Raw genomic sequence first — 56199 nt, forward strand, 5'->3', positions numbered from 1 at the left:
GGTATAGCTGCACCGGACCCGGTCCACGGCGGCGTGCCCGTACGCGAACCGCCCGGCGTTGTCGGCGAGGATCCGGCGCAGGGCGACCCCGAGGGTGCGCACGTCCCCGGGCGGCACCAGCTTGCCGGTCACCTCGTCGACCACGGCGTCGGCGATGCCGCCCATGGCGTAGCCGACCACCGGGACGCCGCAGGCCATCGCCTCCAGCGACACCCGGCCGGCCGACGAGTAGTGCGGGGTGCAGGCGACCACGTCGGCGGAGCGGTACCAGGTGGCCATCTGGTCGTGCGGGACCGCGCCGACCAGCTTCACCTGATCGGCCACCCCGGTCCGCTCGGCCAGCTCGCGCAGCCGGCGCGCCTCGGCGTGGTCGGCGAGCTGCTCGGCCGGCGGGCCGCCGGCGATCACCAGCTCGGCGTCGCCGACCAGCCGCATGGCCCGGATCAGGTCCTCCTGGCCGTGCCCGGCCGCGAGCCCGCCCACGGAGAGGATGCGGGCCCGCTGGTCGCGAGGTGCGGCCTCGCCGTCGGGGTGGAACTGGGCGGTGTCCACCCCGGTCGGCACCATGGCCACCGAGGTGCGCTGGAGTCCCATCCGGGTCAGCTCGTCGACCTCGTCGTTGCACTGGGCCACCGCGATGTCGACGGCCCGGGTCAGCGCCCGTTCCAGCGGGATCCGCTCCCCCGGTCCGTCGTAGCGCCCGCCGAGGTGGCGCAGCTGCTCGACGCCGAGGGAGTGGAAGGTCTGCACCACCGGGATGTCGGTCTCGCGGACGGCGTGGGCGGCGGCCAGCCCTCCGACCCAGTAGTGCCCGTGCACCACCTCGGGGGCCCAGTCGTCGGCCCAGCGCTGCGCCAGCCAGCGGCCGAACTCGGTCACGAACGGCACCAGCTCGGCGGTGGGCAGCGGGGCGGGCGGGCCGACGGGGACCCGCTCCAGGTGGTAGCCGTCCACGTCCACGGACTCCTGGCCCCGCGCGTCGCGGCGCTCGTACACCCGGACGTCGTGGCCCCGTGCGGCGAGCTCGGCCGCCACCCGCGCGATGTGCTGGTGCGTCCCGACGGTGGGACCGTCGACGGACGGGCCGGCGTGCGCGCACACAAGGCCGACGCGCATGGTGCACCTCCATGCGTTCTCGCGAGCGGTGGGTCCTCCGGTCAGAGGGTCCCATTAACCCGACCCCGGTGCGCCGAAACCTGGCAGATCGGGACCGGACCGGCGGACTGTCGCACGGTGGGGACAGCGCGGCCCCGTCGGGTTGGTGACAATCTGCCCCGGTCGGACGCGCGGCAACCGTGATCCGGCCGACTCCGGCGGCATGACCCGGCCGGACCGGGGGTACCGGCGGAGAATGCCTCTCACCCGCAGCCTCGACGACGCCACCGTCGTGATCACCGGCGCCTCCAGCGGGATCGGCGCGGCCACCGCGTACGCGCTGGCCCGCCGGGGTGCCGACGTGGTGCTGGCCGCCCGGACCGAGGCGGCGCTGCGCCGGGTCGCCGAGCGCTGCCGGGAGCTGGGCGGGCGGGCCCTGGTGGTGCCGACCGACGTGACCGACCCGGAGGCGGTGGATCTGCTCGCGGCGCGGGCGGCGGCCGAGTTCGGGCGGATCGACGCCTGGGTCAACAACGCGGCGGTGGGCACGGTGGGGCTCTTCGACGAGATCCCGGTGGCCGAGTTCCGCCGGGTGGTCGAGGTGAACCTGCTCGGCACCGTCCACGGGACGAGGGCGGCGCTGCCCTGGCTCGACGCGGCCGGCGGCGGGGTGCTGGTCAACAACGCCTCGGTGCTGGCCGAGGTGGCCATGCCGTACCAGTCGGCGTACAACGCCACGAAGCACGCCATCCGGGGACTGGCCGACACGGTCCGGCAGGAGTTGCGGGTCACCGGCCGGGGCCACATCTCGCTCTGCACGGTGCTGCCGGCCAGCATCGACACCCCGTTCTTCCGGCACGCCGCCAACCACAGCGGGCGGGAGCTGACCCCGCCCCCACCGGTCTACCCACCGGACCTGGTCGCGGAGACGATCGTCCGGCTGCTGCGCCGGCCGCGCCGCGAGGCGTACGCCGGCGGCGCGGCCCGGCTCATGGGGCTCCAGTGGCGGCTCGCCCCGGCGCTGGCCGAACGGGCGCTCGGCTGGTACACGGCGCGCACCCAGTTCGGTCCGGGCGTACGCCTGGACGCCGCCGGCAACGTGTTCCACGCCGACGCGGCGGCCGAGCGGACCGACGGCTGGCAGGGCCGGCGGGCGCAGCTGATCCGCCTGACGGCGGCCTTCGGTCTGGCGGCGGCCGGCACCGCCGTCGGCACCATGGCGGCGATGAGCCGGCGTTCCCGGACGGACCGCTGATGAGTCCCGCCGACCGGACTGATGCGCGACGGGGGGCGGCCATGCACAATGGGACGATCATGCCGACGGACGTGCGCTGCCTGGTGGAGACCGACGAGTCGTCCGCGGTCGTCCGGCTGACCGGTGTGCTGGACCTGGCCGGGCTCGACGCCGTCCGGGGCGCGCTGCTCGCGCGGCTCTGGCAGCGGCCGGGCGCGGCGATCGTCGACCTGTCCCGGGTGCGGATCGCCGACCCGGCGGCCCGGGGCGTCCTCGACGAGGTGCGGCGCGTCGCGGCCGACTGGCCCGCCGCCGGCCTGCTGGTGTGCGACCCGGCCGGCCAGCCGGACGGTTCGGCGCCGGTGCACCGGTCCCTCGACGCGGCGCAGGCCGCGTTGCGCGAGGCGCCGCTGGCCGCGGTGCTCGCCGCCGACCTGCCCCCGGTGGTGGCGGCGGCCCGGGAGGCGCGGGCGCTGGTCACCGAGGGCTGCGCGCGGTGGGGCGTGCCGGAGTTGGCCGAGCCGGCCTCCATCGCGCTCACCGAGATGGTCAACAACGTGGTGGCGCACGCCGGGACGCCCATGACGGTCAGGGTGGCGCCCCGGGACAGCGCCCTGCACCTGGCGGTGCGGGACCACTCCGGGCGGCGCCCGGCGTACGCGGGGCTGGCTCCGGTCACCTCCACGGGCGGCCGGGGGCTGCTGCTCATCGACACGGTGGCCCGGCGCTGGGGCAGCACCCCGCTTCCGGACGGCAAGGTGGTCTGGTGCGTCCTGCACGCCGAGGACGAGGTCCCGCTCCGTAACTGAGGGCGCTTTCGCCCCGTTTCTCCCGATCCACCCCGTCGATTGCGGTTAATCGGGCGAGCCCAGTGGGTAGTTCCCGGTCATGCGCGACAACGAGTTCCCCACCCCCGTGTCCGACACCGAGGCGAACGGCCTGCCCGACACGGCCGACGACGACTCGACCGCCAACGACGACGTCCTGACCGGGCGCGAGGCGGACGGGCCGGATCCGGCCCAGCTGCCCGCCGACCGCACCCCCGTGGCCGTGGACCGCTTCGGCACCACCGCCGAGGAGCAGCTCGACGGCGAGTCACTGGACTACAAGCTCGAGCGCGAGCAGTACGAGCGGCCCGCCGACGACCCGCTGGCCGGCACGGTCGACCCGGACATCGCCGCCGAGGCGGACAGCGAGGAGGCCGCCGCGCAGGCCCAGCTCGACGCCGACGTGATCGACCCGGGCCCGACCTCCGACCCGCACTCCCCGGTCTCCCTCTACGACCACGGCCAGCTCGGCTCTGTCGCCGACCACCAGGTCGGGCGGCTGGTCGAACCGGACGAGGGCGCGCACACCGACCAGGAGACCGACAACGTCGCGTACGACGCGGGCGCGGCCGGTGGCGGGGCGACCGCGGAGGAGCTGGCCATCCACGAGACCCGGCCGCCCGAGGCGAGCTGAGCCTCAGCCGTCCAGGCCCCGCTCGATCGCGTACCGGGTCAGCTCGACCCGGTTGTGCAGCTGGAGCTTGCCGAGCGTGTTCTGCACGTGGTTCTGCACCGTCCGGTGGGACAGCCCGAGCCGCTCGGCGATCTGCTTGTACGACAGGCCCTTCGCCACCAGGCGCAGCACCTCGGTCTCCCGCTCGGTGAGCCGGGGTGCCTCGTCGTCCGGGGCGTCCGGCGCGGCGGCCAGCCGCCGGTACTCCCCCAGCACCAGCCCGGCCAGGCCCGGGGTGAAGACCGGCTCGCCGGCCGCCGTACGGCGTACCGCGTCCAGGAACTCGGCCGGGGCGGCCGACTTCAGCAGGTAGCCGGTGGCGCCGGCCTTGACCGCGTCCAGCACGCTCTGCGGCTCGCCGCTGGCCGACAGCATCAGCACCCGCACCTCGGGAAGGGCGGCGCGCAGCCCCTGGATCACCTCGACGCCGGAGACGTCCGGCAGTTGCAGGTCGAGCACGACCACGTCGGGGCGGGCCGCCACGGCCACCCGGACGGCCTGCCGCCCCTCCCCGCTGGTCGCCACCACCAGGTGACCGGCCTCGGTGAGGTCGCGGGCCACGCCCTCCCGCCACATCGGGTGGTCGTCGACCACCATCACCCGGATGCTCACCGGCCGGCCCGCGGCACGGTCAGCTCGATCTCGGTCCCGGCGCCCGGGCCGGAGACGATGCGTACCTCGCCGCCCAGGTCGGTCACCCGGCCCCGGATCGACTGCGCCACCCCGAGCCGGCCCTGCGCGGCGGCCTCGGCCAGCCGCCCGTCCGGGATGCCCGGCCCCTCGTCGCGTACCGAGACGGTCACCGTCTCCCCCTCGTCCTCGATCAGCACCCAGGCCCGCCCGCCGGCGTGCCGGGCCACGTTGTCCAGCGTCGCCCCGACCGCGGCGGCCACCTCGCCGGCCACCCGCGCGGGCAGCGGCACCGGGGTGGCCGGCGCGGCCACCTGGACCGTCGTCGAGGCGTACCGGTCGAGCAGGTCGCGCAGGTCCCGGGCGTCGCCCGGCCCGTCCGGCGCGGCGCCCGCCCGGCCGATCAGCGTGCGCAGCGCGGCCTCCTGCTCGCCGGCCAGCCGGGCCAGCTCGGCGGCCTCGCCGTCCAGGTCCGCGCCGCGCCGCCGCACCAGCGCCAGCACCTGGAGCACCGAGTCGTGGATGTCCCGGGCCAGCCGCTCCCGCTCCCGGGTGGCCGCCTCCAGCTCCACCGCCCGCTGCAGCCGCGCCTCGGCCTCCACGGCGAGCCGGGCCACGTGCCCCACCACCACGCCGGCCAGGAGCATGAGGATCACCCCGGTGAGCGAGGACTGGCTGATCCGCTCCCGGGTAGCCAGGTCGGCCCCGCCGAGCACCAGCGCGGCCACCGCCCCGCGCCGCCGGCCGCCGGACACCGCCCAGGCCAGCACCGGCCCGGCCAGCCAGGCGACGGTCAGGGTGGGCACGCCGGCGGCGAGCGCCGCGCGGCCGACCACCCACGGCGTGGCCAGCATGATCGCCAGCACCACGCCGAGGTCGGCCAGGAGCAGCGGCCAGCGCCGTCCGGCCGGGCGCGCGTAGCCGGCCGTGGTCACCCCGGACCAGGCCAGCATGCCCAGGAGTACGCCGCCGGCGGCGACCGGGTGCGCGTAGCGGTCGGCGTCGCGGAGCACCAGCACACCCACGTACGCCAGCGAGGCGAAGCGGAACACCGCGATGGACCGCCAGAGCGGGACCTCCAGGCCCCCCGGGGACGACGGCATGCCGGACACCCTGCCACAGCCGGGCACCGGCGGGCCGTGAGGTGCGGGGCGGGAAACCCTGACGTACGGTGGAAATGCCGCGAAAATCACCGAGATCCATCGCCGGGACGGGGCCATGACAAACGCAGAACCCCCCGCACCGCGTACGGTTGTGCCCATCGAACCTTCCCTCCTCATCGCCGAGGCCTTCGACCAGGCCCAGGTGACCGAGCTTCGGCACTCGGTCACCTCGTGCTCGCATGCGGCGGGGTTGACCGGGCAACGGCTGGACGACTTCGTGCTGGCGGTCAACGAGCTGATCACCAACGCGGTCCGGCACGGCGGCGGCCAGGGCCGGCTGCGCCTGTGGCGCGGCCCCGGCGAGCTGGTCTGCGAGGTCGCCGACCACGGCCAGGGGATCAGCGTGCGGCAGCTCAGCGACCGCGCCCGGCCCGCCCCGGACACCGCCGGCGGCTGGGGGCTCTGGCTGGCACGGGAGCTGAGCGACACCATGGCGGTGGAGACCGGCGAGGCCGGCACGATCGTCCGGATCACCACGGCGCTGGCCGCCCGGCCCGTCGCCCACCCGACCGACGACTGACCGGGCGGGCCACGCCCGGCCTCAGGCGAAGAGGGCGCTCACCGACTCGCCGTTGTGGATCCGCCGCATCGCCTCGGCCAGGGCCGGCGCCACCGACAGCACCTCCAGCTTCGGGACCCGCTTCTCCTCGGGGATCGGCACCGTGTTGGTGCAGACGATCTCCAGCACCCCGTCCTGCTCGCTCAGCCGCTTCAGCGCGCCGCTGGAGAAGAGGCCGTGGGTGCACGCCAGCCGGATCGAGCGGACCTGCCGCTCGCGCAGGTGGCTCATCAGCTCGATCACCGTGCTGCCCTTGGCGATCTCGTCGTCCAGCACGATGACGTCCCGGTCCGCCACGTCACCGATGATCGTGCTGATCTGCACCCGGTCGTCGCTGTACCGCTGCTTCGCGCCGGCCGCCACCGGGGTGCCGAGCATCCGGGCGAACGCGGCCGCCTCCTTGGCGTTGCCCAGGTCCGGCGAGACCACGACGGTGTTGCTCAGGTCCCGCCCCCGGAAGTGGGCGGCCAGCTCGCGCAGCGCGTGCAGGTGGTCCACCGGCACGCTGAAGAAGCCGTGCACCTGCGGCGAGTGCAGGGTCATGGCGAGCACCCGGTGCGCGCCGGCCGAGGTGAGCAGGTCGGCGACCAGCCGGCCGCCGATGGAGATGCGCGGGGCGTCCTTCTTGTCCGACCGCGCGTACGCGTAGTGCGGCAGCACCACGGTGATCCGGCCGGCGGACGCGCCGCGGGCCGCGTCGATCATGAGCAGCAGCTCGACCAGGTGCTCCTGCACCGGCGGCACGAGCGGCTGGATGAGGAAGACGTCGCGCTCCCGGCAGTTCGCCTGCAACTGCACCTCCAGGCAGTCGTTGGCGAACCGGGATACGCGCACCGGGTGGAGGGGAACGTCGAGGTGGGCGCAGATCTCGGCGGCGAGGTCCGGATGGGCGGTCCCGCTGAACACGGCAATGTCACGCACGTCTGCCGATCGTACGGGTGGACCGGGGCGCGGCGGTGGACCTCTCGCGTGCCTCAGGCCCAGCGGTTGCCGGTGAGCTTCTCGTAGACCTCGACGTAGCGGGCCCGGGTCGCCTCGACCACCTCGGCGGGCACCTCGGGGGCCGGCGGCTGCCGGTCCCAGCCGCTGCCGGTGGCCCAGTCGCGCACGTACTGCTTGTCGAAGGAGAACTGGGCGCGGCCCGGCTGGTAGGACTCGGCCGGCCAGAACCGGGACGAGTCGGAGGTGAGCAGCTCGTCGGCGAGGATCAGGGTGCCGTCCGGCGCCCAGCCCAGCTCGATCTTGGTGTCGGCGATCAGGATGCCCCGGTCGGCGGCGATCTCCGCGCCCCGCCGGTAGACGTCGATGGTGATCTGCCGCAGCCGCTCGGCGGTCTCCGCGCCCACCTTGTCGACGACCTCGGCGTAGGTGATGGGCTCGTCGTGCTCGCCCTTGGGCGCCTTGGTCGACGGGGTGAAGATCGGCTCGGGCAGGATCGACGCCTCCACCAGGCCGCGCGGCAGCTCGACGCCGGAGACCGCGCCGGTGCGCCGGTACTCGGCGAAGCCGCCCCCGGTGAGGTAACCCCGGGCCACGCACTCGACCGGGACCATGTCCAGCCGCCGGCAGCGGATCGCCCGGCCGGCGAACTCCGCCGGCACGTCGGTGGCCGAGATGACGTGGTTCGGCACCAGGTCGGCCAGCTGCTCGAACCACCACAGCGACAGCGCGGTGAGCAGACGGCCCTTGTCCGGGATCGGGGTCGGCAGCGCCACGTCGTAGATGGAGACGCGGTCGGAGGCGACCAGGATGAGGTCCTCGCCGTCGGCGTAGACGTCCCGAACCTTGCCCGAGTGCAGAAGTTCCACGGCGCTAGTACACCATGCGTGAAGGCGGCGCCCGGTCCGGCCACCGGCCGTCCCGCCCCGACGCGGATTTTGGCTTGCCGACATAGGTGAGGTCCCCTAACGTCCGTTCCGCACCTCCCGGTGCGCAGGCAACGGCTACTTCCGCTCAGAACGGGGAGACGCGGGTTCGAATCCCGCCGCCGCCTCTGGCGGTGTCGACCAGTGGCCCAGGTCACCTTGGCCCGCAAGGGCCGGTCGCCGTCGCCGCTCCGGTCTCGGGAGGTGCGCCTTCACGCCGCAGACCCGGTGCGACGGACACGGCTACTTCTCTGGTTAGGGGCCCTCGTAGGCCCTGCGGTTCGAGCCCGCTGACGCCGTGTCCAACCTTGATCTCGGGTGTGCGGCGTGATCGTCATTTCCGTCCATGATCACGGGATGGCAAACCCTGTTGCCCGGTCACCATGCCGCACCTAGCGTCGTGCACGCACCTCCCGGTGCGAAGGTGACGGTTACATCTTGGAGGGGTCTACGACCCCGGTGAAGAGCCCGTCCGTCGCCGGTTTCCGATCTCGGGAGGCGCGACCACGCCGCACACCCGGTGCGCAGGCGACGGCTACTTCGGGATCCGCAGGTTGGGGGTTCGAGTCCCCCGAGGCCCTCGGGCTGATGGCTCAACCGGACAGAGCGGCGGACAGTCCGTCACCGACTTCGACCTCGGGTGTGCGGTGCGGTGGCGTCCTCCCGGCTGCGACCGACATGGGGGACCCGATGGCCAAGTTCAACCTCAAGCTGCCCCGGAACCGGCACGGGGCGGCCGGGAGCGTGACCGCCGAGGGCGCGCCCGGTTTCACCCGCGAGCCGCGCGCCGAGCTCTTCCTGCTGGCCGTGTCGAACATGGTCGGCGAGGACACCTTCTACGAGGGCGCCGCCGCCCGGGACGCCCGGTTCCGCGACCTGGTCGCCGCCGTGGCGGTCGCCGACCCCGACTGGTTCGCCCGGTTCGTGCGGTGGCTGCGTACCGGCGCGATGCTGCGGTCGGCGTCGGTGGTGGCGGCCCTGGAGGGTGCCCGCGCACAGGTCGCGGCTGGCATTCCGGGTTCACGGGCCGTCGTGGACGCCGCGTTGCAGCGTGCCGACGAGCCGGGCGAGGCGCTGGCGTACTGGCTGGGGCGCTACGGCCGGGCGCTGCCGAAGCCGGTCAAGCGGGGCGTCGCGGACGCCGTCGTGCGGCTGTACCACGAGCGCAGCCTGCTCAAGTACGACTCCGAGGGCAGCGCCGTACGGTTCGGTGACGTCATCGACCTGACCCACCCCACGGCGAAGGACGAGCGGCAGGGCGACCTGTTCCGGCACGCGCTGGACCGGCGGCACAAGCGGGACAACCCGCTGCCGGCCTCGCTCACGATGCTGACCACCCGGGCCGAGCTGATGGCGCTGCCGGTCGAGCGGCGCCGTGAGGTCACCGACCCGGCGGTGCTCGGCGCAGCCGGCATGACGTGGGAGGCGCTCGCCGGCTGGCGTCAGGCCACCATGGACGCCGCCGCCTGGGAGGCGATCGTCCCGACCATGGGTTACCTGGCGCTGCTGCGCAACCTGCGCAACTTCGACCGGGCCGGTGTCGGCGACGCCGTCGCCGAGACGGTGGCGGCGAGGCTGTCCGACCCCGGCGAGGTCGCGCGGTCGCGCGTCCTGCCCATGCGTTTCCTGTCCGCGTACAACGCCGCGCCGAGCCTGCGGTGGGCGTACCCGCTGGAGAAGGCGTTGCAGCACGCGCTCGCGAACGTGCCCGCGCTCGACGGCCGGACGCTCATCCTGATCGACACCTCAGGGTCGATGAACAGTGGTTTCAGCAAGGACGGCTCGCTTCGCTGCTGGGACGCGGCCACCGTGTTCGGCCTCGCGCTGGCCGCCCGGGCACAGGGCGCGACAGTGGTGTCGTTCTCCAACGCCACCAGGGTGTTCCCGACCGTGGCGGGCGAGTCGGTGCTGGCGGCCGTGCGCCGGTTCAAGGACGGCGGCTACTTCTACGGCGGTGGGACCGAGACCGAGAAGGCGGTCCGGACGCACTACGACCGGCACGACCGGGTGGTCATCCTCACCGACGAGCAGGCGCACTGGCACGGCTCGGCGGACGTGGCCAGCGCGGTGCCCGCGGAGGTTCCGGTGTACACCTGGAACCTGGCCGGATACCGGGTCGGGCACACGCTGACCGCCCCGAACCGGAACACCTTCGGCGGTCTGTCCGACGCCGCGTTCGCGATGATCCCGCTCATCGAGGCCGGGTCCCGCGACCAGTGGCCGTTCTGATCTCCGTCGCGGCGTCGGCCTCCCAGGGCCGGCGCCGCGGGCGGTGCGGGACAGGCGGCGTTGACACCCCCGCCCGGGGACTGTGTAAATGATCCGTCCGCAGCAGCCGCCCGTACCCCGGGAGAGACCCGTGCGCGCACCGCAGTCCGTACCCCGCCCCGGCATCGGCCGGCGGCGGCTGCTCGGCGCGCTGACCGGGCTGCCGCTGCTCGCCGGCGGGCTGGCCGGCTGCGGGCCGGAGGAGGAGACCCCGGTCGAGGACGGCCCCATCGAGCTGTCGGTGTTCTGGTGGGGCGGGGCCGGCCGGGCCGAGGCCACCGAGAAGGCGCTGCGCCTCTACTCCCAGCAGAACCCCCGGGTGAGCTTCCGCGTCACCTGGCAGGGGCTGACCGGCTACTACGACCGGCTGGCCACCCAGGCCACCGGGGGCAACGTGCCCGACCTGTTCCAGATCGACGACACCCTGCTCACCGAGTACGCCCGCCGACAGATCGTCCTGGACCTCAGCGACTGGGTCGCCGACAACCGTCTCGACCTGCGCGGCCTGCCCGAGCACCTGGCCCGGTACGGCCGGGTGGACGAGCGGACCGTGGCGGTGCCCGCCGCGCAGACCAACGCCGCACTTGTCTACAACCGGGACCTGCTGCGCCGGCTGCGGCTGCCCGAGCCACACACCGACATGTCCTGGCGGGAGTACGCGCGGTGGGCCGCCCGCGTCACCCGCACCTCCGGCAACCGGGTGGCCGGGACCATGGACCCGTCCGGCGACTACCGCGCGCTGTGGCTCTGGCTGCGCGGCCAGGGCAGCGAGCTGTACCAGGGGCGGCAGCTCGGCTTCAGCTCCGGGGAACTGCTCGCCTGGTTCGAGTTCTGGGAGGTCGCCCGCTACGACCGGGCCACCCCCAGCGCCGCCCTGGTCGAGCAGGCGGACAGCGGCGAGCTGGCCCGCCAGCTCGTGGTCACCGGGCACGCGGCCGCGTCGTTCGCCTGGTCGCATCAACTGCCGGAGCTGCAACGGCTCACCGAAGACGAGCTGGGCCTGGCCGCCTTCCCGGGCACCCCGGCGGCGCAGTGGCTCCGGGCGTCGATGTACTGGGCCGCCTACCGGGGCACCCGCCACCCCGGCGTGGTGGTCGACGTCATCAACTTCCTGACCACCAATGTGGCCGCCGGCCGGATCCTCGGCATCGAGCGCGGCCTGAACGCCGCCGTGCCGGTCCGCAGGTTCGTCGTCGACGGCGTCACCGACCGCACCGAGAAGCGAGTGGTGGCTCTGGGCGCCGAGTTGGACGAGCTGGCCGGGCCGGCGCCCGCGCCACCACCGAAGGGGCACGCCAAGGTGCGTACCCTGCTCATCGACGCGGCCGAGAGCATCCGCGCCAAGCGCTCGGGCGCCCGGACGGCGACCTCGCGGTTCATGGCGCAGGCGACCGCCGCCCTGGCCGAATGAAGGCCGCCCGCCGCGCCAGGGGCGCGGCGGGCGGACCGGTTACCGTCAGCGCGGCGGGCCGCCGCGCCGGCCACGCATGAGGCGCAGCACCAGCAGCACGATCACCACGACCACCACCAGGCAGCAGAGCAGCCCGAGGAAGCCGAAGCCGCCCCGGGACCGCCGCCGGGCGGCCTCCACCACCAGCTCGCCCGTACCCGTGGAGGCCCAGGCCGCGACCGGCACGAACACCGAGAGCGCGACCGCACCGAGGACCGCGCTGAGGCGGCCCCACCATCTGTTCCAACCAGACATGCCCCCATCCTCGCCGAGAAGCGCAACCACGGCAGGACGGACGGGCCGGATCACGTCGCCTGGAAAAAGCGAAAGGCCCCGGAGTTCCCTCCGGGGCCTTTCGTACAAGTAGCGGGGACAGGATTTGAACCTGCGACCTCTGGGTTATGAGCCCAGCGAGCTACCGAGCTGCTCCACCCCGCGTCGGCTTGTACAGCCTATCTCATGTCCGCCGTGGAGATCAGCCGGGTTCCCCGAACCCGCCGGCCGAGCCACACACCCCGCACGGCGAAGGGCCCCGGAGTTCCCTCCGGGGCCCTTCGTGCAAGTAGCGGGGACAGGATTTGAACCTGCGACCTCTGGGTTATGAGCCCAGCGAGCTACCGAGCTGCTCCACCCCGCGTCGGCTCGTTAACCGTAGCGTACGGGGCCCCGGACCCGCAAAACGGGCCCGGGGCGCAGTCAGCGCAACCAGTCGCGGATCGCCAGCACCGCGCGCCGGCTGTCGCTGTCGAGCTGGGACCGCGGCGTGGAGGTCCCCTCCCAGCCCAGTTCCCAGAGCACCGTCACCACGTTCCCGATGCGCACCGCGCGGACCAGCCGGACGACCTCCTTCACGGTCGGCGCGCCCTCGTAGTCCGTGGCCGGCCGGCGCACCTCGAACAGCACCGACTCGTCGCCGTACCCGGCGTCCGGGAGCAGCCGCTGGGTCGACGTCAGTCCCTCGCCGCGGTCCGACCCGGTCCGGGTCGGGCAGTCCCGCACGGCCCGCCGCAGCTCGGCCAGCGCGTCGTCGGCCCGCCCGGGCCGGTAGACGGTGATGGTGTGCCGGTAGCTCCCGTCCGGAAGATATCCCTCCGGGGTGCCGGCCAGCTTGAACGCCAGGCTGCGGGCGCGGCGGGTGACGATCCCCGACTCGCCGGGCGTGGCGCCGCAGAGCGCCGGCAGCACCCGTCCCGAGCCGAACGTGCTGCCGGTGCCGGCGTCGTTGGCGGCCGCCAGGGTGAAGAACGCCCGGTCCGGGATCCTCGTCGGGCCGGCAGCCGGCGGCCGGGCGCTCGTCGACGGCGGCGCGTGCGGGGTACGCGCGGAGGGCGGCGGGGTGGTACGCCCCGGCGAGGGCGGGACCGCGGTGGGCGACGGCGACGGGCTGCCGGTGGTGGTGGCCGGCGCCGGGTCGACGTCCGGCCCGGCGGCGAGCACCAGCTGCGCCCCGGCGGCGGTGCCGGCGACCAGAGCGGCGACGGCCAGCGCGCCGACGGCGGCCCGCTGTCGCGCCCGGCGGTCGGCACCCCGGCGCACCCGGTCCGGGGCCGGGAGCGCCCGCTCGTCGGTGTCCGCGGCGAGCGCCCGGTAGAGGCGGGTCAGTTCACGCGACATCGTTGACCTCCAGCTCCTCGGCGGCCACGCCGGGCAGCAGCTCGGCCAGCCGGGCCCGGCCCCGGGACAGCCAGGACTTCACGGTGCCGGTGGGGACCCCCGCCTCCCGGGCGATCTCCTCCACCGACAGGTCGAACAGGTAGTGCAGGGCGAGGGCCTGCCGGTGCCGGGCCGGTAGCTGCCGCAGCGCCCCGACCAGCAGCACGGTGTCCTCGCCGGGCGGCCCGACGTCGGCCGGCGGGCCGGTGCGGCTGGCCGCGAGCCGCCAGCCGCGCAACCGCCGCCAGCGGTCCGTGGCCAGCCGGCTGATCACCAGGCGCAGCCACGCCTCGGGCGCGGGATGGGTGGCCAGCTTCCCCCACTGCCGCCAGGCCCGGGCGTACGCCTCCTGGACCAGGTCCTGGGCGTCACCGGCGTCGTCAGCCACCGCGCGGCCGTACCGGAGCGCCCGCCCCGACGTGCTGCGGTAGAAGTCGTCGAACGTGTGCACATCGCGCATCTGGACTCCCGCCTCCCCCTCACGCCCACCTGCTCTGATGACGGTGGAAGCGGTCACCGGGTTGCGGGTGTTCCGACCGGTATACGACAGAGCCCGTGGCCCGCGACCGCTACGGGTCGCGGACCACGGGCTCGCGTGGTCGGCTCGGCGTCAGCCGTTCGGTGTCGGCGACGACGAGGGCGAGGCCGGCGGCGACGCCGGGGGGCTGCCACTGGCGCCCGGGGCCGGCGACGGGTTCGCCGCCGTCTGTGCCTCCTGGAACGCGGCCATGGCCTCGTCGAGCGCCTTCAGCGCCCGCCCGTACCGCTCGAAGTCGCCGGACGCCTGCGCGGCCTTGACCTCGGTGATCGCGCTCTGCACCCGGCCGGCCGCCTGGGCCAGCTCCCCGTTGAGCACGGGCGGATTGGCGCTCGGCGGCGGGTTGGTCCCGCCCGAGCTGGGCGGCGGCGCGCCGCCGGGTGCCCGCTTGCCCTGCTCGACGAGCTGCTTGATGCCGTCGCTGAGGTTGTTCGCCAGCACCACGTACGAGCCGCCGTCGCCGTACGACAGCAGCACCCTCTGCAACTGCGGGAAGGCGTTCTGGCTGTTGCTCTTCACGTAGACGGGCTCGACGTAGAGCATCCCGTCGCCGAACGGCAGCGACAGCAGGTTGCCGTACTGCACCTGGGACTGACCCGACGAGAGCAGGTTGAGCTGCTGCCGGATATCGCCGTTGTTGGTCATCTGCTGGTGCACCTGGACCGGCCCGGAGATCCGTGTCTGGTCCGGCAGCTCCAACACCTCCAGCTGGGGCCGCCCGTTCACGTACGACCCGGAGATCAGCGCGGCCAGGTTCTCCCGGCGGTTCGGGGTGACCGCCGAGGTGAGCTGGAAGCGCGGCCCTTCCTGCCCGGGGAACTGGGTGAACAGGTAGTACGGCGGCTGCTTCACCCCGCCGTCCGGGGCGTCCGGCGCGTTCGGGACCTGCCAGAAGTCCTGGCCGGAGTAGAAGTCGCCGGGGTCGGTGACGTGGAACCGGGCGAGCAGGTTGCGCTGCACCTTGAACATGTCGGCCGGGTAGCGGAAGTGCTCGGCCAGCTCCGGCGGGATGTCGCCCTTGGGCAGCACGAGTTCACCGCCGAAGGCCTTGTTCCACGCCTTGAGCACCGGGTCGGAGTCGTCGAACGCGTACAGCTTCACCGTGCCGTCGTACGCGTCGACCGTCGCCTTCACCGAGTTGCGGATGTAGTTGACGTTCTCCCGGGCCAGCTGGAAGGTGCCACGGCCGGTCAGCTCGTCGGCCGTCTCGGCCTGGAGGTTGACCCGCTCGGCGTACGGGTAGGTCGCGGCCGTGGTGTAGCCGTCCACGATCCACAGCACCCGGCCGTTCACCACCGCCGGGTACGGGTCGCCGTCCAGGGTGAGGAACGGCGCCACCTTCTCGACCCGGTCACGCGGGTTGCGCACGTAGAGCAGCTTGGACTTGTCGTTGACCGCCTCGGAGAGGAGGAAGTTCGACTCCTGCTCCTTGATCGCGTACAGCAGGCGGCGGGGGAACGAGCCGATCTCGACGCCACCCTCGCCGGTGTAGGTGTAGTACTGCTCGCCACCGGTGGAGGTGGGACGGTCGAACTCGACGTCGCGGTCGCCGGTCTGCCCGACGATCGCGTAGTCGTCGGCCTCCATCCGCTCGCCGTAGTAGATCCGCGGCTGCTGGGCCGGGATCTGCTCGGACGGGGACGAGCAGCCCTGCGTCTCCTTGGCCGCCTCGCCGAGGAAGCCGGAGACGAAGTACGGCGTGCCGTTGCCGCAGACCTGGTTGGCCGGCGCCGCGACCAGCCCGTACCCGTGGGTGTAGACGGTGTGCCGGTTGATCCAGTTGCTCTGCTGCGGGGTCAGCTCGCCGTAGTTGATCTCACGGACGCCGACCACGTAGTCGGAGGTCTTGCCGCTCACCGCGTACCGGTCGATGTCCAGCTTCGGGCCGAAGTCGTAGAAGCCGCGGACCTGCTGGAGCTGCGTGTACGTCTCGGACACCAGCTGCGGGTCGAGCAGCCGGACGTTCTGCACCACCGAGGTGTCGGTGGCCAGGTTGGCCGGCGGGACGAGATTGTTCGCCGCGTAGCCCTTGCTCTTGGTGTCGGCCAGACCGAAGGCGGCCCTCGTCGCCTTGATGCTGCGCTCGATGTACGGCGCCTCCTTGTCCCGCGCGCTCGGCTTGACCTCGAAGGTCTGCACGGCCCACGGGTAGATGCCGCCGATCGCCACCGCCGAGACGCCGAGCAGGGCGAGCGCGATGCCCGGCCAGACCAGGTTCCGCATCCACGCGTTGGAGAACACGATGATCGCGAGGGCCACCACGACGGCGATCCAGGCGAGGATCTCCTTCGCCGGGAGCAGCGCGTTGATGTCCGCGTAGCCGGCGCCGTAGAGCTTGGCGCCCTCGTTGTACTCCAGCAGCATGGCCCGCTGGTCCAGCACGTACGCGATGGCCTTGAGCAGCACGAAGACGGCGACCAGCGAGCTCAGGTGGGCCCGGGCGGCGTTGGTCATCCGGTCCCCGACGCCCTGCAGCCGCACCCCGCCGAAGATGTAGTGCACGGCCAGCGCGCCGAGCAGGGCGAGCACCACCGTGGTGAAGCCGACGCCGAGCAGGTAGCGCCAGAACGGGAGCTGGAAGACGTAGAAGCCGACGTCGACGCCGAACTCCGGGTCCTTCACGCCGAAGCTGCCACCGTTGCGGAACAGCAGCCACTGGCTCCAGCGGCTCTGCGCGGAGAGGCCGGCGAAGAGCCCGATGACCGCGGAGGTCAGGGCGATCCAGGTGCCGAGCCGGGGGCTCAGCAGCATTCGGTAGCGCTCCAGCGTGGCCTGCTCGGCGGAGTGCGGGCGCAGTTGCGGGCGCACCCGGTGGGCCAGCCAGAGGTTGCCGGCGATGATCACCGCCATGCCGAGCCCGATCACCAGGAACAGCAGCAGGCGGGTGGCGAGCACGCCGGTGAAGACCTGGGTGTAGCGGACCTCCTCGAACCAGAGCCAGTCGGTCCACGCGTTGACCCCCCACCCGAGCAGGGTGAAGAGCACGAACACCCCGATCAGGACTCCGATGGTGACGCGTCCGCGCCGGCTCATCCTCGGCAGGGGGCTGCTACGCATGACCACTGTTGGCTCCGCACGCTCGATGTGATCGGCTCCGACCAGGCACCCAGAGTACGGGGTGTTCCTGAACACGTCGGGTCAAGGTCACGTCACGATCGTCCGGTGACCCCGCGTGGCCGGTCAGCAGCGGGTCGGCTGCCCTCCGGCGCGCAGCTTCTCCAGGGCCGTCAACGCGTCGTCCAGCGACGCCACCCTGAGCAACGGCAGGCCGGGCTGCGGGTTGCGGACCGCCTCGGCGCAGTTGTCGGCGGGCACCAGGAAAACCTTCGCCCCGGCCTGCTTGGCGCCGACCAGCTTCTGCGCGATGCCGCCGATCGGGCCGACCCGGCCCTCATCGTCGATGGTGCCGGTGCCGGCGATGACCTTCCCACCGGTCAGGTCGGCCGGCTCCAGCTTGTCGACGATGCCCAGGGCGAACATCAGCCCGGCGCTGGGGCCGCCGATGTCACCGAGGTCGATCTTCAGGGTGAACGGGTGCGGCTGCTGCTGGTCGATCTCGATGCCGATGCGCGGCCGGCCGTCCTGCTCCCGGCTGGTGACCGTGGCGGTGGCCGGCGCGTCGGCACGGGTGTAGCCGATCTTCAACGCGGTGCCGGCCGGCTTGGCGCGGATCAGCTCGGTGAGCCGGGCCGCGCTGGTCACCGGCTGCCCGTCGACCGAGGTGATCACGTCGTTGGGCTTGAGCACGTCGACCGACGGGCCGCCCGCGGTGACCGTCTTGACCAGCACGCGGATCGGGTAGCCCAGCTCGCGCAGGGCCGCCGTCTCGGCGCTGGTCTGCGAGTTCTGGAAGTCCTCGGCGTTGCGCTGCTCGACCTCCTCCTGCGACTCCCCCGGCGGGTAGACCAGCTCGCGCGGCACCACCGCCTCGTCGGACGAGAACCACCCGGCCAGCGCCGAGCGCAGCCGGACGGTGGGCTGCACACCCACCGTGGTCAGCCGGAGCTGCCCGGCCGAGGTGGACGTCGACCGGCCGGTGACCTGGATGATCTCCTTGCCGTCCTCGCTGCCCAGGGTGTTGACGGTCGGGCCGGGACCGAGCACCACGTACGGGATCGGCACGCTCAGCACGCCGACGCTGAGCAGGGCGGTGAGCAGTGCACCGAGGAGTACGGTCATGCCGCGACGTCTCATGCGCCAGAGCGTACCGATCCGGCCCGGAACGTCCGGCGCGGTGACCGCAGGACTTCGCCCTCAGCGCAACGCCGACGCGCACGACCTGCGGCGCGGCCCGCGTACCGTAGAGGTCGTGCCTGATATTCCGTTCGGCTTCGCGCTCCCGGGTGGGCAACCACCAGACCCCAACGATCCCGCGCAGATGCAGCAGTTCATGTCGCAGTTGCAGCACCTGCTCTCCGCGCCGGGCAGCGGGCCGGTCAACTGGGACCTCGCCCGGCAGGTGGCCGCGAGCCAGCTCGCCGCCGCCGGCGACCCGGCGGTCTCGCCGTTCGAACGCAACGCGGTGGAGGAGGCGCTGCGCATCGCCGACCTCTGGCTGGAGCCGGCCACCTCGTGGCCCACCGGCATCCGCACCTCGGTCGCCTGGAACCGCAACGAGTGGATCTTCAAGACCCTCGACGTGTGGCGCAAGCTCTGCGACCCGGTGGCCAGCCGCATGGTCGGCGCCATGGGCGACCTGGTGCCGCCGGAGGCCCGGGCCCAGCTCGGCCCGATGCAGTCGATGGTCGCCACGCTGGGCGGCGCGCTCTTCGGCGGTCAGCTCGGCCAGGCGCTCGGCTCGCTCGCCGCCGAGGTGCTCTCCGCCGGCGACATCGGCCTGCCGCTCGGCCCGGCCGGCACCGCCGCGCTCGTCCCGGCCAACATCCGGGCGTACGGCGAGGGCCTGGAACTCCCCGAGGACGAGGTCCGCCTCTACGTGGCCCTGCGCGAGGCCGCCCACCAGCGGCTCTTCCAGCACGTCCCGTGGCTGCGCGGGCACGTGCTCGCCGCCGTGGAGAACTACGCCGCGGGCATCCGGGTCAACCGGGAGGCGATCGAGGAGGCGATGGGCCGGGTCGACCCGACCGACCCGGAGTCGATGCAGGCCATCGCCCTGGAGGGCATCTTCACCCCCGAGGACACCCCGGCGCAGAAGGCGTCGCTGGCCCGGCTGGAGACGGTGCTCGCCCTGGTCGAGGGCTGGGTGTGCCACGTGGTGGACAGCGCCGCGGGCGACCGGCTGCCGAACGTGGTCCGCCTCGGCGAGGCGTTCCGCCGCCGCCGGGCCGCCGGCGGCCCGGCCGAGCAGACCTTCGCCGCCCTGGTGGGCCTGGAGCTGCGGCCGCGCCGGCTGCGCGAGGCGACCGTGCTCTGGTCGGCGCTCACCGAGCACCGCGGGATCGCCGGCCGGGACGCGGTCTGGGGCCACCCCGACCTGCTCCCGTCGGACGAGGACTTCGCCAACCCGGAGGCGTTCGCCGCGACCACCAGCGACCTGGACGAGGAGCTGGCGAACTTCGACTTCACCGCGCCCGGCGCGCCGGAGGAGCAGGCCCCGGGCGAGGACGACGACAAGTCCTGACGCCGCACGTTGCCGGGGCCCGCACGAGCACTCGTGCGGGCCCCGCCGCGTTCGACCAGCCCGCGCCCGCCGCGCCGCCCTCGGGCGCACCGGTCAGCGCCCGCCGTGCCGGGCCGGGCGGCGGCGGTCGGGGCGCGGCGGGTCGCTCCTGTCAGCCGGGCTGGCCGGAGAGCAGCGCCCGGGTCGCCTCCCAGCCCTCGAAGGCCGGGTCGAGGGTGGCCAGGTCGGCGGGGCCGCGGAGCCGGCGCCAGCCGGCGGTGACCGCCACGTCCCCGGGGCGCGGGGCGGCGGCACGCACCTCGGCCGGCGCGGCGGTGTCCAGGTCCAGCGCCGGCAACCACTCGGGCACGGGCAGCCGGGCGGCCACCCCGAGCAGCCCCGCCCCGCTCCCCTCGACGGGTGCGACCGCGACGGGGCGGCTGGTCAGTGGCCGGAGCAGCTTGCCGAGGGTGAGCCCCGGCACGTCGGGCGCGTCGGCGACCACCACGGCCGCCTGGTCGTACCCGGTCAGCGCGGCGAACACCGCGGCGGCGGTGGGCTCCGGCACCTCGTAGACCGCCGTGCCGGGCCAGACCACCGCGTCGGCCAGCCACCGGTCCTCCGGCGTCACGGCCACGGCGGTTTCGACCTCGTTCAGTGTGGCGAGCAGGTCGACCACGTCCTCGGCGAGCGCGCTCCGCCACCGCGCCGGATCGATGCCCGGCGGCGTCCACCGCACTGGGCCGAGCAACGCCACCACCACACGTCGAGCCACCCGACGACCCTAACCCGTGGCCCACCCACGCCCGGACGACGCGGCAGCGCCATGCCCACCCGTCAGTGGAACGCCATGGAGGTCTCAGGCGCCGCGAGACCTCCATGACGTTCCACTCACCACCTGATCCGCCTTCGACATCCATCTCCCCGGCGACGTCCGCCCGCCACGCGGGACGCCTCCAGGTTCTCGCGATCTTGGCGACTTACCGCTCACCGCGAACGGCAACTCTCCAAGATCGCCAATCGGGCGCGGTCGATCATGAAGTTGGCCGCGGCAAAAGGGGCGAGTCGCGCCGCCAACCTCATGATCGACGGCGCTGGGGGCGAGCTGGGGGGCGGCGGGCCGGGGGCCGGGGGACCGGGGGCCGGGGACCGGGGGCCGGGGGCGCGGGGCCGGGGGCCGGGGGGTCAGTCGGTTAGGGGGACGCCGGAGGTGGCGGCCACGCCCTCCAGGTAGCCGCGGGCTCGCTCGCTCTTCGGGTAGCGGCCGACCAGGGCCCAGAAGGCGGCGTTGTGGCTGGGCACGATGAGGTGCGCCAGCTCGTGCAGCAGCACGTAGTCGATCACCCAGTCGGGCATGTCCTGGATGCGGTGGGAGATCCGGATGGTGCGGTCGGCGGGGGTGCAGGAGCCCCAGCGGCCGTTCTGGTTGGTCACCCAGCGGACGCTGGCCGGGGCGGCGGCCCGCCCGTGCTCGGGCAGGTAGAGGCTGATCAGTCGCGCGGCCCGGGCCAGCAGCTCGGCGTCGGAGCGGGCGAGCCGGCCCTCACGGGCGGCGAGCCGGGCCAGCATCCGGTCGACCCACTCGCTCTCCTCGGCACGGGAGAACTGGTCCGGGATGAGCACGACGACGCGCTCACCGTCGCGGTACGCGGACACCGTGCGTCGCCGGCGCTGGCTGCGCCGCACTTCGACGACGGGCTTCCGCGTCCCGGCCATCACTGGTCCGCGCAGCCTCGGATGACTGTCACGAGGGAAAGCTAATGCGTACTGACCAGGAGTCCGCAAGAGTCAACACGACGACACGCGCCCGGAAAATGGCGGTTGGTCGTCAGGAGTCCTGAAAAATTTCTTTGCGGCGGCAGTTGACCATCACCTGCCGGCCCCTGTCAACGTTAGGTGATCTACGGACGAGCTGTCGCGGTGGGGCCGCCCCGAAGGGGGATCTGAGGGCATTCACCCGGCGTGTCCCCGCGAAACTGACTTATCCGACGTAATGCGGCATGCACACTCTCGACGTCAACTTGCTCACAGAGTCGACGCACAGCTGACATGGAACCGCCCAGACCTGGGTAGGGTCCGCCAACCAGCGGTCACGTGCGTGACCGCGGAGAACCCCCCGGCGCCGGCGCCACCCGTGGCCCGCCGCAGGGAAACCCGCCGGAGGCGTCCGGCGGACGAGACGAGGAGGGCTACCGTGGCCGACCAGGCCCAGACCTACAACGGTTACTGCGTGAAGTGCAAGGAGAAGCGGGACTTCGAGGGCCGCGTGGAGGTCTCGAAGACCGGCATGAACATGGCCAAGGGCAAGTGCCCGGTATGCGGCACAACAGTGAACCGCATCCTCGGCAAGGCCAAGGTCTGACCCTTTCGGGTCGCACGGGGGAGGGGTGGCGACAGCCGCCCCTCCCCCGTCGCATAGCCGACACCGGCTACCGGCGGGTTGTGGAAAACCCGGCCTTCCCTGTGGACAACGCTGGCCACGGGCCGGCGCACCTGTGGACAACGATCGACGGAGAGCGCGGACACGGTCACGATTCGTGGTGTGACCGAACCGGTGCCCCTCCCCCGTCCGACGCTGCTGCCGGGCCTCACCCGGCTGTGGCGGGACCGGCACACCCTCCAGCTCGGGGTGGAACCCGGCCCGGCCGTCCTGCTGGAGCTGACCAGCCCGGGCGTCGCCCGCCTGCTCGACCTGCTCGACGGCACCCGTAGCGAGCGGGCCGTGCTCGCCGCCGCCACCGCCGCGGGGGTGCCGCCGGCCGAGGCCCGGATGCTGCTCGACACGCTCCGGGCCGCCGCTCTCGTCGTACCCGCGCAGACCCTGCTTCCCCGCGACCTCACCGGGCCGGTCCGCGCGCGGCTCAGCGGGGAGGCCGACGCCCTGGCCCTCGCCGCGTCCGCCCTGCCCGGCACGCCGGCCCGGCTGCTGCGCCGCCGGCGGGCGGCGCGCGTGCTGGTCACCGGGGCCGGGCGGCTCGGCGCGTCCATCGCCGTCGCGCTGGCGCAGGCCGGCGTCGGGCACGTCGTACCCGACCTGGCCGGCCCGGTCCGTCCCGGTGACCTGGTGGGCACCGGACTGACCGGCGCGGAGCTGGGCCGTCCGCTGGCGCCCGCGGTGCGGGCGGCGCTGGCCCGGTGCGCGCCGGGCACCGCTACCGCGCCGCTGCGGCCGGGCCGGGCCGACCTGGTGGTCCAGCTCGGCGCCGACCGCCCGGCGGCCCTGCTCGCCGCGGGCTACGCGCGCCGCCGCCAGCCCCACCTCCTGGTCGACCTGCGCGGCGGCGTGCCGGTGGTCGGTCCGCTGGTCCGCCCGCCGGTGGGTCCCTGCCTGCGCTGCCTCGACCTGCACCGGACGGACCGCGACCCGGACTGGCCGGCGCTCGCCGCCCAGCTCGCGGCCGGCGACGGCGACCGGGCCTGCGCGGCCACCACCCGGCTGGCCGCGGCGGCCTACGCGGCGGCCGAGGTGTTGGCCCACCTCGACGGGGGCACCCCCGAGACGCTCGGTTGCGCGGTCGAAATCGGACAGCCGGGCCGGTTCCGGCATCGCCGGTGGCCGCCGCACCCCTCCTGCGGATGCTCCGGGCGTCGCCCGATCCGGTCTGCCGCACCCGCTCCCGGCCGCACGGCAGCAGTGGGCCCGCCGAGTCGGTAACAATGACCGGGTGACCGACATCCCGCGCCGGGCCGTGTCCCGGACCGCCAAGCTCGCCGCTCTGCCGCTCGGTTTCGCCGGTCGGACCGTCCTCGGCATGGGCAAGCGGGTCACCGGGCTCGCGTCCGACGTCATCTCCGCCGAGATCCAGCAGCGCACCGCCGAGCAGCTGTTCAGCGTGCTCGGGCAGCTCAAGGGCGGGGCCATGAAGTTCGGGCAGGCCCTGTCGGTCTTCGAGGCGGCGCTGCCGGACGAGATCGCGGCGCCCTACCGCCAGGCGCTCACCAAGCTCCAGGAGGCCGCCCCGCCGCTGCCCGCGGCGACCGTGCACAAGGTGCTCGCCGAGCAGCTCGGGCCCGACTGGCGGGACCGGTTCGTGGAGTTCAACGACACCCCGGCCGCCGCCGCCAGCATCGGCCAGGTGCACCGCGCGGTCTGGCGCGACCCGGGGTACGGGCCGAACGGCGGCCCGCGGCACCGGGACGTGGCCGTGAAGATCCAGTACCCGGGCGCCGGGGACGCCCTGCTCGCCGACCTGAAGCAGCTCTCCCGGCTGGGCGGCATGTTCCGCGCGATCCAGCCCGGGCTGGACGTCAAGCCGCTCCTGACCGAGCTGCGCGAGCGGATCACCGAGGAGCTGGACTACGAGCTGGAGGCCGAGTCGCAGCGCGCCTTCGCGGCCGCGTACGTCGGCGACCCGGACATCTACATCCCCGAGGTGCTCGACGCCGCGCCCCGGGTGCTGATCACCGAATGGGTCGAGGGCACCCCGCTGTCGCAGATCATCCGGGAGGGCACCGAGGAGCAGCGCGACGAGGCCGGGCGGCTGATGGCCGAGCTGCACCTCTCCGCGCCGATGCGGGCCGGGCTGCTGCACGCCGACCCGCACCCGGGCAACTTCCGGCTGCTCCCCGACGGCCGGCTCGGCGTCATCGACTTCGGCGCGGTGGCCCGGATGCCGGAGGGGACCCCGGAGCCGATCGGCCGGATCGCCGCGCTGGCGCTGCGCGACGACGCGGACGCGGTGGTCGCCGGGCTGCGCGACGAGGGTTTCGTGAGCCCCACCGAGCCGATCGACGCCGAGGGGGTGCTGGACTTCCTCCGGCCGATGCTGGAGCCGATCGCCGTGGACGAGTTCCGGTTCACCCGGGCCTGGCTGCGCGCGCAGGCGGCCCGGCTGGCAAGCCCGCGCTCCCCCACCTACCAGCTCAGCCGGCAGCTCAACCTGCCGCCGTCGTACCTGATGATCCACCGGGTGACGCTGGGCTCGATCGGGGTGCTCTGCCAGTTGGAGGCGAAGGCGCCCTACCGGGCGATCCTGGAGCGCTGGCTGCCCGGCTTCGCCCCGGTGGCCTGACCGCGCGTACGCCGGAGGGGCGGTGACCGTACGGTCACCGCCCCTTCCGTGGTGTAGGGATCTAGAGAACGCCCAGGTCGCGGGCCGACTGGCTACGGCTACGCATGGCGACGGTACGGGCGGAACGGGTTGCCTCAGTGCTCGTGGTGGTGCCAGCCTGAGGCCGGCGCATTCGAGCCCGGGACAACGCTTCGTGAAGTAGTTGCATCTCGGTTCCATTCGGCAGGTGCAGCATCGTTTCGGCTTTCTCGTGGCCGGTGAGGATCACCGGCGGGGACGTTGGAACGGGGTTGTGTCAGGCTGCCAGCCGGACGGAGCTACGCGACTCGGACAGCCCACTGGCCGCCAGTCGCGCCTCCGCCTCGACCCGGAGCTGGGCGTCACGGGCGAGGTCCTCCTTGCGCGGACGGCCACGGGGCCGCTTACGCGGGACGACCGCGCCACGCTCGAAGATCTCGCCGCCCCAGACGCCCCAGGGCTCGGACCGCTCCACCGCGCCGGCGAGGCACTCGACGCGCAGCGGGCAGTCCCCGCAGAGCGACTTGGCCAGCTCGAGCTCGGCAGGCGAGTCGGAGAACCACAGGTCGGGGTCGAACTTCCGGCAGGGCAGGTTCGCCTCCACCTCGACGCTCACGTCGAGCGGGGCCAACGCCAGACTCATCCTCCGGTCACCTCTCTCTCACTTCGATCTCGTGGATCGCATTCGTTCGGCACTACGGCAGTGCAAAAAAACTGAGGCCGCGGATCCCGGTATGCGGGTTCCGCGGCCTCGAGGTGAGCCGGTGGTCTGGTGGATCAGACCGGTCTACCTCGAGGTGGAACGCCGCGGACATCCGTGCGCTTCTTGACGTCACCGATGCCCATGCCCGTGAAGCCACTGGTCCCCTCGATCTCCGCGAGCGGCGCAACGGTCAGGTTCAGCTCGGCCTGAACCTGGGCCTGGTGCACCTGCGGAGCCGACGGTCGAGCGGCAAGGGCCACCCGGACGGACGACAGCGGAGCGCAGGCAGCTGGCATCGCCGCCAGACGCTCATAGGTGAAGATCTCCACGGGTGCCACCTCCCTCAACGTTCCTCGTGCCGACCTTGGACTCATCCCCCGTGAGCAGCCAGAATGGCGCCGCTCGCGAGGTGTGTCATGAGGCTATTCCTCGCCTCGGGGCGAGGGCAAACGATTTACGGCTAGATTTCGAAACTTTTCTGCGGGCAGACATCGTCCACCCCCGCACCGGCCACCAGGGCCAGCACCGTATCGCCGTAAAGTCCCAGTTTGCGGGGGCCGATCCCGGCGATCGCGATCAGCTCCTCGGTGCGGCCCGGCTTCCGCTCGGCCAGCGCGGTGAGCGTGGCGTCGGTGAAGACCACGTACGCCGGCACCTTCTGCGCCCCGGCCACCCGCTGCCGCCACTCGCGCAACCGCTCGTACAGCTCTTCGTCCAGGTCGGACGGACACGTCGGGCAGCGGCCCAGCTTCCGGTCCGCCCCTGCGAGCAGGGTGGCCCCGCAGATCCGGCAGGAGACCACCTGGGGACGCCGCCGCTCGGTGCGCCGGCCCGCGCCCGCGCCGGCCCGCTCACCGCCGCCGGAGCGGTCCAGCTGGGGCAGGAACCGGGACGGCCGCCGGGCCCGGCCGCCGGGCGAGCGGGCCGCCGCGTACGACAGCCAGAGCCACTCCCGCGCCCGGGTGACCCCGACGTAGAGCAGCCGCCGCTCCTCCTCGACCTGCTCGGGCGTCTTCGCATACGTGGTGGGCAGGGTGCCCTCGGCCAGCCCGACCAGGAAGACGGCGTCCCACTCCAGGCCCTTGGCCGAGTGCAGTGAGGCGAGCGTTACCCCCTCCACGGTGGGCACGTGCTGCTGGGCGGCCCGCCGGGCGAGCTCCTCGTTGAAGTCGCCCAGGGTGACCGGGCGCTCGATCGCGGCGGCCTCGCCGATCGGCACCACCTCGGGCGTGGCCGCGTACTCCTCGGCGAGCTGCACCAGGGCGGCGAGCGCCTCCCACCGTTCGCGGGCGGCCCCGCCGGCTGGGGGCGCGTCGGGTGCCCAGCCGACCGCGGCGAGCCCCTCCACGACGGCGGCCGGCAGCGGGGTCTCGCCGGGAATGGACCGGGTGGCGGCGCGCAGCGCGATCATGGCCTGGCGCACCTCGGGGCGCTCGAAGAAGCGCTCCGCCCCCTGCACGACGTACGGCACCGCGGCCTCGGTGAGCGCCTTCTCGTACGCCTCGGACTGCGCGTTGGTGCGGAACAGCACCGCGATCTCCCGGGCCGGGGTGCCGCCGTCGACAAGTGCCCGGCAGCGGGCCGCCACCGCGTTGGCCTCGGCCGGCTCGTCGGTGAAGATCCGCAGCTCGGGTTCGGGGCCGGGCGGGCGCTGGCCGTGCAACTCCAGCCGGAGCCGGGCCTCGGCGCCCCGGGCCTGGGAGATCACCGCGTTGGCCAGCCCGACCACCTGCGGGGTGGAGCGGTAGTCGCGGACCAGCCGGACCACCGTGGCGTTGCGGTGCCGGCGCGGGAAGTCGATCAGGTAGGACGAGGTCGCCCCGGTGAACGAGTAGATGGTCTGGCTGGCGTCACCGACGACGGTGAGGTCGTCCCTGCCGCCGAGCCAGGCGTCCAGCAGCCGCTGCTGCAGCGGGTTCACGTCCTGGTACTCGTCGACCACGAAGTGCCGGTACTGGCCACGGACCTGCTCGGCCACGTCGGCGTGCTCCTCGATCCCCCAGACCGCGGCGCGCAGCATGTCCTCGAAGTCGATCACCCCGTTGCCGCGCTTGAGCCGCTCGTACGCGTCGAAGACCTCGGCCACCTTCGCCGGCTCGTGCGGGGTCTCGCGCAGCGCCTTGGCGGCTGCCACCACGTACTCGCCCGGCTCGACCAGCGACGACTTGGCCCACTCGATCTCACCGGCCAGGTCGCGGGCGGCGGCCCGGTCGGCCCGCAGGCCCACCTTGGCCGCGGCCAGCGTCACCACCCGGACCTTGCTGTCCAGCAACTCGGGCATGGCCCGGCCCTCCAGCAGCCGGGGCGCGAAGTAGCGGACCTGGCGCAGCGCCGCCGCGTGGAAGGTGCGCGCCTGCACACCGCCCACGCCCAGCCCGGTGAGCCGGGCCCGCATCTCGGCGGCGGCCCGGGCGGTGAATGTGACGGCCAGCACGTGCCGGGGGGAGATGTCACCGGTGAGCGCCCGGTGCGCGATCCGGGAGGTCACCGCCCGGGTCTTGCCGGTCCCGGCGCCGGCGAGGATGCACACCGGGCCGGCCGGGGCGGTCACCGCGGACCGCTGCTCCGGGTCGAGGCCGGCCAGCACCCGTTCCGCCGCTGAGTGAACCACCACAGCCAGGAATCATTCCAGCCTCCGGCGATGTTGCAGCGATTAGCCTGGCCTGATCGGACCGGGCGCGAGTCACCCCTTGGAGGACCTGACCATGTTGACGATGTATTCCACCCCGTGGTGCGGCTACTGCCACCGGCTGAAGTCGCAGCTCGACCGGGAGGGCATCGCGTACGAGGTGGTCGACATCGAGCAGGACACGAAGGCCGCGGAGTTCGTGATGAGCGTCAACGGCGGCAACCAGACCGTCCCGACGCTGCGGTTCGACGACGGCACCGCCCTGACCAACCCCTCGATCACCCAGGTCAAGCAGCACCTGACCAGCATCGCCGGCTGACCCGGTCCGCACGCTCTGACCAGCGGCCGCCCCGACCCGGGGCGGCCGCTGTCGCGTCTCAGGGCGCCCGACGCCGGCGCGTCGCCGCGAGCACCTCGTGGTCGAGCGGGCGGCGGGGGGCCGGGACGTGGACCAGGACGGGCCGGGGCGCGGTGAGCCGGCGGCCACGCCAGAGGTAGAGGCCGGCGGCCGTGGTGGTCACCCCGACCAGGGCGAAGAGCAGGCGGTAGTCGAAGACGCCCACGAGCAGCGCGCCCGCGCCGATGGAGACCGCCTGGGGGCCGCTGACCAGCGCCTCCGCGGCGGCGGCGACCCGACCGAGCAGCCCCGGCGGGGTCCGCCGCTGGATCAGCGTGTTCAGCCCGACCATGGTCAGCGGCAGGGAGACCCCGGCCAGCAGCAGCGCCACCACACCGAGCCAGAGCCCGGGGTACGCGAGCGCCAGCGCGGCCGGCCCGAAGAAGGTCACCCCGGCGGCGAGCGCCCCCACCTCACCGGCCCGGCGCACCACGGCGGCCGAGACGAGCCCGCCGACCAGCCCGCCGACCCCCTGCACGGTGACCAGCACACCGACGAACGCGGCGTCCCGGCCCAGCCCCAGGTCGACGTACGCGAAGATCAGCGACTCGGTGAAGCCCATCATGAGCGAGCCCAGCCCGTACCCGAGCAGGGCCCGGCGCAGCGCGGAGTCGCCGGCCAGGTGCCGCAGCCCCGCGCCCAGCCCCGCCGGCCAGCGGGGCGCGGACCCGGCCGGGGTGGTCTCGGTGACCGGGAGCACGCCGACGACCGCGGCGGCCGTGACGAAGCCGGCCATGGCCAGGGCGACCAGCAGCCAGCCGCCGACCGCGGCGTAGAGCCCGGCCCCGGCCAGCGGGCCGACCAGCCGCAGCCCCTGCCGGACGGTCTGCAGCACCCCGTTGGCGTCGGCCAGCAGGTCGCTCGGCACCAGGTGCCGGATGAGCCCGCTGAGCACCGCGCTCAGGGTGATGTACGACAGCCCGTAGAGCCCCGCCACCACGTAGATCACCCAGACGTCGGCGCGGCCGTGGACCGCGAAGAGCGGGCAGAGCAGCACGGCCGTGCCGAGGTTCGCGGCCACGAAGAACGGCCGGCGGCGGCACCGGTCGACCACCCACCCGACCAGCGGCGCCAGCACCATCGGGGCGATCACCGCGAAGATGGTCGCCCCGGCCATGCCGTCCGACCCGGTCAGGTCCTTGACCCAGACGGCCAGGGCCAGCAGCAGGATCGACTCGGCCGCCATGCTCGCCAGCAGCGCGACGAAGAGCAGGCGGAAGTCGCGGCGGCGCAGGACGGTGCGCATCGGGTTCCCTCCGGGTTTTTGTCGCGTGACACGCCCCCGCCGGACCCTCCGACACCGGTCGCGCCGTCCATACTGACCGTGGGGGGCGAATTTCATACAGTTACCGTCGCGTCCTGCGACGGTCGACGGGAAAGAGGACACCGTGCCTCCTGCCGCACCAGGCCCGATCCTGCGCCGTCGCAGGCTCGGCATCGAGCTGCGCCGACTCCGTGAACAGGCCGGCCTCACCGGCGACCAGGTCATCGAGCGGATCGGCTGGGCCTCCGCGTCCAAGCTGTCCCGCCTGGAGAACGGCCGCAGCCGTCCCGACCCGGACGACGTGGGCGTCCTGTTGACCCTCTACGGCGCGCAGGATGAGCTGCGCGAGGAGTTGCTGGGCATCACCCAGGACGCCGGCGACATGCGCGGCTGGCTGCGCAACTTCCCGGTGATGACCCAGCAGCAGCGCGGCTTCGCCGAGCTGGAGGCGGGCTGCGCGGAGATCTCCGAGTACAACCCGGTCCTGGTGCCGGGGCTGTTGCAGACCCCGGGGTACGCCCGGCACCGCATCTTGTCCGCGGCCCAGGTGGCCGAGGAGGCCGGCGACCCGGAGACCGAGGACCCGGAGACCGAGGTACGCGCCCGGCAGGCCCGCCAGTCGCTGCTGACCCGCTCCCCCGACGCGCCGCGCTACACGGCCGTGCTGGAGGAGGCGGCGCTCGGCCGCCGGGCCGGCCCGCCCGAGGTGCTGCATGAGCAGATCGTCCACCTCTGCGAGCTGGCCCTGCTGCCCAACGTGACGCTGCGCCTGCTGCTGCGGGACACCCGGGTGGGTGACTGGTACCTCCCGCCGACCGCCTTCTCGGTCTACCGGTTCGCCGATCCGCTCGATCCGGAGACGCTGGCCATCGAAGGTGGGTTCACCGACGTCATGTCGACCGAGGCAAACACCCTAAATCGCTATAAAGTGGTGTTCGAGTGGCTGAGCTCGGCGGCACTCTCCGCATCGGACACCCTCTCCTGGCTGATCGAGGCGACGGGACGGCTGACCGGCACGGCAGTCGAGTCCACAGTGGCGCTCGGGCCGGCAACGGCGCCGACCCAGCGCCGCCGCGACTCGGGGCGCCTGACGACGGACCGGTGATCCACGGGGACGGTCCGGCCTGCGGCGTCACTCGTCCCCATCGGAGCACTCCAGACCAGGAGCAGAACCATGAACGAGATCCGCAACAACTCGTCCGAGCAGCTCGCCGGCGCCGCCTGGCGCAAGAGCACCCGCAGCCAGACCTCGAACTGCGTGGAGGTCGCACCGCTGCGCACCGGACCGGAGGCGGTGGCCCTGCGGGACAGCAAGGACCCGCGTGGTCCGGTGCTGCTGTTCAACCGGGCCGGCTGGCTCGGCTTCATCGCCGGCGCGAAGAACGGCCAGTTCGACCTGAACTGATCCGGCGAGCTTCCGGGGGCCGTCGGCGCAGCGCCGGCGGCCCCTTGCGTGTCCGTCCCCGACAACGTGCCGACCTCGGGTCACCCGATCGGTCGACGCCGCGAACGATAGGCGGGTTTCACTTGCTGGGACGACGCACGGGCGTAACATGACGCAAGAGTGACGTGGAAGTTGCAGTCTGCATCCGTCCGTCCGCACCGGGGGCCACCATGCGGTTCCTGATCGTCCGCACCGAGATCCGTACCGCCGCCGACACCGACATCGCCGCCGCCTGGGCCGGCGGAGGTCGGCTGCGGGACGAGACCAGCGCGCCGGAACCGCGCCGCCAGGTCGTCCACGCCGAGGACCGGGACGCCGCCCTGCTGCTCGCCCGTGCGCTGTCCACCGTGGGAGCCGTCCGCGCCGGCCGGCACCGGGTCAAGGTGCTGCCCATCGAGGAACTGCACCCGGGCCACCCCTACCACTGGGGCGGTGCTTGACCCGCCACTGACGTCCGTCGCGACCGGACCGGCTCCCCCGCCGCGTTCCACGCCTTACCGGTCACGACGGCCCGTGTTCCCGGCCCGTGACCGCCGCGGCAACGACGGTCCGGGCCGGGACCGCGTCCAACGGTGTCCCCCAACGGCCAGCAGACCACGCCTCCGCGCCTCCGCGCCTTCGTGCGCCCCGGACCGCGTCCGGCCCGCTGGGTCCGCCGGCCGGCGGATCGCCGGGTCAGCAGTGGCCGTCGAGCCAGCGGTGGACCAGGAAGAGGGCGATCGACGACGGTGGCGGGAGCAGCAGGCGGTCGCCGCCCTCCACCCGGACCGGCTGACCGGCCAGTGCGGCGCCGATCTCCCGCCGGGCGAACCAGCGGGCGTGGGCGATCTCGGCCGGGTCCACCCGGATCGGCGCGTCGGCGTCGGCGCGGGCCAGGAAGCCGAGCATCAGCGAGCCGGGGAACGGCCAGGACTGGCTGCCGGCGTACCCGATCTCCTCGACCGCGACGCCGACCTCCTCGCGGACCTCGCGCAGCACGGCGGCCTCGGCCGACTCCCCCGGCTCCACGTAGCCGGCCAGGCAGGAGTAGCGGCGCTCACCCGGGGTGCTCGGCCAGGTGGCGTTGTTGCCCAGCAGGCAGCGCCCGTCCGGGCCGTCCACGCCGTCGTGCACCAGCACGATCATCGCCGGGTCGGTGCGCGGCCAGATCCGGCCGCCGGCCGGGTCGACGCGGGACCAGCCGGCCTCGTCCACCTCGGTCGGCTGGCCGCTGGACGAGGAATAGCCGTGCCGGACGTGCCAGTTGAGCAGCGCCAGCGCGGTGGTGAAGATCCCGGCGTCGCGGTCGGTCAGCAGGTGGCCGACCTCGCGCAGGTTCACCCGGCGGGTGCCGGCCAGCTCGGGCAGCGGCCCGTCCACCGCGAAGACCGGCACGCCGTCCGGCTCGACGCCGAGGAACATCGGCACCGACCGGGGCACCTCGGGCAGCTCGCCGGAGCCGACCAGCACCAGCTCCGGCGGGGCCGTCGCGCCGCGAACCAGCGCGCGACCCTCGTCGGCCGAGTCCAGCACGAGCACCCGCGCCTGCTCCCAGGCCTCGGCGAGCCAGCCCGGGTCGGTCCGCCGGTGCGCCGCCCGGTCCAGCGCGGTCCGGGCCAGCGGTGGGGCGGCCTCGCCGGTCATGTGGACTCCGTGCGGACCGGGGCGAGCGCGGCCAGGCCGTCGGCGACCCGCTCGGCGTCGCCGAGCACCACGGTGACCGCCTGCGCCGGCGCGAGGTAGCGGGCCGCCGCCGCGGCCACGTCGTCCACGGTCGCCGCGGCCAGCCGGGCGGCGTGCTCGGCGAGGAAGTCCAGGCGCAGCCCGTTGCCGGCGTACGCGCTGGTCAGCGAGGCCAGCCCCGCCTGCGTGGACATGCCGAGCTGGAGCGTGCCGAGGGCGTACTGGCGGGCCTGCTCCAACTCGTCCGGCTTGGGCGGCAGGGCGGCCAGCCGGCCCAGCTCGTACATGGTCTCCAGCAGGGCGGGCGCGGTCACCTCCGTGGCCACCTCGGCGGCGGCGACCAGCACCGACCCGGCCACCGAGTGCTCGACCAGCGAGTGCGGCCCGTACGTGTAGCCCTTGTCCTCGCGGATGTTCTCCACCCAGCGGGAGGAGAAGTAGCCGCCGAAGAGCAGGTTGGCCAGTTGCAGCGCGGCGTGGTCCGGGTGGGTGCGGGGCACCGCGGGCAGGGCGATCCGCAGCGAGGACTGCACCGAGCCGGGCCGGTCGACCAGCAGCACCGGACCGGGCTCCAGCGGCGGCGCGGGCGGCAGCTCGGCCGCCTGTCCCTCCCCCTTCCAGCCGGAGAGCGCCCGCTCGGCGGCGTCCAGCGCCTTCTCCGGCTGCACGTCGCCGACCAGCACCAGCACCGCGCCGGCCGGGTGCACCCGCTCGGCGTGCAGCCGCCGCAGCACCGGGGGCTTCACCGCGCGCACCTGGTCCGGCTCGGGGGTCTGCACCGCGTACGGGTGCCGGCCGTAGATCCGCTTGAGCAGCGCGGTGCGGGCCAGGTGGGCGGGCTGGCTCTGGGCGACCTGGATCCGGTCGACCAGCCGGTCCCGCTCGGTCTCCACCCAGTCGGCCGGGTAGGTGGCCCCGGTGAGCACCTCGGCGAGCAGCTCCAGCATCCGGTCCAGCCCGGTGACCAGGCCCGCACCGGAGAGCATGAGCCGGTCCGGGTCGACGCCGGCGGAGAGGCCGCCGCCGACCTTCTGCAACTCCGCGGCGAGCTGGGTCGCCGTGTAGGTCTCCGTGCCGGAGAGCAGGGTCTGCGCGAGCATCCCGCCGCGGGCCAGGTGGGTACGCCCGAACGGCATCCAGAGCCGCACCTCGACCAGCGGGATCGCGCTGCGGCGCACCGCGATCACGGTGAGGCCGTTGCCGAGCGTGCGCTCGGCCTGCTGCGGAAGCTTGAGCCTGCGGTTGGGGCCGAGCGCCGGCAGCGACCGGGTGCCCGTCTCCACGGTTGCCGTCACTGAGCTTTCTCCGTTCGCGACTGCGGGGCTCGCAACCCCGGCTCACTCCTCGCGCTCACCGGGCCTTCTTCCGTTCGCGACTGCGGGGCTCGCAACCCCGGCTCACTCCTCGCGCTCACCGGGCCCTCTTCCGTTCGCGACTGCGGGGCTCGCAACCCCGACTCACTCCTCGCGCTCACCGGGCACCGCCGGCGATGACCTCGATGGACGCGCGGCGCTCCGGCCGCAGGGTGGCGGCGGCGGCGCGGACCTGCTCGTCGGTCACCTCGCCGACCAGGCGGGGCAGCTCGTTGATGAGGCCCGGCTCGCCGCGCTGCTGTTCCAGGACGGCCATCCCGAGCGCCCGGCCGAGCACCGCGTCGGTGTCCCGCAGCAGGTGGGTGGCCATCCGCGCCTGGGTCCGGGCCAGCTCCCCCTCGGTCAGCCCGTCGGTGGCCAGCCGGTCCAGTTCCTCGTCGACGGTGCGCAGCACCTTGTCCACGTCGCCGCCGGGCGGCAGGTGCGCCTGGAGCAGCAGCGCGGTGGGGTCGCGCACGTCGAACGGGTCACCCATGAAGCCGAGGTAGCCGCCGAGGCTGGTGACCGAGCGGTCCCGCTGGACCAGCCGCTCGACCAGCCGGGAGGCGTCGCCGTCGGTGAGCACCTCGGCCAGCACCACGTACGGCAGGTAGCCGGCGAAGTCGGTCACCGGGTCGGGCACCCGCCAGGCGCCGGCCACGGCCGGCAGCGGGGCCAGTTTGTCGGTGTACGAGGTGCGCCGCTCCGCGGTGAGGTCGGGCTCGGTGAAGTCGGGCCGCTCCGGGGCGGGGCGGGCCGGCACGTCGCCGAAGTGTCGCTCGATGAGCGCGGTCGCCTCGGCCACGTCGACGTCCCCGCTCACGGCCAGGACGGCGTTGCCGCTGGCGTAGTAGCGGCGGAAGAAGTCGGCCGCGTCGCCGACGGTGGCCGACTCCAGGTCGTCGAAGGAGCCGTAGCCGTCGTGCGCGTTGGGGAAGGTGTCGAACATGACCGGTGGCAGGGTGAGCCAGGGGAACCCGCCGTACGGCCGGTTGAGCACGTTGACCCGGATCTCCTCCTTGACCACGTCGACCTGGTTGCGCAGGTTCTCCTCGGTCAGCCGGGGGCCGCGCATCCGGTCGGCCTCCAGGAAGAGCGCCCGCTCCAGCGCGTTGCTGGGCAGGGTCTCGTAGTAGTCGGTGTAGTCCAGGTGGGTGGAGCCGTTGAAGGTGCCGCCGGCGCCCTGGACGTGCCGGAAGTGGGCCAGCTTCTCGAGGTTCTCGGAGCCCTGGAACATCAGGTGCTCGAAGAGGTGCGCGAAGCCGGTGCGGCCCTCCGGTTCGGAGCGGATGCCGACGTCGTAGACCACCGCCACCCCGATGACCGGGGCGCTGCGGTCGGGGGTGAGCACCACCCGCAGGCCGTTGTCGAGGGTGAACCGCTCGACCGGGTATTTCGTCGCTGGAATTCTCGCTCTCCGCGTCGGCACGTGATCGACCCTAACGCGTCGGCAGCGCCCGCACCGGCGGTGTGGGCGGGCCCACCGGACGGCGGTGTCGGCCGGGGGCCGACCGGTCTGGCCATCTCCACCGAACAGGTGGGAATTACCGAGAATCCCCAGGTCGCGCGTCCCGGATCGCGGACGGGTCTTGACGCCGCCCACGGCCTGCCCCAGTCTTCCTACCAACTAAGTAGGAATACTGCGGATTGGATACACGATGAGACGGCTCCCCTTCCGCCGCCTGGTCACCCTGGCCACCCTCGCCGTGGTCGGCGCGGCCACCCTGGGCGCCACCGCGGCCTGCGGCGACGACAGCGACGACGCGGCCGGCGGCTCCGGTCCGGTCACCCTGCGCCTGGGCTACTTCCCGAACATCACCCACGCGCCCGCCGTGGTGGGCGTGGAGAAGGGCATCTTCAAGGAGAAGCTGGGCGGCGACGTCACGCTGGAGACCAAGACCTTCAACGCCGGACCCGCGGCCATCGAGGCGGTCTTCTCCGGCGCGCTCGACGCCACCTACATCGGTCCGAACCCGACCGTGAACGCCTTCTCCAAGTCCAAGGGCGAGGCGGTCCGGGTGGTGTCCGGCGCCGCGTCCGGCGGCGTCGCGCTCGTGGTGAAGCCGGAGATCACCTCGGCGGAGCAGCTGCGCGGCAAGAAGATCGCCACCCCGCAGCTCGGCAACACCCAGGACGTCGCGTTGCGCTACTGGCTCAAGGAGAAGGGCCTGCAGACCACCAAGGAGGGCGGCGGCGACGTCAAGGTGGTCCCCCAGGAGAACGCGCAGACCATCGAGACGTTCGCCAGTGGCGCCATCGACGGCGCGTGGGTGCCCGAGCCCTTCGTCTCCCGGCTGGTCAACGCGGGCGGCAAGGTGCTGGTCGACGAGCGCGACCTCTGGCCGGACAAGAAGTTCGTCATCACCAACCTGCTGGTCAGCACCAAGTTCCTCAAGGCGCACCCGGACGTGGTGAAGAAGCTGGTCGAGGGGCAGGTCGCGGCGAACGAGTTCGTCAACAGCAAGCCGGACGAGGCCCAGCAGGCCATCTCCGACCACATCGGCAAGATCACCGGCAAGCCGCTGGACCTCAAGCTGATCAAGCAGGCCTGGCCGACGCTGGAGTTCACCAACGACCCGATCCCGTCCTCGCTGAAGACCGGCCTGGACCACGCCGTCGCCGTCGGGCTGACCCAGCCGGTCGACCTGAACGGCCTCTACGACCTGAAGTACCTCAACGAGGTGCTCAAGGCCCAGGGCAAGACCGAGGTCGTCCAGCCGTGACGTCGACGACGACGGCTCCGCGCAGCGCGACCGGCTCGGTCGCGCTGCGCGGCGTGACCAAGGTGTACGGCCAGGGCGAGCAGGCCGTCCTGGCGCTGGACGGGGTGTCGCTGGACGTCGCCCCCGGCGAGTTCGTCTGCCTGGTCGGCGCGTCCGGCTGTGGCAAGAGCACACTGCTCAACCTGGTCGCCGGCCTGGACCGCGCCAGCGGCGGCCGGATCGAGCTGGGCGAGGGAGTGAACCCGGGCCTGATGTTCCAGGAGCCGGCGCTCTTCCCGTGGCTCACCGTCGACGCCAACGTCGAGGTGCCGCTCAAGCTGCGCGGGCTGCCCCGGGACGAGCGCAAGGCCCGGGTCGCCGAGCTGCTGCGCACCGTCCACCTGTCCGACTTCGGCCGCAAGCGCCCGCACCAGCTCTCCGGCGGCATGCGGCAGCGGGTCGCGCTGGCCCGCACCCTCGCCCTGGACACCCCGGTGCTGCTGATGGACGAGCCGTTCGGCGCGCTCGACGCGATGACCCGGGACATCCTGCACGACGAGCTGGAACGGATCTGGTCCGAGCGGAAGCTCACCGTGCTCTTCGTGACCCACAACGTCCGCGAGGCGGCCCGGCTCGCCGACCGAATCATCCTGCTGTCCAGCCGGCCCGGCCGGATCATCTACTCCACCGAGGTCGACGTGCCGCGACCCCGGCGGATCGACTCGCCGGAGATCGCGGCCATCGCCGCCGAGGTCACCGACCGGCTGCGTACGGAGGTGGGCCGCCATGGCCAGTGACACCCTCGCCGGGGCGCCGCGCACCGACGCGGAGATCTCCGGCCTCGACGCCCTGGAGATCGCCGGGCGGGAAAAGGCGCCGTCCCGGCTGCGCCGGCTCTGGTCGGCCACCTGGCCAAAACTGGCCGCGCTGGCCCTGGCCATCGCCCTCTGGCAGGCCGTGGTGTGGAGCGGCTGGAAGGACCCGTGGGCACTTCCCGGCCCGGCGCCGGTCTTCGCGGACCTCGGCCACTACGCGCTCAGCTCGGCGCTCTGGGAGGGTCTGGCCACCACCGCGCGCCGGGCCGCCGTGGGCTTCGCCGCCGCGGTCGCCGTCGGGCTGCTGCTCGGCCTGGCCGTGGCCCGGGTGAAGGTGCTCCGCGCCGCGCTCGGCTCGATGATCACCGCGTTGCAGACCATGCCGTCGATCGCCTGGTTCCCCCTCGCGATCCTGCTCTTCCAGCTCAGCGAGCAGGCCATCTTCTTCGTGGTGGTGCTCGGGGCGGCGCCGTCGGTCGCCAACGGCGTCATCCACGGCGTCGACTACGTGCCGCCGCTGCTGGTCCGGGCCGGCCGCAACCTCGGCGCCCGGGGGCTGAACCTCTACCGGTACGTGATCGCGCCGGCCGCGCTGCCCGCCATCGTGGCGGGGCTCAAGCAGGGCTGGGCGTTCGCCTGGCGCAGCCTCATGGCCGGCGAGCTGCTGGTGGTCATCGCCACCCGCACGTCGATCGGCGCGCAGCTCACCTACGCCCGGGAGCTGAGCGAGGCCACCCGGCTGATGGCCATCATGATCGTCATCCTGGTGGTGGGCATCGCGGTGGACGCCGCGTTCGGTGCCGCCGACAAGGCGATCCGCCGCCGGTGGGGCGTGCTGGACCAGGCCGGCAACTGACGCCGTGTACGTCTCCGCGCGCGCCGACTACGCGCTCCGGGCCATGCTCGCCGTCGCCGACAACGCCGGGTCCACCGGCGACGGTGGGCTCGGTGGCGGCGAGCTGGTCAAGGCGGCGAGCCTGGCCGAGCGCCAGGGCATCCCGCTCAGCTTCCTCCAGGGCATCCTGCTCGACCTGCGGCGGGCCGGGCTGCTGCACAGCCACCGCGGCACCGAGGGCGGGTACGCGCTCACCCGCCCGCCCGCCGAGATCAGCGTGGGCGACGTGCTACGGGCGGTCGGCGGCGCGCTGACCAGCGTGCGGGGCATGCCCGCCGACCGGGCCGGCTACCACGGGGTGGCCGCCGGCCTGCGGGACGTCTGGCTCGCGGTGGACGGCGCCATCGCCCTGGTGGTCGACCGGACCACCCTCGCCGACCTGCTGGCGGACCGCGCGGCGGCGTCCTGACCGAACCGGCCGGGATCGGGCCGCGGGTGCGACGCGGCCCGGCCTCAGCTTCGCGAGGTGGCGGTGTCCGGTGGGCCGGACGACGCCACCTCGCCGAGCCGGGGGCGGCGGATCAGCGGCGCCGCGGGCGGCGGGACCGGGCCGGCCGCGAGGCCTGCGCCGGGTGGGGCGCGGGCGGCGCGGCGAGGGTGACGGGGACGCCGGTGGGCTGGCGGGCGCCGGTGACCCGGGCCAGTTCCTCGTCGCCGGGGCGTACCCGGGCGGTCTGCGGGGTGATGCCGGCCACGGTCATCAGCCGGGAGACGTCCCGGCGCTGCTCCGGCAGGACCAGGGTGACCACGGTGCCGGACTCCCCCGCCCGGGCGGTCCGACCGCCCCGGTGCAGGTAGTCCTTCGCCTCGGTGGGCGGGTCGGCGTTGACCACCATGTCCAGCCCGTCGACGTGGATGCCCCGGGCCGCCACGTCCGTGGCCACCAGGGCGGTGACCTGGCCGGTGCGGAACTGCTCCAGGATCCGGGTGCGCTGCGGCTGGGTCTTGCCGCCGTGCAGCGCGGCGGCGCGTACGCCCTTGGCGAGCAGTTGACGGGCGACCCGGTCGGCGCGGTGCTTGGTCGCCATGAACAGGATGGTGCGTCCCTCGCGGGCGGCGATGTGGGCGAGTGCGCCCGGCTTGTCCTCGGCGTCGACGTGCAGCACGTGGTGGGTCATCGCGGTCACCGTGGCGGTGCCCGGGTCGACGGAGTGCGACACCGGGTTGCTCAGGAAGCGGCGGACCAGCTTGTCCACGCCGCCGTCCAGGGTGGCCGAGAAGAGCATCCGCTGGCCGTTCGGGGCGACCTGTTCCAGCAGCTTCGTGACCTGCGGCAGGAAGCCCATGTCGGCCATCTGGTCGGCCTCGTCGAGCACGGTGACGGCCACCTGGTCGAGCCGGGCGTCACGCCGGTCGATCAGGTCATGCAGTCGGCCCGGGGTGGCCACCAGCACCTCGGCGCCGGCGCGCAGCGCGTCCGCCTGCCGCTGGAGGGACAGCCCGCCGACCACGGTGGCGCAGCGCAGCCCGAGCGCCCGGGCGTACGGGGTGAGCGCCGCGGTGACCTGCTGGGCCAGCTCGCGGGTGGGCACCAGCACGAGCGCCAGCGGGCGACCGGGGCGGGCGCGGTGGCCGGCCGTGCGGTGCAGCAGCGGCAGCCCGAAGGCGAGCGTCTTGCCCGAGCCTGTGCGCCCGCGGCCGAGCACGTCACGGCCGGCCAGCGAGTCCGGCAGGGTCGCCGCCTGGATCGGGAACGGCTCGGTGATGCCCTGCGCGGTCAGTTCGGTGACCAGCGCCGGGGCCAGGCCGGTGGCGGCGAAGGTGGGGACGGTCATGGTCATGCGGAAAGCCTTCCTCGACGCGGCACGTGTCGAGGAAGGGCGCCGCGGGGCGGCGCGTCACCGGCGTCACCGGTGGTCACAAGCACGAACCGAAAGGTACGGGCCGGCCCGCCGCAGCACGCCACCTCCCGCAGAGCGGGTGGGCTGCGCGGCGGACCGGCCCGTCACCGCGCCCGGGGGGCGCGATGGGTGTTACGGATTGATCCGAAGATCAGAGCGGACGGATGTTCTCCGCCTGCGGGCCCTTCTGGCCCTGGGTCACCTCGAACTCGACCCGCTGGTTCTCGTCCAGGCTCCGGTAGCCGGAGGTCTGGATCGCCGAGAAGTGGGCGAAGACGTCGGCGCCGCCGTCGTCGGGGGTGATGAAGCCGAAGCCCTTGTCAGCGTTGAACCACTTGACGGTGCCAATTGCCATGTGTTTCGTCTCCTTGACGGAACGTTCGGACCCGCACCTGTTGCGGACCGAAGAGGAGCACACCACGCGTGGTGCGCGGCATGCCTGTCGCTGCTGGTCGCCCCGCCCGGAGAACTCCGGACACAACAAAGAGCGCCTGGGGCCACAATCCGCCAGGCGCACACAGAGTCTCTGGAAACCAAAACTGCAACGCGCCTAACCTACCACGATCTCCGCAACGCCGCGCCCTCTGTCGGAAATTCCGGCACGGCGGCGACGAGCGCGGTCAGCCCGGCGGCGTCGAGCAGGTCGGCGGGGCGCACGGTCACGCCGTCCCGGACGTAGTGGAAGGCGGCGCCGACCCGCTCGACCGGCACCCCGGCCAGCTCCGCCCAGGCCAGCCGGTAGACGGCGAGCTGCACGGCCGCCGCCTCGGCCTCCCGCCCGCCGGGCTGCCGGCCGGTCTTCCAGTCCACCACGTCGTAGCGGCCGCCGGGGCGGGCGAAGACGGCGTCCATCCGGCCCCGGACCACCACGCCGGCGATCACTGTGGCGAAGGGCACCTCCACCTCCACCGGCACCCGGTCGGCCCACTCACTGGCCAGGAAGCGCTCCTGGAGTTCGGTGAGCGCGTCGTCCGGGGCGGCGTCCTCGTCGGCCGCGCCGGGCAGCTCGTCCACATCGAGCAGCCGGTCGGCGCCGAAGCGCTGCTCCAGCCAGGTGTGGAAGGCGGTGCCCCGCCGGGCGTACGGGTTGGGCTCGGTGGGCATCGGCCGGCGCAGCGTCCGGGCCAGGGCCTCCGGGTCACGGCGCAACGCCACGAGCTGCGTCACCGACAGGTGCCTGGGCAGCTCCACCTCGACCGCCTCGGCCCGCCGGGCCAGCTCGGCCCGTTCGGCGAGGAGCAGGTCCGCCTCCCGCCGCCAGCGGGCCACCTCGGCATCCTCGACGGGCGCCGGAGTGCCGGCGGCCTCGGCGAGCGCCGAGGTGCCGGCGTCCGCCGCGGTGCCGGCGTCCGCCGCGGGCGCCGAGGTGTCGGCGTCCTCCGCGGGCGCCGGAGTGCCGGCGTCCTCGGCTGGTGCTGGCGCGGGCGCCGGGGCCGCCGCCAGCAGGGCCTCCTCGCGGCGGGCCGCCTCGGGGTCGGCCAGGCAGCGGCGGACCAGGGCGGCCGCCTCGGCCAGCGCCGGACGGCGGGCGCCGAGCGGGTCGGCCGGCCACTCCGCCCGCAGCACCGTCTCCGTGGTCGGGTTGACCGCGTCACCGGCCGGCTCGGGCGCCCAGGCGTCGACCAGGTGGCCGTGCGCGCCGGCCAGGCAGGCGTCGTGCACCTCGCGGAGGAAGACCGAGGGGCCGCGGAACCTCTTCGTCCCCTCCCCCCACCAGTAGCCGGAGCAGAGCAGCAGCCGGCGGGGACGGGTCACCGCCACGTACGCCAGCCGGCGCTCCTCCCGCTCGTCGTGCGCCCGCCAGGCGTCGGTGAAGTCCTCCACCGCCCGGGCCACCCCGCGCTGGTCCTCCGCCCCGTCAAGGCCCAGCTCGGGCAGCCCGTCCGCGTCGCCGCGCAGCGGGAACGGCAGCACGCCGAGCCCGCCCAGCCAGTGATCGGAGTTGCGCACCGGCCCCGGCCAGACGCCCCGGGTGAGCCCGGCCACCGACACCACGTCCCACTCCAGGCCCTTGGCGGCGTGCGCGGTGAGGATCTGCACGGCGCCTTCCACCACCTCGACCTCACCCGGGGTGAGGCCGCGCTCCTCGTCCTCGGCGGCGGCCAGGTAGGCGAGGAACCCGGCGAGGGTGGCGCCGGGCGTCTCACCGCTGAACCGGGCCGCCACGTCGCCGAGCGCGTCCAGGTGGGCACGGGCCAGGCCCGCGTCGCCGGCGCCGTCCCGGCCGGCCCGGACCGCCACCTCCACGTCCAGGCCGATGGTCCGCTCGATGTCCGCGATCAGCTCCGGCAGCGACTGGTCCAGCCGGTAGCGCAGCAGCGCCAGCTCCATGCCGTACGACCGCAGCCGCGCGAACCCCTCCGCCGAGTACGCCTGCGCCGGCCCCAGGTCGGCCAGCGCCTCGACGAGGGTGGCCTCGTCCAGCGCGTCCACGGTGATCTCCGGCCCGTCGTCGCCGGTCACCTCCCGGCGGGCCCGCGCGATGGCCCGGGCCCGCCGGTGCAGGGCGACCAGGTCGCGCGGCCCGATCCGCCAGCGGGCGCCGGTGAGCAGCCGCAGCAGCGCCGCCCCGTCGGTCGGGTCGGCGAGCACCCGCAGCGTGCAGACCACGTCCCGGATCTCGGGGGTGTCCAGCAGCCCGCCCAGGCCGACCACGTCGACGGGCAGCCCGCGGGCGCGCAGCGCCGCCTCGACGGCCGGGATCTGGCTGCGCAGCCGGACCAGCACGGCGGTGGTGGGGCGCCGGTGCGCCGGGATGTGCTCGGGCAGCGCGTCCGGCATCCCGGCCGCGCCGCGCCAGGCGGCCAGCACGCTGTCGGCGATCCAGTCGGCCTCGTCGGCGTACGTCTCCAGCAACGCGCAGTGCACGGTGCCGGCGGCCCGCCCGCCGGGGCTGCGGTGCGGGATCGGGTCGCGGACGCTGAGCGCGGCGTGCAGCTCCGGCACCCGGGCGCCGGCCGCCCGCAGCGGCACCGACAGCGCGTTGGCGACGCCGAGGATCTCGGGACGGTTGCGCCAGCTCGTGGTGAGGCTGAGCACCTCGGCGGGGGCGCCGTCGGTGGGGGCGAACTCGGTGGGGAACCGGTCCAGCGTGCCGGCGCTGGCGCCGCGCCAGCCGTAGATGGACTGGCAGGGGTCGCCCACCGCGGTCACCGGGTGGCCGCCGCCGAACAGCGCGTTGAGCAGCACCACCTGGGCGTGGCTGGTGTCCTGGTACTCGTCGAGCAGCACCACCCGGAACCGGTCCCGCTCGATCACCCCCACGCCGGGGTGGTCGCGGGCCACCCGCGCGGCCCGGGCCAACTGGTCGGCGAAGTCCATCGCCTCGAAGTCGTCCTTGCGCCGGGCGTACGCGCGGACCAGCGGCAGCAGCTTCAGCCGGGTCTGCTGGAGCTGGAGGGCCTTACGCACGTCGGCGTAGACCCGCCCCGGGCGGGACTGCACCGCGGCGAAGAACCGGCCGGTCCAGGCGGCCAGCTCGTCCGGGTCGACCAGGTGCTCGTCCAGCTCCCCGGCCAGGGCGAGGACCGCGTCGGTGATGGTCGACGGCATCCGGTCCACCTCGGACATGTCGCCGTCGTAGTTGCGTACCAGCAGGTCGACGAGCTGCCAGCGGGACGCCTCGGTGAGCAGGCGGGTGGTCGGCTCGTAGCCGGCCCGGAGCCCGTGCTCGGTGACGATCCGGCCCGCGTACGAGTGGTAGGTGGAGACGGTCGGCTCGCCCGCCAGAGGGTCCTCGTGCGGGTCCCGGCCCTGCCGGCCGAGCCGGCGGATCAGCTGGTCGAGCCGGGTGCGTACCCGGTGCGCCAGCTCGCCGGCGGCCTTGCGGGTGAAGGTGAGGCCGAGGATCTGTTCGGGGCGGACGTAGGAGTTGGCGACCAGCCAGACTACCCGGGCGGCCATCGTCTCGGTCTTGCCCGAGCCGGCGCCCGCGACGACCAGCAGCGGCTCCACGGGCGCGGCGATGATCGCCGCCTGTTCCCGGGTGGGCGCCGGCAGCCGGAGCAGCCGGGCCAGCTCGACCGGGGTGTAGCGGGGGCCCGCGTCGGCGCTCCGGGGCGTCGGGGTGGCGGTGGTGCCGAAAAGCGTCGGCTGGGTCGTCATGTGTGCTCCGCGGGGGGCTCGACGACCTGGCGGCCCTGCCCGGAGACCGGGCAGCTCGTGCGCACCGGGCAGACCCGGCACTTCGAGTTGGCGACGGCGGCGAAGGTGGCGGCGGCCATCGTGTCGGCGGTGCGCCGGACCAGCGCGGTGGCCCAACCCGCCTCGGGGCCCTCCCCGGCGGCCGCCTGGGACTGCTCCTTGGCGTCCTTCGCGCCGGTGCCGAGCTGCACGAGCGCGGCGCCCCCGGACTCCTCGCCGAACTCGGCGAACGCTCCCGCCTCCACGGCCGCCTGGTAGGCGCCGAGCTGCGGGTGCTCGGCCACCTCCCGCTCGGTGACCGCGGTGGACTTGCCGGTCTTCAGGTCGATCACCACGAGCCGCCCGTCCGCGTCGACCTCCAGCCGGTCGACCCGGCCGGTCAGCTCGACCGGCCGGCGCGGGTCGTCGAGGCGGACCGCGAACTCGTGCTCGATGGCGAGCAGCCGCCGGGGGTTGCCGGCCAGCCAGCGCAGCAGCTTGTCCACCATGGCCTCGGCGCGGGACCGTTCCGGGCCGACCATCCAGCGGGCGGCCAGCTCGATGGCGTCGAACCGGGCGGCCACGTACTCCAGCAGGGCGGTCCGGTCGACGCTCGCGTCCTCGGCCAGCATGGCGGCGGCGTGCACCAGGTTGCCGACCCCCTGCGCGGCGCTGGCCGGGGCGCTGCCGCCGTGCCGTTCCAGCAGCCAGCGCAGGCTGCACCGCAACGCGCTCTCCATGGCCGACGGCGTGACCCGGACCGGCTCGCCCTCGTCGACCAGCGGCCGGTCGTCGGAGAGGCCGCGCAACCCCCACCAGTCGTCCGGGTGTGCGCCGGGCACTCCGGCGGCGGCCAGCCGGGCCAGCTCGGCCGCCGCCGCGCGCCGCCGGGTGACCGGCGCCGCCGGGTCGGTGATCGCGGTACGCAGCTCCGCCACCAGCGCGGACAGGGTGAGCCCGCGCGGCGGCAGGGTGACCGGCAGCGCGCCGGGCGCCCCGTCCTGCGGGTCCTCGCCCCCGGCCGGCACCGGCCCGTCCGACGCCGGCACGCTCAGTGCGGCACCGTCGCCAGGTCGTCCGGCCACGGTGGCGGGAATCGCGGCGGTGCGGTCGCCGGCACGCCGGTCCCGTCCCCGACCGGCTGCACCGGTCGAGGCGGCGCCACCGCCGGTCGGGCCGCCGCCCGTCGGGCCGCCGCCGGTCCGGGCGCCGCCGGTCAGGGCGCCGCCGGTCGGGCCGCCGCTGGTCGGGCCGCCGCTGGTCGGGCCGTCCGGGCGGGGTCCCGGGTCCGGGCCGGGTGGGACGGTGCCGCCCCCGCCCACGGCGGGCGGATCGGTGGCGGCCAGCTCGTGCAGGAAGCGGCTGGGCTGCTCCTCGTGGTCGTCGCCGCCGACCGCCGCCGAGGCGACCGCGGTGACCAGCAACCGCCGCCGGGCCCGGCTGACGGCGACGTGGAACAGCCGGCGCTCCTCGTCCAGCAGTGCCGAGGTCTGCCCCACCAGGCTGGCCCGCAGCCCGGCGCCGTCGGCGCGGCCGGCGAGCACGTCGACCAGCCGCTCCGAGCCGAGCAGGCTGCCGCGCAGCCGCAGGTCGGGCCAGACGCCCTCCTGCACGCCGGCGACCGCCACCAGGTCCCACTCCAGGCCCTTGGCCGCGTGCGCGGTGAGCAGGCGGACCGCCTCGCCCCGGTCGGCGCTGGCGGCGAGGGTGTCGGCCGGCAGCTCCTGCCCGAGCACGTGGTCGAGGAAGACCTCGGTGCGCGCGCCGGGCAGCCGGTCGGTGAACCGCGCCGCCGCGTCGAAGAGCACCATGACGGCGTCGAGGTCGCGGTCGGCGGCCTCGGCACGCCAGCGCTGCGCGGTCTCGTGCTCGCCGGTGGCGGCCCGGCCCCGGGTGATCGCCCCGGCCCAGCGCTCGGCGAGGCCGCTCTCCCGCCAGACCGCCCAGAGCACGTCCTCGGCGGTCGCGCCGGGCGTGGCGGCGGCCTGCCGGGCGGTGTCCAGCAGGTGCGCCACGGTCTGCGCCGGGGCCGCCCAGCGCCGCTCGACGGCGGCCAGCTCGGCCGGGTCGCGCAGCGCCTCCACGATCAGCTCGCCGGAGGGGCGGCGGTCGCCGGCGGCCAGCGCGAGCGCGCGCAGCCCCTGGCGCAGCCGCCGCTCGGCGAGCGGGTCCGCGCCGCCGAGCGGCGAGTGCAGCAGGGCGACCGCCGACTCCTCGTCGAGCCGGTCGGGGTCGAGCGCGCAGCGGAGCAGGAGCAGCAGCGGGGCAACTCCCGGCTGGAGGTGCAGCGGCAGGTCCTCGCCGTGCACCACGGTCGGCACCCCGGCGGTGTGCAGGGCGCGCCGCAGCGAGGGCAGCTGCCGGCCGGTGGAGCGGACCAGCACCGCCATCCGGGACCAGGGCACCCCGTCGAGCAGGTGCGCCTCGCGCAGCGCGTGGGCCAGCCAGGCGGACTCGCTGGTGGCCGAGCGGAAGGTGCGGACGTCCACGGTGGCCGGCGGAGCGTCGGGAAGCGGGCGCAGCCGCCGGTGCGCCGCCGGGCCGCGCAGCCGGCGGGCCAGCCGGGCGGTGGCCGCCAGCAGCTCCGGGCCGGCCCGGTAGGAGGTGGTGAACCTGACCTGGGCGGCCGGCGCGCCGGAGGCGGTGCGGAACCGGTGCGGGAAGGTGGTCACGCCGGCCGGGTCGGCGCCGCGGAAGGCGTACGTGGAGGAGTCCGGGTCGGCGAAGGCGACCAGGGACTTGCCGCCACCGGCCACGACGGCGAGCAGGTCGAGCTGTGCGGGGTCGGTGTCGGCCAGCTCGTCGACGTAGACGTGGGCGAGCCGGCGGCGCTCGGCGGCCAGCAGCTCCGGGTCGTCGAGCAGCATGCCGGTGGCGGCCCGGACCAGCTCCGCCGGGTCGTAGGCGATCGAACCCCGGTTGCTCACGTCGCGCAGGGCGAGGACGGCCACGTACTCCCGGAGGAAGCGGGCGGCGGCCGGCCAGTCGGCGCGGCCCAGCTTCTCGCCCAGCCGGGCCAGCTCGACCGGGCCGACGCCCCGCTCTGCGGCGCGCATCAGCAGGTCGCGGAGCTGCTGGGCGAACGCCCGGGTGCGCAGCGCCGGGCGCAGGTCCTCCGGCCAGCCGACCGGGTCGTCGGCCGGCTCCTCGCCCACGATGTCGAGCAGCTCGCGGATGATGAGGTCCTGCTCGGGGCCGGTGAGCAGCCGGGGCGAGGGTTCGCCGCGCTCGGCGGCGGCCCGGCGGAGCAACCCGAAGGCGTACGCCGCGAAGGTGCGGACCAGCGGCTCGCGGACCACGCGGTGACCGTCACCGGCGATCCGCGCCTCGATCCGGTGGCGCAGCTCGGTGGCGCCCCGCCGGCCGAAGGTGAGCACCAGGACGTGTTCCGGGTCGACGCCCTCGGCCACCCGGGCGGCGACCGCCTCGACCAGGGTGGCGGTCTTGCCGGTGCCGGGGCCGCCGACGACCAGCATGGGCCCGTCGGCGTGCGCGACGACTTCGGCCTGCACCGGATCCGTCCGGGGCGACGGCGGGTGCGCGGCATCGCCCGCGGACCCCCCGGATCGCGGCTCCGCCTCGGCCGGCCCGTCGGACCGACCACCCCCCTGCCCCGCCCCGGCGTCGCGGTAGACCCCCGTCCCCGCGTCACCGGCCCGGCGCACCAGCCGATACGCCTGCATCCCCGACATCCCACCACGCCGGTACGACACCAGAAAACCCGCCGCCCGCTCGCCCGCCCGCCTGCTGCTGGGAGTCGATCATGAAGTTGTTGTCACGACACGCCGGCATCGAGGGCGATAACTTCATGATCACCGAGAGCGGCCCGGGGCGGCACGCGGGTCAGGTCAGGCGGCTGTCCAGGAGGTCGAGGGCTTCCGGGACCGTTTCCGCCACCAGGAGGAGGTCCAGGCCGGCGGGTTTGAGGAAGTGGTGGTCGGCCAGCGTGCGCAGCCAGTCGAACAGGGGGCGGTAGAAGCCGTCGGCGTCGACCAGCACCATGGGCTTGGCGTGCATGGCCAGGGTGGCGGTGGTCCAGACCTCGAACAGCTCGTCCAGGGTGCCGAGCCCGCCGGGCAGGGCCACGAACGCGTCCGACTTGTCGATCATCAGGGTCTTGCGGCTGGCCATCCCGTCGGTGATCAGCAGCTCGTCGGAGGCCAGGTCGGCGACCTCCAGGTCGACCAGGGCCTGCGGGATGACGCCCAGGGTGCGGCCGCCGGCGGCCCGCGCCCCGTCGGCCACCGCGCCCATCATCCCCACGCACCCGCCGCCGCTGACCAGGGTGTGCCCGCGCCGAGCCAGCTCCGCGCCGGTCTCGGTGGCGAGGTCCAGCCAGCGGGCGTCGAGGGTGCGCGAGGACGCGCAGAACACGCAGACGTTGGCCACGGTCAGCCCTGCTCCGCCGGCCCGCCGGGGGCGGCCTCGGCGGCGGCCTGCTGGTCGGCGGCGACCCGGGCGACCGCCTCCTCGCGGATCGCCTCCTGCTCGGCGGAGAGCACCGCCTCGGCCTCCACGATGTGCCGGACCGCCTCGTTGACGTCGTCGGTGAGGCAGATCAGGTCCAGGTCGTTCGGGCCGATCTTGCCCTCGGCGGCCATGGTGTCCCGGAGCCAGTCGAGCAGCCCCCGCCAGTAGTCGACGCCCATCAGCACCACCGGGAAGCGGGTCACCTTGCCGGTCTGCACCAGGGTGAGCGCCTCGAAGAGCTCGTCCATGGTGCCGAAGCCGCCGGGCAGCACCACGAAGGCCTGGGCGTACTTGACGAACATGGTCTTGCGGGCGAAGAAGTAGCGGAAGTCGATGGCCAGGTCGACCCAGTCGTTGAGGCCCTGCTCGAACGGCAGCTCGATGCCGAGCCCGACGGAGAGCCCGCCCGCCTCGCCGGCGCCCCGGTTGGCCGCCTCCATCACACCCGGCCCACCACCGGTGATCACCGCGTAGCCGGCCCGGGCCAGCGCGCCGCCCAGTTCCTCGGCCAGCCGGCACTCGGGGCTGTCCGGCTTGCTGCGCGCCGAGCCGAAGACGCTGACCGCGGCCGGCAGGTCGGCGAGGGTGTCGAAGCCCTCGACGAACTCGGACAGGATGCGCAGCGCGCGCCAGGCGTCCTTGGTCTTCCAGTCGCCCCGGCCCCGGGAGTCGAGCAGCCGCTGGTCGGCGGTGCTGGTCGGGATGGCCTGGTTGCGCAGCGTGACGGCGCCCCGGTGCCGCACCCCGCTCGGCCCGCGGCCGGGTGGCCGCCCGTTGCTCTGGCTCATGGGGCCACCGTAGTGGAGCCGGGGCGGTGCGGTGCGGAGGCGGGCAACGCGGAGAAATTCTTCGTGATCATGGGCAACTAAATGGCTCGCTCGTACGTCTTACTATTCACATACCGGGTATGCCCCGGCGACGCGCCTTCGGGGGAGGAGCCAGCGTTGATCAGCAACAGCGAGATGATCCGGATTCGCCGGCAGATGCAGCGGCGGATCCGCGACGTGGTGGCCGAGCGCCGCCGCGCCCGGATGATGGAAGCCCACCACACGGACCTCACCGGCGAGACCACCGAGACGGACACCCCGCTGACGACCACGCTCTGACGGTCCGGCCCGGGGGTCCCGCGTCACCGACGCGGGCCCCCGGTCGCGTACTCAGGACGAGGCGAGCCAGCGGTGCAGGGTGGCCGCGCCGTCGCGGATCTTCGTCAGCTCGACGTGCTCGTCCTTGTGATGGGCCAGGTTGGGGTCGCCGGGACCGAAGTTCAGCGCCGGGATGCCCATGGCCGCGAACCGGGCCACGTCGGTCCAGCCCAACTTGCCGATCGGGGCCGCGCCGACCGCGGCCACGAACTCCTGCGCGGGTGGGTTGTCCAGCCCCGGGGCCGCGCCGGCCGCCGCGTCGGTGACCGCCAGGTCGAAGCCCGCGAAGACCTCGCGCAGGTGCGCCTCGGCCGCGGCCGGGTCCCGGTCCGGGGCGTACCGGTAGTTGATCTCGATCTCGCAGCGGTCCGGGATGACGTTGCCCGCCACCCCGCCGGTGATCCGCACCGCGTTCAGGCCCTCGCGGTAGTCGCAACCCTCGATGGTCACCCGGCGCGCCTCATACGTGGTCAGCCGGCGCAGCACCTCGCCGGCGCCGTGGATGGCGTTGACCCCGTGCCAGGACCGGGCCGCGTGGGCCCGCTCGCCGTGCGTGGTGACGATCGCCCGCATGGTGCCCTGGCAGCCGGCCTCGACGATCCCGTACGTCGGCTCCAGCAGCAGCGCGAAGTCGGCCGCCAGCCACTCCGGGTGCGCCTGGGAGACGAGGGTGAGGCCGTTGTACTTCGACTCGATCTCCTCGGCCTCGTAGAAGAAGTAGGTGACGTCGTAGCGCGGGTCGGGCAGGGTCACCGCCAGGTGCAGCGCGAAGGCCACGCCGGACTTCATGTCGGAGGTGCCGCAGCCGTACATCAGGTCGCCGCGCATGGTCGACGGGAAGTTGTCGTTGAGCGGCACGGTGTCCAGGTGGCCGGCGAGCACCACCCGCTGGGCCCGGCCCAGGTCGGTACGCGCCATCACCGTGTTGGAGTGCCGGTAGGTGGTGAGGTGCGGCACGCCCCGCAGCACCTCCTCGACGCAGTCGGCGATCGCCTTCTCGTTGAGCGACACGGACTCGATGTCGACCAGCGCGCGGGTCAGCGCCACCGGATCGGCCAAGACCTCGGGGGTCAACGGGTTCTGCATGTCTCGCACGGTACCGTCAGCACCGTGACGACCGCACAGTCTGCCTGGGGCATCGGCCTGGCCACGATCACCGCTGACGACCAGGTGCTGGACACCTGGTACCCGACCGGCAAGCTGGGGCTCGGCGAGCTGCCACTGGTCGCCGGTGAGGACGAGGCCGACGTGCTGGACCTGCCGCCGGGCGCGGTCGGCGAGCGGGCGCTGCCCGGCCTGCGCACGGTCCAGGTGGTCACCGTGATCGGCTCGCTGGACGATCCGATCAAGGACGCCGCTGACGCGTACCTCCGGTTGCACCTGCTCTCCCACCGCCTGGTGCGGCCCAACGAGCTCAACCTCGACGGCATCTTCGGCAAGCTGGCCAACGTGGCGTGGACCTCGGCCGGGCCGTGCCCGCCGGAGCGGGTCGACGAGCTGCGGGTCATCGAGCGGGCCGCCGGCCGCCACCTGGCCGTGTACGGGGTGGACAAGTTCCCCCGGATGACCGACTACGTGGTCCCGGCCGGCGTGCGCATCGCCGACGCGGACCGGGTCCGGCTCGGCGCGCACCTGGCCGCCGGCACCACCGTCATGCACGAGGGCTTCGTCAACTTCAACGCCGGCACGCTGGGCACCTCGATGGTCGAGGGGCGGATCGTGCAGGGCGTCGTGGTCGGCGACGGCTCCGACATCGGCGGGGGCGCGTCGATCATGGGGACGCTCTCCGGCGGTGGCACCGAGAAGGTGCGCATCGGCGAGCGGAGCCTGGTCGGCGCGAACGCGGGCGTGGGCATCACCCTGGGCGACGACTGCGTGGTGGAGGCCGGCTGCTACATCACTGCCGCCTCGAAGATCACGCTGCCGGACGGCCGGGTGGTCAAGGCCCGGGAGCTCTCCGGGGTGGACGGCCTGCTGTTCTGGCGCAACTCGGTGACCGGCGCCCTGGAGGCGAAGCCGCGCACCGGCCGGGGCATCGAGCTGAACGCGGCGCTGCACGCCAACGACTGAACGACGACGCGGGACGCGCCGGGGCGGAACGCCCCGGCCCGTCCGCCGTCCAGGCCCACGGCCGGGCGGCCGTGGACCCGGACGACCGGTTCACCGCAGGCGGTACGCCTGGATGATCCGCTGGGTGACCGTGTTGCCGGCGCTGTCCCGGGCGGCGGCCCGCAGCGAGACGTAGCCGGGGCCGGCCGGGTGCCGGACGGTGGCCGCCCACCCCGCGCCCTGCTTGTGCAGTGCCGCCTTCCGCCAGGTCTTGCCGCCGTCGTACGAGACGTCGACGGTCAGCGCCGCGACGGAGGCGGCCGGCGCGCCGGGCTGCCGCTGCACCGTGACCGGAATGGTGAAGGTCCGGCCGGCCGGTGCGCTGTTGTCCACGGCCAGCGGCGGGGCGAAGCGGACCGCCATGGCGGGCAGCCGCACCCAGTCGTCACCCGGGACCCGCTTGGAGCGGAACGTCCAGCTCGCCGACACCTCGGTGCTCAGGTCGGTGAAGTCCCGCGTGGCCGAGGTCTCCAGCCGGTAGCTCGCGAGGCCCGGCGGCACCTGGAACTCGCCGTACCCCGCGGAGGGCTGCTCGGCGAGCAGCTTCCCGTTGCGGTAGAGCGCGGTCCGTTCGGTGTCGTTGAGCGAGCCGCCGGGGTGGCCGGCCGCGTCGCTGTGCACCGGCAGGGCGACCACGAGGGTGTCGCCGTTGCGGGTGAGGCCCTGCTCCGGCCAGCGCGGCTGCGGGAACGACGGCCCGTACGGCGCGCTGTTCCAGTCCTCCCGGTAGGTCCGGCCGGCCCGGTACCGGGTGGGCACCGACTCCAGTACCGCCCGCACCTCCAGCCAGCCGTCCTCGCCCCGCTGACCGAAGTCCAGCTCGGAACTCCAGCCGGTGCGGGTCGTGCTGTAGTGCTCGACCCGCTTCCCGGGCACCGGAACGGGCACGACGATCGCCGAGCCGCCGATGTTGTAGTCGGACTCCGGGAAGACGATCCGCTCGTTCTCCAGCCCGGCGTAGCCGGCCGCGAACCGGTGCGTGACGGTCGCCAGGTCGCCCGGCTGGTAGTGCCGGACGAACCCGGTCGGCATCCGGCCCGGGAACACCTCGTTGAGGGCGTAGAAGTACGGGCTGCGCTCCGGTGCGGTCGGTTCGAGCCACTGGCTGGCCAGGGCGCCGACGAAGAGCGAGTCGGAGACGCCGCGCCCGAGCTGCCCGCTGTAGAGGCCGTCGAAGCTGAACGTCCAGAGCCCGAACCCGGCGGACATGTCCTCGGTGGACCAGTTGGCCGAGATGTCGATCAGCAGGGGGGCGGCGCCCCGCTGCGGCACGGTGGACCGGACCGGCTTCGCCCGCCGGGCGTCGACGGTGAGCCGCTGGTCGCCGCTCACCACCAGCTCGGGCTGGGCCAGCATGGAGACCTCGGTCCAGCCCTCGTCCCCCGGCACGTAGACCAGGCTGTTCAGGCCGTACCGGCCCTTGGGGAGGCGGATCCGCGCCTCGCCGTCGGGGTCGTACACGTCCCGGTACACGACGCCGTCCAGCCCGATCAGCGTGGTGAAGTAGTCGCCGGTGAGCTTCCCGGACCGGTCCCGGTGCGTGACGGTCAGGTCGTAGCTCTCCACCTCGCGGTTGACCGCCAGCGGGGTCACCGCGACCGCGTCGCCCCCGCGGGCCACCAGCCGGCCGGTCCAGTAGCCGTCCAGTCCGCCGAGCCGGGTGTCCGCCGTGACGGTGACCTGGGCCGTTCCGCCGGCCGGCACGGTGAGCCGGGACGCGCCGAGGGTGAACATGCCGGCCGGGGCGGCGCGCCCGTCCGGGCCGGTGACCTCGGCGGTGAGGTCGAGGGTGAGCGGGCCGGTCCCGCCGTTGCGGTAGGTGACCGTGCGGGCGACCGGCTGGTCGTCACCGTGCGGCCAGGCCGTCAGCCCGAACGAGACGCTGGGCGGGTCGCTGGTGACCTGCTCGGTGATCGCGTGAGCCACGTCGACCCGTCCCGCGCCCTGCTGGAACGCCGTCTGGTCGGGGTGCGGCTTCGCCGAGGCCATCAGCGTGGCCTTGTACCGCCCCGCGGTCCAGCCCGGGTGCTGCTGGGCGAGCAGCGCCGCCGCGCCGGCCACGTGCGGCGTGGCCATCGAGGTGCCGGAGAGGGAGACGTAGCGGTCTCCGACCGGGTCGCCGATGGCGCCGTTGGCGGCCCGTGCGGCCACGATCTCGACGCCGGGCGCGGTGATGTCGGGCTTGAGCCCGCCGTCGACCCGCGGCCCCCGGCTGGAGAAGTCGGCGAGCGCGTCGTCCCGGTCGACGGCACCGACGGCCAGCGCGGCGTCGGCGGTGGCCGGCGAGCCGACCGAGCCGTCGGCGCCGTCGTTGCCGGCGGCCACCACGAACAGCGTGCCGGTCTGCGCGGTCAGCGTCTCGACGGCCTGCTCCAGCGGGTCGACCTCGGGGAAGTCCGTGCCGCTGAGGCTCATGTTGACCACGCCGGCGTGCTTCTCGACCGCGGCCCACTGCATGCCGGCGAGGATCGCCGACTCGGTGCAGCCCTGGTTCTCGCAGACCTTGCCGGAGAGCAGGGTGGCGTCGGGGGCGACGCCGCGGTACTTCCCGCCGGAGGCGGCCCCGCTGCCCGCGATGATCGAGGCGACGTGGGTGCCGTGCCCGACCATGTCGTCCGACTCGGCCGCCTCGCTGAAGTTGCGGGAGTCGGCGACGCGGCCGGCCAGGTCCGGGTGGGTGAGGTCGACGCCGGTGTCGAGCACCGCGACGCTGACCCCCTTGCCGGTGAAGCCGGCGGCCCAGGCGGTGGGGGCGCCGATCTGCGGCACGCTGTGGTCGAGGGTCACCCGCCGCCGGCCGTCCAGCCAGATCCGGTCGACATCCCCCGCCGCGTCGACCCGGGCGCCGGCCCGGTCGGCCGTGACCGCGCCCCAGACCGCACCGGTGGCGGCCTTCGTCGCGACCAGCGCCGCGCCGCCGATCGCCGGCAGGTCGCGGGTCACCCGGGTGCCGGCCACCGGGGCCGCCGCCCGTCGGGCCGACCCCGGCCGGTACGACACGAGCAGCGGCAGCGTGTCCCGCCGGGCGTCGTCGTAGCCGGCCGCGATCAGGCCGGTGACGTCGAACAGCCGCCGGTCGACCCGGCCGGACCGCACCAGGGGCAGCGCGTCCTGCGGCAGCACGGTGAGATTGCCGCGTTCCCGGCCGACCAGGAAGCCGACTCCGGCGCGGCCGGTGCCGGGGCGGACCGCCGCGTGGCCGGCGGCGGTGACGGTGACCCGGTCGCCGGTGATGAGGGTGACGGTGACCGGCTGGCCGGCGCGCGCCGCCGCGGCGCGGGCGGGAGCGGTGTCGGCGTCGGGGGCCGCCTGCGGGGCGGCGGAGGCGGGCACGGGCGCGCCCAGCGCCAGCCCCAGGGTGAGGCCGAGGGCGGCGATTCTTCTTCGGTTTCGACGCAACGTTCCTCCTTCGTCAAGCGTCTTCATCGATGGGGACACATCGACGGGGACCGTCAGAATTACATACCGCGTATGCAATCGGAAGTCGTCAATCCGACGGAACCGGCGCCAATCCCGCAGCCGAGCGGGGCATGATCGGCCGGTGACCGCCATGAAGGACCGCATGCTCGCGGGCGAGCCGTACATCGCGGACGACCCCGAGATCGTCGCCGATCTGGACCGGGCCGCCCGGCTCAGCGAGCGCTTCAACCGCAGCTCCGCCGACGACCCCGAGGGGCGGCTCGCCGCCCTCCGCGAGCTGCTCGGCTCGGTCGGCGAGGACGCCTGGGTCCGACCGCCGCTCTACTGCGACTACGGCTACCAGACCCACATCGGGCCACGCACCTTCGTCAACTTCAACGCGGTCTTTCTCGACGTCGCGCGGATCAGCATCGGCGCCGACGTCCAGATCGGACCGAACGTGCAACTCCTCACCGCCACCCACCCGGTCGAGCCGGCGGCCCGGCGGGCCAAGTGGGAGGCCGCCCAGCCGATCACCATCGGTGACAACGTGTGGCTCGGCGGCGGGGTCATCGTGCTGGCCGGCGTGACCATCGGGGAGAACACCGTGGTCGGCGCGGGCGCGGTGGTGACCAAGGACCTACCCCCCAATGTGGTGGCGGTCGGTAACCCCGCTCGCCCGGTCCGGAGCCTCGAAGAGACCGT

Annotated in this window: 48 protein-coding genes and 3 tRNA genes (2 of these 51 running past the window's edge); 22 read left to right on the top strand and 29 right to left on the bottom strand. The window is 74.1% G+C overall.

The genetic code is table 11. From position 1 onward, the window contains the following. Nucleotides 1–1116: the 5' portion of a glycosyltransferase gene (locus tag ABZ452_RS03070; RefSeq protein WP_357938366.1), read on the bottom strand. 138 nt of this gene lie to the left of the window's left edge; 1116 of the gene's 1254 nt are visible here — the first part of the coding sequence; its start codon is at nucleotides 1114–1116; its stop codon lies off the left edge, out of view. A gap of 235 nt (nucleotides 1117–1351) precedes the next feature. Between ABZ452_RS03070 and ABZ452_RS03075 the strand changes: the two genes are divergently transcribed. From ABZ452_RS03075 to ABZ452_RS03085, 3 genes are all read left to right on the top strand, one after another. Continuing rightward, nucleotides 1352–2350 carry an SDR family oxidoreductase gene (locus tag ABZ452_RS03075; protein ID WP_357938368.1) on the top strand — a complete coding sequence of 333 codons (999 nt, stop codon included), beginning with the start codon at nucleotides 1352–1354 and terminating at the stop codon, nucleotides 2348–2350. Between the two features lie 59 nt (nucleotides 2351–2409). Then, entirely contained in the window at nucleotides 2410–3138 is a 729-nt protein-coding gene (locus ABZ452_RS03080; protein WP_357938370.1) for an ATP-binding protein, read from the top strand. 79 nt (nucleotides 3139–3217) lie between these two features. After that, a complete protein-coding gene (locus ABZ452_RS03085) occupies nucleotides 3218–3790 on the top strand; it encodes a DUF5709 domain-containing protein (protein ID WP_357938372.1) in 573 nt (190 codons plus the stop codon). Between the two features lie 3 nt (nucleotides 3791–3793). Here ABZ452_RS03085 and ABZ452_RS03090 read toward each other — a convergent pair whose 3' ends face one another. Next, entirely contained in the window at nucleotides 3794–4426 is a 633-nt protein-coding gene (locus ABZ452_RS03090; protein WP_357938374.1) for a response regulator transcription factor, read from the bottom strand. An 11-nt stretch (nucleotides 4427–4437) separates the two neighbouring features. Beyond that, nucleotides 4438–5562 (bottom strand): DUF5931 domain-containing protein, encoded by a 1125-nt coding sequence (locus ABZ452_RS03095; protein WP_357938376.1) that lies wholly within the window; start codon nucleotides 5560–5562, stop codon nucleotides 4438–4440. Between the two features lie 115 nt (nucleotides 5563–5677). On the opposite strand from ABZ452_RS03095, the gene ABZ452_RS03100 reads away from it, so the two are divergent. Beyond that, a complete protein-coding gene (locus tag ABZ452_RS03100; protein WP_357938378.1) occupies nucleotides 5678–6142 on the top strand; it encodes an ATP-binding protein in 465 nt (154 codons plus the stop codon). Between the two features lie 21 nt (nucleotides 6143–6163). On the opposite strand, the gene ABZ452_RS03105 is transcribed toward ABZ452_RS03100, so the two are convergent. Continuing rightward, nucleotides 6164–7102 carry a ribose-phosphate pyrophosphokinase gene (locus ABZ452_RS03105; RefSeq protein ID WP_357938380.1) on the bottom strand — a complete coding sequence of 313 codons (939 nt, stop codon included), beginning with the start codon at nucleotides 7100–7102 and terminating at the stop codon, nucleotides 6164–6166. A 53-nt stretch (nucleotides 7103–7155) separates the two neighbouring features. Then, nucleotides 7156–7989, bottom strand: coding sequence for a phosphoribosylaminoimidazolesuccinocarboxamide synthase (locus tag ABZ452_RS03110; protein WP_357938382.1), 834 nt, complete (start codon nucleotides 7987–7989; stop codon nucleotides 7156–7158). Nucleotides 7990–8108: 119 nt separating this feature from the next. On the opposite strand from ABZ452_RS03110, the gene ABZ452_RS03115 reads away from it, so the two are divergent. The 3 genes from ABZ452_RS03115 (at nucleotide 8109) to ABZ452_RS03125 (ending at nucleotide 11725) form a co-directional block, all read left to right on the top strand. Next, nucleotides 8109–8171, top strand: a tRNA-OTHER gene (locus tag ABZ452_RS03115). Nucleotides 8172–8736: 565 nt separating this feature from the next. Continuing rightward, nucleotides 8737–10275, top strand: coding sequence for a TROVE domain-containing protein (locus ABZ452_RS03120; RefSeq protein ID WP_357938384.1), 1539 nt, complete (start codon nucleotides 8737–8739; stop codon nucleotides 10273–10275). A gap of 130 nt (nucleotides 10276–10405) precedes the next feature. After that, nucleotides 10406–11725 carry an extracellular solute-binding protein gene (locus ABZ452_RS03125; protein WP_357938386.1) on the top strand — a complete coding sequence of 440 codons (1320 nt, stop codon included), beginning with the start codon at nucleotides 10406–10408 and terminating at the stop codon, nucleotides 11723–11725. Between the two features lie 45 nt (nucleotides 11726–11770). On the opposite strand, the gene ABZ452_RS03130 is transcribed toward ABZ452_RS03125, so the two are convergent. The 7 genes from ABZ452_RS03130 to ABZ452_RS03160 all read right to left on the bottom strand — a co-directional run bounded on the left by ABZ452_RS03130 (nucleotide 11771) and on the right by ABZ452_RS03160 (nucleotide 18149). After that, the gene (locus ABZ452_RS03130; RefSeq protein WP_357938388.1) at nucleotides 11771–12019 is read right to left on the bottom strand and encodes a hypothetical protein; all 249 of its coding nucleotides are present in this window, start codon (nucleotides 12017–12019) and stop codon (nucleotides 11771–11773) included. Nucleotides 12020–12128: 109 nt separating this feature from the next. Continuing rightward, a tRNA-Met gene (locus ABZ452_RS03135) sits at nucleotides 12129–12202 on the bottom strand. 125 nt (nucleotides 12203–12327) lie between these two features. After that, nucleotides 12328–12401: transfer RNA gene (locus tag ABZ452_RS03140), tRNA-Met, on the bottom strand. Nucleotides 12402–12460: 59 nt separating this feature from the next. Further along, nucleotides 12461–13378 (bottom strand): hypothetical protein, encoded by a 918-nt coding sequence (locus ABZ452_RS03145; RefSeq protein ID WP_357938390.1) that lies wholly within the window; start codon nucleotides 13376–13378, stop codon nucleotides 12461–12463. Further along, nucleotides 13368–13877 (bottom strand): SigE family RNA polymerase sigma factor, encoded by a 510-nt coding sequence (locus tag ABZ452_RS03150; RefSeq protein ID WP_357938392.1) that lies wholly within the window; start codon nucleotides 13875–13877, stop codon nucleotides 13368–13370. Before ABZ452_RS03150 ends, ABZ452_RS03145 begins: the two co-directional genes overlap by 11 nt. Before the next feature lie 150 nt (nucleotides 13878–14027). Further along, a complete protein-coding gene (locus ABZ452_RS03155) occupies nucleotides 14028–17012 on the bottom strand; it encodes a UPF0182 family protein (RefSeq protein WP_357938394.1) in 2985 nt (994 codons plus the stop codon). A gap of 123 nt (nucleotides 17013–17135) precedes the next feature. Continuing rightward, on the bottom strand, nucleotides 17136–18149 hold the full coding sequence (locus tag ABZ452_RS03160; protein WP_357938396.1) for a PDZ domain-containing protein: 1014 nt from the start codon (nucleotides 18147–18149) through the stop codon (nucleotides 17136–17138). Nucleotides 18150–18333: 184 nt separating this feature from the next. Between ABZ452_RS03160 and ABZ452_RS03165 the strand changes: the two genes are divergently transcribed. Next, nucleotides 18334–19536: a zinc-dependent metalloprotease gene (locus ABZ452_RS03165; RefSeq protein ID WP_357939078.1), complete on the top strand. Its 1203-nt coding sequence runs from the start codon at nucleotides 18334–18336 to the stop codon at nucleotides 19534–19536. Between the two features lie 151 nt (nucleotides 19537–19687). On the opposite strand, the gene ABZ452_RS03170 is transcribed toward ABZ452_RS03165, so the two are convergent. Together ABZ452_RS03170 and ABZ452_RS03175 are read right to left on the bottom strand one after the other, a co-directional pair. Continuing rightward, entirely contained in the window at nucleotides 19688–20290 is a 603-nt protein-coding gene (locus ABZ452_RS03170) for a hypothetical protein (protein ID WP_357938398.1), read from the bottom strand. 410 nt (nucleotides 20291–20700) lie between these two features. Then, the gene (locus ABZ452_RS03175) at nucleotides 20701–21231 is read right to left on the bottom strand and encodes a M48 family metallopeptidase (protein ID WP_357938400.1); all 531 of its coding nucleotides are present in this window, start codon (nucleotides 21229–21231) and stop codon (nucleotides 20701–20703) included. Nucleotides 21232–21709: 478 nt separating this feature from the next. On the opposite strand from ABZ452_RS03175, the gene ABZ452_RS03180 reads away from it, so the two are divergent. The 3 genes from ABZ452_RS03180 to ABZ452_RS03190 all read left to right on the top strand — a co-directional run bounded on the left by ABZ452_RS03180 (nucleotide 21710) and on the right by ABZ452_RS03190 (nucleotide 24527). Beyond that, entirely contained in the window at nucleotides 21710–21877 is a 168-nt protein-coding gene (locus ABZ452_RS03180) for a DUF5679 domain-containing protein (protein ID WP_012014940.1), read from the top strand. A gap of 180 nt (nucleotides 21878–22057) precedes the next feature. Then, a complete protein-coding gene (locus ABZ452_RS03185) occupies nucleotides 22058–23170 on the top strand; it encodes a TOMM precursor leader peptide-binding protein (protein WP_357938402.1) in 1113 nt (370 codons plus the stop codon). A 10-nt stretch (nucleotides 23171–23180) separates the two neighbouring features. Beyond that, nucleotides 23181–24527, top strand: coding sequence for an AarF/ABC1/UbiB kinase family protein (locus tag ABZ452_RS03190; RefSeq protein ID WP_357938404.1), 1347 nt, complete (start codon nucleotides 23181–23183; stop codon nucleotides 24525–24527). Between the two features lie 295 nt (nucleotides 24528–24822). On the opposite strand, the gene ABZ452_RS03195 is transcribed toward ABZ452_RS03190, so the two are convergent. From ABZ452_RS03195 to ABZ452_RS03205, 3 genes are all read right to left on the bottom strand, one after another. After that, nucleotides 24823–25188, bottom strand: a complete 366-nt coding sequence (locus ABZ452_RS03195) for a WhiB family transcriptional regulator (protein WP_357938406.1) — start codon at nucleotides 25186–25188, stop codon at nucleotides 24823–24825. A 134-nt stretch (nucleotides 25189–25322) separates the two neighbouring features. Beyond that, the gene (locus ABZ452_RS03200) at nucleotides 25323–25577 is read right to left on the bottom strand and encodes a hypothetical protein (RefSeq protein WP_357938408.1); all 255 of its coding nucleotides are present in this window, start codon (nucleotides 25575–25577) and stop codon (nucleotides 25323–25325) included. A 131-nt stretch (nucleotides 25578–25708) separates the two neighbouring features. Then, entirely contained in the window at nucleotides 25709–27862 is a 2154-nt protein-coding gene (locus tag ABZ452_RS03205; protein WP_357938410.1) for an ATP-dependent DNA helicase UvrD2, read from the bottom strand. 91 nt (nucleotides 27863–27953) lie between these two features. Between ABZ452_RS03205 and ABZ452_RS03210 the strand changes: the two genes are divergently transcribed. Further along, nucleotides 27954–28196 carry a mycoredoxin gene (locus ABZ452_RS03210; RefSeq protein WP_357938412.1) on the top strand — a complete coding sequence of 81 codons (243 nt, stop codon included), beginning with the start codon at nucleotides 27954–27956 and terminating at the stop codon, nucleotides 28194–28196. 58 nt (nucleotides 28197–28254) lie between these two features. Here ABZ452_RS03210 and ABZ452_RS03215 read toward each other — a convergent pair whose 3' ends face one another. Further along, entirely contained in the window at nucleotides 28255–29520 is a 1266-nt protein-coding gene (locus tag ABZ452_RS03215) for an MFS transporter (RefSeq protein ID WP_357938414.1), read from the bottom strand. 142 nt (nucleotides 29521–29662) lie between these two features. Between ABZ452_RS03215 and ABZ452_RS03220 the strand changes: the two genes are divergently transcribed. The 3 genes from ABZ452_RS03220 (at nucleotide 29663) to ABZ452_RS03230 (ending at nucleotide 31422) form a co-directional block, all read left to right on the top strand. Beyond that, nucleotides 29663–30643, top strand: coding sequence for a helix-turn-helix transcriptional regulator (locus ABZ452_RS03220; protein ID WP_357938416.1), 981 nt, complete (start codon nucleotides 29663–29665; stop codon nucleotides 30641–30643). 69 nt (nucleotides 30644–30712) lie between these two features. Then, a complete protein-coding gene (locus ABZ452_RS03225; RefSeq protein ID WP_357938418.1) occupies nucleotides 30713–30943 on the top strand; it encodes a DUF397 domain-containing protein in 231 nt (76 codons plus the stop codon). Between the two features lie 209 nt (nucleotides 30944–31152). Continuing rightward, the gene (locus ABZ452_RS03230) at nucleotides 31153–31422 is read left to right on the top strand and encodes a hypothetical protein (protein WP_357938420.1); all 270 of its coding nucleotides are present in this window, start codon (nucleotides 31153–31155) and stop codon (nucleotides 31420–31422) included. A 235-nt stretch (nucleotides 31423–31657) separates the two neighbouring features. On the opposite strand, the gene nudC is transcribed toward ABZ452_RS03230, so the two are convergent. The 3 genes from nudC to ABZ452_RS03245 form a co-directional block, all read right to left on the bottom strand. After that, nucleotides 31658–32605, bottom strand: a complete 948-nt coding sequence (gene nudC, locus ABZ452_RS03235; RefSeq protein WP_357938422.1) for an NAD(+) diphosphatase — start codon at nucleotides 32603–32605, stop codon at nucleotides 31658–31660. Beyond that, on the bottom strand, nucleotides 32602–33939 hold the full coding sequence (locus ABZ452_RS03240) for a pitrilysin family protein (RefSeq protein ID WP_357938424.1): 1338 nt from the start codon (nucleotides 33937–33939) through the stop codon (nucleotides 32602–32604). The genes nudC and ABZ452_RS03240 overlap by 4 nt, the downstream gene beginning before the upstream one ends. Before the next feature lie 175 nt (nucleotides 33940–34114). Further along, nucleotides 34115–35425, bottom strand: a complete 1311-nt coding sequence (locus tag ABZ452_RS03245; protein ID WP_357938426.1) for a pitrilysin family protein — start codon at nucleotides 35423–35425, stop codon at nucleotides 34115–34117. Between the two features lie 229 nt (nucleotides 35426–35654). Here ABZ452_RS03245 and ABZ452_RS03250 point away from each other — a divergent pair, with 229 nt between their 5' ends. Genes ABZ452_RS03250 through ABZ452_RS03265 form a run of 4 tightly spaced genes read left to right on the top strand, consistent with a single transcriptional unit; the run spans nucleotide 35655 to nucleotide 38817 of the window. Further along, on the top strand, nucleotides 35655–36719 hold the full coding sequence (locus tag ABZ452_RS03250; RefSeq protein WP_357938429.1) for an ABC transporter substrate-binding protein: 1065 nt from the start codon (nucleotides 35655–35657) through the stop codon (nucleotides 36717–36719). Then, nucleotides 36716–37495 carry an ABC transporter ATP-binding protein gene (locus tag ABZ452_RS03255; protein WP_357938431.1) on the top strand — a complete coding sequence of 260 codons (780 nt, stop codon included), beginning with the start codon at nucleotides 36716–36718 and terminating at the stop codon, nucleotides 37493–37495. The genes ABZ452_RS03250 and ABZ452_RS03255 overlap by 4 nt, the downstream gene beginning before the upstream one ends. Then, nucleotides 37485–38369, top strand: coding sequence for an ABC transporter permease subunit (locus ABZ452_RS03260; protein ID WP_357938433.1), 885 nt, complete (start codon nucleotides 37485–37487; stop codon nucleotides 38367–38369). The genes ABZ452_RS03255 and ABZ452_RS03260 overlap by 11 nt, the downstream gene beginning before the upstream one ends. A 4-nt stretch (nucleotides 38370–38373) precedes the next feature. Further along, nucleotides 38374–38817, top strand: a complete 444-nt coding sequence (locus ABZ452_RS03265) for an Rrf2 family transcriptional regulator (protein ID WP_357938435.1) — start codon at nucleotides 38374–38376, stop codon at nucleotides 38815–38817. 112 nt (nucleotides 38818–38929) lie between these two features. On the opposite strand, the gene ABZ452_RS03270 is transcribed toward ABZ452_RS03265, so the two are convergent. The 6 genes from ABZ452_RS03270 to ABZ452_RS03295 form a co-directional block, all read right to left on the bottom strand. Next, nucleotides 38930–40189, bottom strand: coding sequence for a DEAD/DEAH box helicase (locus ABZ452_RS03270; protein WP_357938437.1), 1260 nt, complete (start codon nucleotides 40187–40189; stop codon nucleotides 38930–38932). 211 nt (nucleotides 40190–40400) lie between these two features. Beyond that, nucleotides 40401–40604: a cold-shock protein gene (locus ABZ452_RS03275; RefSeq protein WP_013288421.1), complete on the bottom strand. Its 204-nt coding sequence runs from the start codon at nucleotides 40602–40604 to the stop codon at nucleotides 40401–40403. Nucleotides 40605–40804: 200 nt separating this feature from the next. Then, entirely contained in the window at nucleotides 40805–44353 is a 3549-nt protein-coding gene (locus ABZ452_RS03280) for a UvrD-helicase domain-containing protein (protein ID WP_357938439.1), read from the bottom strand. After that, nucleotides 44350–48054 (bottom strand): ATP-dependent DNA helicase, encoded by a 3705-nt coding sequence (locus tag ABZ452_RS03285; protein ID WP_357938441.1) that lies wholly within the window; start codon nucleotides 48052–48054, stop codon nucleotides 44350–44352. The genes ABZ452_RS03280 and ABZ452_RS03285 overlap by 4 nt, the downstream gene beginning before the upstream one ends. A gap of 160 nt (nucleotides 48055–48214) precedes the next feature. Beyond that, complete coding sequence (locus ABZ452_RS03290) at nucleotides 48215–48760, bottom strand: TIGR00730 family Rossman fold protein (RefSeq protein ID WP_357938444.1); 546 nt, start codon at nucleotides 48758–48760, stop codon at nucleotides 48215–48217. A gap of 2 nt (nucleotides 48761–48762) precedes the next feature. Continuing rightward, entirely contained in the window at nucleotides 48763–49629 is an 867-nt protein-coding gene (locus ABZ452_RS03295; RefSeq protein WP_357938446.1) for a TIGR00730 family Rossman fold protein, read from the bottom strand. Between the two features lie 156 nt (nucleotides 49630–49785). Between ABZ452_RS03295 and ABZ452_RS03300 the strand changes: the two genes are divergently transcribed. Then, nucleotides 49786–49947, top strand: coding sequence for a hypothetical protein (locus ABZ452_RS03300; protein ID WP_357938449.1), 162 nt, complete (start codon nucleotides 49786–49788; stop codon nucleotides 49945–49947). Nucleotides 49948–49998: 51 nt separating this feature from the next. Here ABZ452_RS03300 and dapE read toward each other — a convergent pair whose 3' ends face one another. After that, a complete protein-coding gene (gene dapE / locus ABZ452_RS03305; protein WP_357938451.1) occupies nucleotides 49999–51072 on the bottom strand; it encodes a succinyl-diaminopimelate desuccinylase in 1074 nt (357 codons plus the stop codon). A 24-nt stretch (nucleotides 51073–51096) separates the two neighbouring features. On the opposite strand from dapE, the gene dapD reads away from it, so the two are divergent. After that, nucleotides 51097–52056, top strand: coding sequence for a 2,3,4,5-tetrahydropyridine-2,6-dicarboxylate N-succinyltransferase (gene dapD / locus ABZ452_RS03310; protein WP_357938453.1), 960 nt, complete (start codon nucleotides 51097–51099; stop codon nucleotides 52054–52056). A gap of 90 nt (nucleotides 52057–52146) precedes the next feature. On the opposite strand, the gene ABZ452_RS03315 is transcribed toward dapD, so the two are convergent. Further along, entirely contained in the window at nucleotides 52147–55494 is a 3348-nt protein-coding gene (locus ABZ452_RS03315; RefSeq protein WP_357938455.1) for a S8 family serine peptidase, read from the bottom strand. A gap of 142 nt (nucleotides 55495–55636) precedes the next feature. Between ABZ452_RS03315 and ABZ452_RS03320 the strand changes: the two genes are divergently transcribed. Further along, a protein-coding gene (locus ABZ452_RS03320; protein ID WP_357938457.1) for a sugar O-acetyltransferase crosses the window boundary here: on the top strand, nucleotides 55637–56199 show its 5' portion. The gene runs 4 nt beyond the window's last position; the window shows 563 of its 567 coding nt (coding positions 1–563); its start codon is at nucleotides 55637–55639; the stop codon falls past the right edge of the window.

The organism is Micromonospora sp. NPDC005707 (assembly GCF_040631005.1).
Classification (GTDB): Bacteria; Actinomycetota; Actinomycetes; order Mycobacteriales; family Micromonosporaceae; genus Micromonospora.

Excerpts from the sequence above, each read along its gene's own strand:
- ABZ452_RS03075 (WP_357938368.1), top strand. The coding sequence starts at position 1,352 with ATGCCTCTCACCCGCAGCCTCGACGACGCCACCGTCGTGATCACCGGC.
- ABZ452_RS03080 (WP_357938370.1), top strand. The coding sequence starts at position 2,410 with ATGCCGACGGACGTGCGCTGCCTGGTGGAGACCGACGAGTCGTCCGCG.
- ABZ452_RS03085 (WP_357938372.1), top strand. The coding sequence starts at position 3,218 with ATGCGCGACAACGAGTTCCCCACCCCCGTGTCCGACACCGAGGCGAAC.
- ABZ452_RS03090 (WP_357938374.1), bottom strand. The coding sequence starts at position 4,426 with ATGGTGGTCGACGACCACCCGATGTGGCGGGAGGGCGTGGCCCGCGAC.
- ABZ452_RS03095 (WP_357938376.1), bottom strand. The coding sequence starts at position 5,562 with ATGCCGTCGTCCCCGGGGGGCCTGGAGGTCCCGCTCTGGCGGTCCATC.
- ABZ452_RS03100 (WP_357938378.1), top strand. The coding sequence starts at position 5,678 with ATGACAAACGCAGAACCCCCCGCACCGCGTACGGTTGTGCCCATCGAA.
- ABZ452_RS03120 (WP_357938384.1), top strand. The coding sequence starts at position 8,737 with ATGGCCAAGTTCAACCTCAAGCTGCCCCGGAACCGGCACGGGGCGGCC.
- ABZ452_RS03130 (WP_357938388.1), bottom strand. The coding sequence starts at position 12,019 with ATGTCTGGTTGGAACAGATGGTGGGGCCGCCTCAGCGCGGTCCTCGGT.
- ABZ452_RS03145 (WP_357938390.1), bottom strand. The coding sequence starts at position 13,378 with ATGTCGCGTGAACTGACCCGCCTCTACCGGGCGCTCGCCGCGGACACC.
- ABZ452_RS03150 (WP_357938392.1), bottom strand. The coding sequence starts at position 13,877 with ATGCGCGATGTGCACACGTTCGACGACTTCTACCGCAGCACGTCGGGG.
- ABZ452_RS03155 (WP_357938394.1), bottom strand. The coding sequence starts at position 17,012 with ATGCGTAGCAGCCCCCTGCCGAGGATGAGCCGGCGCGGACGCGTCACC.
- ABZ452_RS03160 (WP_357938396.1), bottom strand. The coding sequence starts at position 18,149 with ATGAGACGTCGCGGCATGACCGTACTCCTCGGTGCACTGCTCACCGCC.
- ABZ452_RS03165 (WP_357939078.1), top strand. The coding sequence starts at position 18,334 with ATGCAGCAGTTCATGTCGCAGTTGCAGCACCTGCTCTCCGCGCCGGGC.
- ABZ452_RS03175 (WP_357938400.1), bottom strand. The coding sequence starts at position 21,231 with ATGGCCGGGACGCGGAAGCCCGTCGTCGAAGTGCGGCGCAGCCAGCGC.
- ABZ452_RS03195 (WP_357938406.1), bottom strand. The coding sequence starts at position 25,188 with ATGAGTCTGGCGTTGGCCCCGCTCGACGTGAGCGTCGAGGTGGAGGCG.
- ABZ452_RS03210 (WP_357938412.1), top strand. The coding sequence starts at position 27,954 with ATGTTGACGATGTATTCCACCCCGTGGTGCGGCTACTGCCACCGGCTG.
- ABZ452_RS03215 (WP_357938414.1), bottom strand. The coding sequence starts at position 29,520 with ATGCGCACCGTCCTGCGCCGCCGCGACTTCCGCCTGCTCTTCGTCGCG.
- ABZ452_RS03225 (WP_357938418.1), top strand. The coding sequence starts at position 30,713 with ATGAACGAGATCCGCAACAACTCGTCCGAGCAGCTCGCCGGCGCCGCC.
- ABZ452_RS03230 (WP_357938420.1), top strand. The coding sequence starts at position 31,153 with ATGCGGTTCCTGATCGTCCGCACCGAGATCCGTACCGCCGCCGACACC.
- nudC (WP_357938422.1), bottom strand. The coding sequence starts at position 32,605 with ATGACCGGCGAGGCCGCCCCACCGCTGGCCCGGACCGCGCTGGACCGG.
- ABZ452_RS03250 (WP_357938429.1), top strand. The coding sequence starts at position 35,655 with ATGAGACGGCTCCCCTTCCGCCGCCTGGTCACCCTGGCCACCCTCGCC.
- ABZ452_RS03260 (WP_357938433.1), top strand. The coding sequence starts at position 37,485 with ATGGCCAGTGACACCCTCGCCGGGGCGCCGCGCACCGACGCGGAGATC.
- ABZ452_RS03270 (WP_357938437.1), bottom strand. The coding sequence starts at position 40,189 with ATGACCATGACCGTCCCCACCTTCGCCGCCACCGGCCTGGCCCCGGCG.
- ABZ452_RS03275 (WP_013288421.1), bottom strand. The coding sequence starts at position 40,604 with ATGGCAATTGGCACCGTCAAGTGGTTCAACGCTGACAAGGGCTTCGGC.
- ABZ452_RS03280 (WP_357938439.1), bottom strand. The coding sequence starts at position 44,353 with ATGACGACCCAGCCGACGCTTTTCGGCACCACCGCCACCCCGACGCCC.
- ABZ452_RS03285 (WP_357938441.1), bottom strand. The coding sequence starts at position 48,054 with ATGCAGGCGTATCGGCTGGTGCGCCGGGCCGGTGACGCGGGGACGGGG.
- ABZ452_RS03295 (WP_357938446.1), bottom strand. The coding sequence starts at position 49,629 with ATGAGCCAGAGCAACGGGCGGCCACCCGGCCGCGGGCCGAGCGGGGTG.
- dapE (WP_357938451.1), bottom strand. The coding sequence starts at position 51,072 with ATGCAGAACCCGTTGACCCCCGAGGTCTTGGCCGATCCGGTGGCGCTG.